Annotated in this window: 56 protein-coding genes, 3 tRNA genes, 1 other RNA gene and 1 riboswitch (2 of these 61 running past the window's edge); of the genes, 21 read left to right on the top strand and 39 right to left on the bottom strand. The window is 58.1% G+C overall.

Features of this window, described 5'->3' with window-relative positions; all coding sequences use genetic code 11:
- A protein-coding gene (locus ACQR35_RS04690) for an acyl-CoA thioesterase (protein ID WP_430268202.1) crosses the window boundary here: on the top strand, positions 1–390 show its final stretch. The gene continues 540 nt to the left of window position 1, outside the view; 390 of the gene's 930 nt are visible here — the last part of the coding sequence; the start codon falls outside the window, past its left edge; its stop codon occupies positions 388–390.
- Positions 391–495: 105 nt separating this feature from the next.
- On the opposite strand, the gene ettA is transcribed toward ACQR35_RS04690, so the two are convergent.
- The 3 genes from ettA to ACQR35_RS04705 form a co-directional block, all read right to left on the bottom strand.
- On the bottom strand, positions 496–2178 hold the full coding sequence (ettA, locus tag ACQR35_RS04695; RefSeq protein WP_430268201.1) for an energy-dependent translational throttle protein EttA: 1683 nt from the start codon (positions 2176–2178) through the stop codon (positions 496–498).
- 84 nt (positions 2179–2262) lie between these two features.
- The gene (locus tag ACQR35_RS04700; RefSeq protein WP_430269365.1) at positions 2263–2817 is read right to left on the bottom strand and encodes a DUF6993 domain-containing protein; all 555 of its coding nucleotides are present in this window, start codon (positions 2815–2817) and stop codon (positions 2263–2265) included.
- A 121-nt stretch (positions 2818–2938) separates the two neighbouring features.
- Complete coding sequence (locus tag ACQR35_RS04705; RefSeq protein ID WP_430269366.1) at positions 2939–3514, bottom strand: single-stranded DNA-binding protein; 576 nt, start codon at positions 3512–3514, stop codon at positions 2939–2941.
- A gap of 172 nt (positions 3515–3686) precedes the next feature.
- Here ACQR35_RS04705 and ACQR35_RS04710 point away from each other — a divergent pair.
- Positions 3687–3762, top strand: a tRNA-Arg gene (locus ACQR35_RS04710).
- Positions 3763–4143: 381 nt separating this feature from the next.
- Here the strand turns inward: ACQR35_RS04710 and mptB are convergent.
- Complete coding sequence (mptB, locus tag ACQR35_RS04715; protein ID WP_430268198.1) at positions 4144–5697, bottom strand: polyprenol phosphomannose-dependent alpha 1,6 mannosyltransferase MptB; 1554 nt, start codon at positions 5695–5697, stop codon at positions 4144–4146.
- Positions 5698–5852: 155 nt separating this feature from the next.
- Between mptB and orn the strand changes: the two genes are divergently transcribed.
- From orn to ACQR35_RS04735, 4 genes are all read left to right on the top strand, one after another.
- Positions 5853–6464 (top strand): oligoribonuclease, encoded by a 612-nt coding sequence (orn, locus tag ACQR35_RS04720; RefSeq protein ID WP_430268197.1) that lies wholly within the window; start codon positions 5853–5855, stop codon positions 6462–6464.
- Between the two features lie 130 nt (positions 6465–6594).
- Positions 6595–6670 (top strand) — tRNA-His (locus tag ACQR35_RS04725).
- Between the two features lie 92 nt (positions 6671–6762).
- A complete protein-coding gene (gene def, locus ACQR35_RS04730; RefSeq protein WP_430269367.1) occupies positions 6763–7335 on the top strand; it encodes a peptide deformylase in 573 nt (190 codons plus the stop codon).
- 47 nt (positions 7336–7382) lie between these two features.
- Entirely contained in the window at positions 7383–8243 is an 861-nt protein-coding gene (locus ACQR35_RS04735) for an acyltransferase domain-containing protein (RefSeq protein WP_430269368.1), read from the top strand.
- On the opposite strand, the gene ACQR35_RS04740 is transcribed toward ACQR35_RS04735, so the two are convergent.
- From ACQR35_RS04740 to rnpB, 4 genes are all read right to left on the bottom strand, one after another.
- Positions 8240–9043, bottom strand: a complete 804-nt coding sequence (locus ACQR35_RS04740; protein WP_430269369.1) for an HNH endonuclease family protein — start codon at positions 9041–9043, stop codon at positions 8240–8242. The genes ACQR35_RS04735 and ACQR35_RS04740 overlap by 4 nt on opposite strands.
- 174 nt (positions 9044–9217) lie before the next feature.
- Entirely contained in the window at positions 9218–9409 is a 192-nt protein-coding gene (locus ACQR35_RS04745; protein ID WP_430268193.1) for a hypothetical protein, read from the bottom strand.
- 76 nt (positions 9410–9485) lie between these two features.
- Positions 9486–10943 (bottom strand): glyceraldehyde-3-phosphate dehydrogenase, encoded by a 1458-nt coding sequence (locus ACQR35_RS04750; protein ID WP_430269370.1) that lies wholly within the window; start codon positions 10941–10943, stop codon positions 9486–9488.
- Positions 10944–11117: 174 nt separating this feature from the next.
- Positions 11118–11506: RNase P RNA component class A (gene rnpB, locus ACQR35_RS04755), an RNA gene on the bottom strand.
- A gap of 57 nt (positions 11507–11563) precedes the next feature.
- Here rnpB and ACQR35_RS04760 point away from each other — a divergent pair.
- Entirely contained in the window at positions 11564–12322 is a 759-nt protein-coding gene (locus tag ACQR35_RS04760; protein ID WP_430268191.1) for a YaaA family protein, read from the top strand.
- A gap of 24 nt (positions 12323–12346) precedes the next feature.
- Here the strand turns inward: ACQR35_RS04760 and ACQR35_RS04765 are convergent, their stop codons facing one another.
- Both ACQR35_RS04765 and ACQR35_RS04770 read right to left on the bottom strand, forming a co-directional pair.
- Positions 12347–13084 (bottom strand): zinc ribbon domain-containing protein, encoded by a 738-nt coding sequence (locus tag ACQR35_RS04765; RefSeq protein WP_430268190.1) that lies wholly within the window; start codon positions 13082–13084, stop codon positions 12347–12349.
- A gap of 108 nt (positions 13085–13192) precedes the next feature.
- Positions 13193–14056, bottom strand: coding sequence for a Nif3-like dinuclear metal center hexameric protein (locus ACQR35_RS04770; protein WP_430268189.1), 864 nt, complete (start codon positions 14054–14056; stop codon positions 13193–13195).
- Between the two features lie 98 nt (positions 14057–14154).
- On the opposite strand from ACQR35_RS04770, the gene msrA reads away from it, so the two are divergent.
- The 3 genes from msrA to epsC all read left to right on the top strand — a co-directional run bounded on the left by msrA (position 14155) and on the right by epsC (position 16297).
- Positions 14155–14679: a peptide-methionine (S)-S-oxide reductase MsrA gene (gene msrA, locus ACQR35_RS04775; protein WP_430268240.1), complete on the top strand. Its 525-nt coding sequence runs from the start codon at positions 14155–14157 to the stop codon at positions 14677–14679.
- Positions 14680–14743: 64 nt separating this feature from the next.
- Positions 14744–15679 carry a cysteine synthase A gene (gene cysK / locus ACQR35_RS04780; protein ID WP_430268188.1) on the top strand — a complete coding sequence of 312 codons (936 nt, stop codon included), beginning with the start codon at positions 14744–14746 and terminating at the stop codon, positions 15677–15679.
- A 42-nt stretch (positions 15680–15721) separates the two neighbouring features.
- Positions 15722–16297, top strand: a complete 576-nt coding sequence (gene epsC / locus ACQR35_RS04785; RefSeq protein WP_430269371.1) for a serine O-acetyltransferase EpsC — start codon at positions 15722–15724, stop codon at positions 16295–16297.
- Here the strand turns inward: epsC and ACQR35_RS04790 are convergent.
- Together ACQR35_RS04790 and gndA are read right to left on the bottom strand one after the other, a co-directional pair.
- Positions 16294–17136 carry an oxidoreductase gene (locus ACQR35_RS04790; RefSeq protein ID WP_430268186.1) on the bottom strand — a complete coding sequence of 281 codons (843 nt, stop codon included), beginning with the start codon at positions 17134–17136 and terminating at the stop codon, positions 16294–16296. The two genes, epsC and ACQR35_RS04790, sit on opposite strands and share 4 nt — an antisense overlap.
- 112 nt (positions 17137–17248) lie before the next feature.
- Positions 17249–18685, bottom strand: coding sequence for an NADP-dependent phosphogluconate dehydrogenase (gene gndA, locus ACQR35_RS04795; RefSeq protein WP_430269372.1), 1437 nt, complete (start codon positions 18683–18685; stop codon positions 17249–17251).
- A gap of 229 nt (positions 18686–18914) precedes the next feature.
- Between gndA and ACQR35_RS04800 the strand changes: the two genes are divergently transcribed.
- Positions 18915–19646: a FadR/GntR family transcriptional regulator gene (locus tag ACQR35_RS04800; RefSeq protein WP_430269373.1), complete on the top strand. Its 732-nt coding sequence runs from the start codon at positions 18915–18917 to the stop codon at positions 19644–19646.
- A gap of 217 nt (positions 19647–19863) precedes the next feature.
- Here ACQR35_RS04800 and ACQR35_RS04805 read toward each other — a convergent pair whose 3' ends face one another.
- The 5 genes from ACQR35_RS04805 to ACQR35_RS04825 all read right to left on the bottom strand — a co-directional run bounded on the left by ACQR35_RS04805 (position 19864) and on the right by ACQR35_RS04825 (position 22240).
- On the bottom strand, positions 19864–20190 hold the full coding sequence (locus tag ACQR35_RS04805) for a hypothetical protein (protein ID WP_430268183.1): 327 nt from the start codon (positions 20188–20190) through the stop codon (positions 19864–19866).
- Between the two features lie 116 nt (positions 20191–20306).
- Positions 20307–20382: transfer RNA gene (locus tag ACQR35_RS04810), tRNA-Val, on the bottom strand.
- A gap of 45 nt (positions 20383–20427) precedes the next feature.
- Positions 20428–21309 (bottom strand): NAD-dependent protein deacetylase, encoded by an 882-nt coding sequence (locus ACQR35_RS04815; RefSeq protein ID WP_430268182.1) that lies wholly within the window; start codon positions 21307–21309, stop codon positions 20428–20430.
- 11 nt (positions 21310–21320) lie between these two features.
- Positions 21321–21821, bottom strand: a complete 501-nt coding sequence (locus tag ACQR35_RS04820) for a peroxiredoxin (RefSeq protein ID WP_430268181.1) — start codon at positions 21819–21821, stop codon at positions 21321–21323.
- Entirely contained in the window at positions 21821–22240 is a 420-nt protein-coding gene (locus ACQR35_RS04825; RefSeq protein WP_430268180.1) for a DUF3052 domain-containing protein, read from the bottom strand. The genes ACQR35_RS04820 and ACQR35_RS04825 overlap by 1 nt, the downstream gene beginning before the upstream one ends.
- 460 nt (positions 22241–22700) lie before the next feature.
- Here ACQR35_RS04825 and aceE point away from each other — a divergent pair, with 460 nt between their 5' ends.
- From aceE to fabF, 6 genes are all read left to right on the top strand, one after another.
- Positions 22701–25442 (top strand): pyruvate dehydrogenase (acetyl-transferring), homodimeric type, encoded by a 2742-nt coding sequence (gene aceE / locus ACQR35_RS04830; protein ID WP_430268179.1) that lies wholly within the window; start codon positions 22701–22703, stop codon positions 25440–25442.
- 258 nt (positions 25443–25700) lie between these two features.
- Complete coding sequence (locus tag ACQR35_RS04835) at positions 25701–26939, top strand: PucR family transcriptional regulator (RefSeq protein WP_430268178.1); 1239 nt, start codon at positions 25701–25703, stop codon at positions 26937–26939.
- Between the two features lie 91 nt (positions 26940–27030).
- Complete coding sequence (locus tag ACQR35_RS04840) at positions 27031–28029, top strand: ACP S-malonyltransferase (RefSeq protein WP_430268177.1); 999 nt, start codon at positions 27031–27033, stop codon at positions 28027–28029.
- The gene (locus ACQR35_RS04845; RefSeq protein WP_430268176.1) at positions 28026–29087 is read left to right on the top strand and encodes a beta-ketoacyl-ACP synthase III; all 1062 of its coding nucleotides are present in this window, start codon (positions 28026–28028) and stop codon (positions 29085–29087) included. Before ACQR35_RS04840 ends, ACQR35_RS04845 begins: the two co-directional genes overlap by 4 nt.
- 81 nt (positions 29088–29168) lie before the next feature.
- Positions 29169–29414: an acyl carrier protein gene (locus ACQR35_RS04850; protein ID WP_283560914.1), complete on the top strand. Its 246-nt coding sequence runs from the start codon at positions 29169–29171 to the stop codon at positions 29412–29414.
- A 138-nt stretch (positions 29415–29552) separates the two neighbouring features.
- A complete protein-coding gene (gene fabF / locus ACQR35_RS04855; protein WP_430268239.1) occupies positions 29553–30788 on the top strand; it encodes a beta-ketoacyl-ACP synthase II in 1236 nt (411 codons plus the stop codon).
- Between the two features lie 156 nt (positions 30789–30944).
- Here the strand turns inward: fabF and ACQR35_RS04860 are convergent, their stop codons facing one another.
- The 16 genes from ACQR35_RS04860 to ACQR35_RS04935 form a co-directional block, all read right to left on the bottom strand.
- The gene (locus ACQR35_RS04860; protein ID WP_430268175.1) at positions 30945–31448 is read right to left on the bottom strand and encodes a DUF3145 domain-containing protein; all 504 of its coding nucleotides are present in this window, start codon (positions 31446–31448) and stop codon (positions 30945–30947) included.
- Positions 31449–31702: 254 nt separating this feature from the next.
- On the bottom strand, positions 31703–32626 hold the full coding sequence (locus ACQR35_RS04865; protein WP_430268174.1) for a tyrosine recombinase XerC: 924 nt from the start codon (positions 32624–32626) through the stop codon (positions 31703–31705).
- Positions 32627–32704: 78 nt separating this feature from the next.
- Positions 32705–33898 (bottom strand): DNA-processing protein DprA, encoded by a 1194-nt coding sequence (gene dprA / locus ACQR35_RS04870; protein WP_430269374.1) that lies wholly within the window; start codon positions 33896–33898, stop codon positions 32705–32707.
- Positions 33899–33909: 11 nt separating this feature from the next.
- The gene (locus ACQR35_RS04875; RefSeq protein ID WP_430268172.1) at positions 33910–35451 is read right to left on the bottom strand and encodes a YifB family Mg chelatase-like AAA ATPase; all 1542 of its coding nucleotides are present in this window, start codon (positions 35449–35451) and stop codon (positions 33910–33912) included.
- A complete protein-coding gene (locus ACQR35_RS04880) occupies positions 35452–35808 on the bottom strand; it encodes a YraN family protein (RefSeq protein WP_430268171.1) in 357 nt (118 codons plus the stop codon).
- A gap of 140 nt (positions 35809–35948) precedes the next feature.
- A complete protein-coding gene (locus tag ACQR35_RS04885) occupies positions 35949–36275 on the bottom strand; it encodes a DUF2469 domain-containing protein (protein WP_430268170.1) in 327 nt (108 codons plus the stop codon).
- 36 nt (positions 36276–36311) lie between these two features.
- The gene (locus tag ACQR35_RS04890; RefSeq protein WP_430269375.1) at positions 36312–36998 is read right to left on the bottom strand and encodes a ribonuclease HII; all 687 of its coding nucleotides are present in this window, start codon (positions 36996–36998) and stop codon (positions 36312–36314) included.
- Between the two features lie 12 nt (positions 36999–37010).
- Positions 37011–37793 (bottom strand): signal peptidase I, encoded by a 783-nt coding sequence (gene lepB, locus ACQR35_RS04895; protein ID WP_430268168.1) that lies wholly within the window; start codon positions 37791–37793, stop codon positions 37011–37013.
- On the bottom strand, positions 37793–38470 hold the full coding sequence (gene lepB, locus ACQR35_RS04900; RefSeq protein ID WP_430268167.1) for a signal peptidase I: 678 nt from the start codon (positions 38468–38470) through the stop codon (positions 37793–37795). The genes lepB (ACQR35_RS04895) and lepB (ACQR35_RS04900) overlap by 1 nt, the downstream gene beginning before the upstream one ends.
- A 91-nt stretch (positions 38471–38561) precedes the next feature.
- Complete coding sequence (rplS, locus tag ACQR35_RS04905; protein WP_430268166.1) at positions 38562–38921, bottom strand: 50S ribosomal protein L19; 360 nt, start codon at positions 38919–38921, stop codon at positions 38562–38564.
- Between the two features lie 220 nt (positions 38922–39141).
- Entirely contained in the window at positions 39142–39942 is an 801-nt protein-coding gene (gene trmD, locus ACQR35_RS04910; protein WP_430268165.1) for a tRNA (guanosine(37)-N1)-methyltransferase TrmD, read from the bottom strand.
- Complete coding sequence (rimM, locus tag ACQR35_RS04915; RefSeq protein ID WP_430269376.1) at positions 39943–40467, bottom strand: ribosome maturation factor RimM; 525 nt, start codon at positions 40465–40467, stop codon at positions 39943–39945. It lies immediately after the preceding gene.
- 129 nt (positions 40468–40596) lie between these two features.
- A complete protein-coding gene (locus tag ACQR35_RS04920) occupies positions 40597–40839 on the bottom strand; it encodes an RNA-binding protein (protein WP_430269377.1) in 243 nt (80 codons plus the stop codon).
- 1 nt (position 40840) lies between these two features.
- Positions 40841–41263 carry a 30S ribosomal protein S16 gene (gene rpsP / locus ACQR35_RS04925; protein ID WP_430268238.1) on the bottom strand — a complete coding sequence of 141 codons (423 nt, stop codon included), beginning with the start codon at positions 41261–41263 and terminating at the stop codon, positions 40841–40843.
- A gap of 202 nt (positions 41264–41465) precedes the next feature.
- Positions 41466–41972: a hypothetical protein gene (locus ACQR35_RS04930; RefSeq protein ID WP_430269378.1), complete on the bottom strand. Its 507-nt coding sequence runs from the start codon at positions 41970–41972 to the stop codon at positions 41466–41468.
- A 47-nt stretch (positions 41973–42019) separates the two neighbouring features.
- A complete protein-coding gene (locus ACQR35_RS04935) occupies positions 42020–42847 on the bottom strand; it encodes a VOC family protein (RefSeq protein WP_430269492.1) in 828 nt (275 codons plus the stop codon).
- 158 nt (positions 42848–43005) lie between these two features.
- A riboswitch (TPP riboswitch) is annotated at positions 43006–43113 on the top strand.
- A gap of 52 nt (positions 43114–43165) precedes the next feature.
- Here ACQR35_RS04935 and thiC point away from each other — a divergent pair.
- Positions 43166–44908 carry a phosphomethylpyrimidine synthase ThiC gene (gene thiC, locus ACQR35_RS04940; protein WP_430268236.1) on the top strand — a complete coding sequence of 581 codons (1743 nt, stop codon included), beginning with the start codon at positions 43166–43168 and terminating at the stop codon, positions 44906–44908.
- A 66-nt stretch (positions 44909–44974) separates the two neighbouring features.
- On the opposite strand, the gene ACQR35_RS04945 is transcribed toward thiC, so the two are convergent.
- Both ACQR35_RS04945 and ffh read right to left on the bottom strand, forming a co-directional pair.
- The gene (locus ACQR35_RS04945) at positions 44975–45526 is read right to left on the bottom strand and encodes an alpha/beta fold hydrolase (protein WP_430268161.1); all 552 of its coding nucleotides are present in this window, start codon (positions 45524–45526) and stop codon (positions 44975–44977) included.
- 101 nt (positions 45527–45627) lie between these two features.
- Positions 45628–47208, bottom strand: a complete 1581-nt coding sequence (gene ffh, locus ACQR35_RS04950) for a signal recognition particle protein (protein ID WP_430268160.1) — start codon at positions 47206–47208, stop codon at positions 45628–45630.
- Between the two features lie 184 nt (positions 47209–47392).
- On the opposite strand from ffh, the gene ACQR35_RS04955 reads away from it, so the two are divergent.
- Complete coding sequence (locus ACQR35_RS04955; RefSeq protein ID WP_430269379.1) at positions 47393–48871, top strand: glucose-6-phosphate dehydrogenase; 1479 nt, start codon at positions 47393–47395, stop codon at positions 48869–48871.
- A gap of 148 nt (positions 48872–49019) precedes the next feature.
- Here ACQR35_RS04955 and ACQR35_RS04960 read toward each other — a convergent pair whose 3' ends face one another.
- Positions 49020–49358, bottom strand: a complete 339-nt coding sequence (locus ACQR35_RS04960; RefSeq protein ID WP_430268158.1) for a P-II family nitrogen regulator — start codon at positions 49356–49358, stop codon at positions 49020–49022.
- Positions 49355–50677, bottom strand: coding sequence for an ammonium transporter (locus ACQR35_RS04965; RefSeq protein WP_430268157.1), 1323 nt, complete (start codon positions 50675–50677; stop codon positions 49355–49357). The genes ACQR35_RS04960 and ACQR35_RS04965 overlap by 4 nt, the downstream gene beginning before the upstream one ends.
- Positions 50678–50948: 271 nt before the next feature.
- Here ACQR35_RS04965 and ACQR35_RS04970 point away from each other — a divergent pair, with 271 nt between their 5' ends.
- A complete protein-coding gene (locus ACQR35_RS04970) occupies positions 50949–52679 on the top strand; it encodes a cellulase family glycosylhydrolase (RefSeq protein WP_430269380.1) in 1731 nt (576 codons plus the stop codon).
- Between the two features lie 76 nt (positions 52680–52755).
- On the opposite strand, the gene ftsY is transcribed toward ACQR35_RS04970, so the two are convergent.
- Positions 52756–53964: a signal recognition particle-docking protein FtsY gene (gene ftsY, locus ACQR35_RS04975; RefSeq protein ID WP_430269381.1), complete on the bottom strand. Its 1209-nt coding sequence runs from the start codon at positions 53962–53964 to the stop codon at positions 52756–52758.
- A 44-nt stretch (positions 53965–54008) separates the two neighbouring features.
- Between ftsY and ACQR35_RS04980 the strand changes: the two genes are divergently transcribed.
- Entirely contained in the window at positions 54009–55382 is a 1374-nt protein-coding gene (locus ACQR35_RS04980) for an MFS transporter (protein ID WP_430269382.1), read from the top strand.
- Between the two features lie 46 nt (positions 55383–55428).
- Here the strand turns inward: ACQR35_RS04980 and smc are convergent, their stop codons facing one another.
- On the bottom strand, positions 55429–56618 hold the end of the coding sequence (gene smc, locus ACQR35_RS04985) for a chromosome segregation protein SMC (RefSeq protein ID WP_430269383.1). Its footprint extends 2386 nt past the window's final position; the window shows 1190 of its 3576 coding nt (coding positions 2387–3576); its start codon lies off the right edge, out of view — the gene reads right to left on this strand; its stop codon occupies positions 55429–55431.

The following is a 56618-nucleotide window of genomic DNA, read 5'->3' on the forward strand; positions in this document are numbered from 1 at the left end:
GACACACCTCTGTACCTCTCGGGTGGAACTGAGGCTGTGGCCACCAACGCCGTATGGATGAAGACCTTTGGCCCCATGCCAGAGGACCCTGCCCTGCACCAAGCTGCACTGGCCTACGCGAGCGACTACACCCTTCTAGAGCCGATTTTGCGCGCCCATAACCTCAGCTGGATTACGCCAGGAATGAGTGTGGCCAGCTTGGATCACGCCATGTGGTGGCACCGCCCGGTCAAGGTCGACGAATGGTTGTTGTATGTTCAAGAGTCGCCCAGCGCTCAGGGTGCTCGCGGCCTGGCCACCGGAAAAATCTATTCGAGAGACGGTATTCATGTGGCCTCAGTAGCCCAAGAAGGAATGCTGCGTATCCCCGGCCAAGGTGCTAAGGGCTAAGTCAGGCAAAAGAAAAGAGTTCGACGGCGGCACCCTCTTTGGGTGCCGCCGTCGAACTCTTTGATTCGCTTCCCTGGACGGCGTGTCCAGGGCGGCGTTGAGGATCTAGTCGCGAGTCAAGCGACGGTGGGTCACGCGATGCGGACGGGCAGCATCGGCACCCAAACGCTCCACCTTGTTCTCTTCGTAAGACTCGAAGTTACCCTCGAACCAGTACCAGTTGGCCGGGTTCTCTTCAGTGCCTTCGTAAGCCAAGATATGGGTTGCTACTCGGTCCAAGAACCAGCGATCGTGGCTGACCACCACTGCACAGCCGGGAAATTCAAGCAATGCGTTTTCAAGGCTGCTTAGGGTTTCCACGTCGAGGTCGTTAGTGGGCTCATCGAGGAGCAACAAGTTGCCACCCTGTTTGAGTGTCAAAGCCAGATTCAGACGGTTGCGCTCACCACCGGAGAGAACACCTGCCTTCTTCTGCTGGTCCGGGCCCTTGAAGCCGAAGGCGGCCACGTAAGCGCGAGATGGCATTTCTACATTGCCCACCTGGATGAAGTCCAGGCCATCGGATACAACCTCGAACAGTGTTTTGTTCGGGTCAATGCCGCCACGGCTCTGGTCAGCATAAGAAATCTTGACAGAATCACCGATCTTCAGCTCGCCGCCGTCGAGGGGTTCAAGTCCCACGATGGTTTTGAACAGCGTGGACTTACCAACACCGTTGGGGCCAATAACACCAACAATGCCGTTGCGCGGAAGCGTAAAGCTCAAACCGTCAATGAGCGTCCGGTCATCGAAGCCCTTTTGCAGGTTCTTTGCTTCGAGCACCAGGCTGCCCAGGCGCGGTCCCGGCGGGATCTGGATCTCTTCGAAGTCCAGCTTGCGGGTACGGTCTGCCTCTGCAGCCATTTCCTCGTAACGTGCCAGACGTGCCTTGGACTTGGTTTGGCGTCCCTTGGCGTTGGAACGAACCCAGTCGAGTTCGTCGGCCAAGCGGCGTGCCAGCTTGGCATCCTTTTTGCCTTGAACTTCCAAACGAGCGCGCTTCTTCTCCAAGTAGGTGGAGTAGTTGCCCTCGTAGGGGTACAGACGGCCGCGGTCCACTTCACAAATCCACTCAGCAACGTGATCAAGGAAGTAGCGATCGTGAGTGACTGCCAATACGGCGCCCGCGTAGCTGCTCAGGTGCTGCTCGAGCCACAGCACCGACTCGGCATCCAAGTGGTTAGTAGGCTCATCGAGAAGCAACAGGTCCGGCTTCTGCAACAAAAGCTTGCACAGCGCCACACGGCGGCGCTCACCACCGGAAAGGACTGTCACGTCAGCGTCTCCGGGCGGGCAACGCAGAGCATCCATGGCCTGCTCGAGCTGGGAATCGAGGTCCCATGCGTCGGCGGCGTCAATGGCCTCTTGAAGCTTGCCCATCTCGTCCAGCAGAGCATCGTAGTCTGCGTCCGGGTTGGCCATTTCCTCGGAGATCTCGTTGAAGCGCTGGATCTTTCCGTAGATCTCCCCAACGCCTTCCTGGACGTTACCCAGAACGGTCTTCTCTTCGTTCAGCGGCGGTTCCTGCAAGAGGATTCCCACTGAGTAACCGGGGCTGAGCCGGGCCTCTCCGTTGGAAGGAGTGTCCAAGCCGGCCATGATCTTGAGGATGGTCGACTTACCGGCGCCATTAGGCCCAACAACACCGATTTTGGCACCGGGGAAGAAGGACATGTTTACGTCGTCGAGGATTACCTTTTCGCCAACGGCCTTACGGGCCTTGGTCATCGTGTAAATAAATTCCGCCATGGGTACAAATCTAGTGCGTGGCCGGGTGGTTCTCATATTCGGGGCCATATTGAACCCGCGGAATTTACCGAACGGTGGTGGCGTCTAGTGTTGGTCTCCCAGGAAGCACTTGCCGTTGGTTAGCGCCTTGACCACGCTGGTGGTCACCGTCTTGTCCCGAACTTGGACGTACACGCACTGGGAATCGGCTCGGACGGCCGCCGTGAGCGCGTCCGCCGCCAACCCCGTTGGCGTTGTGCTTTGTGAGATCTCTACCGCCGAGGTTGCAATGCCCTGCGCCACAATGGCACTTCGCAAGGCGACAGTGGTGGCTGTGGAATCGGCTTCAGTGGAAGTTATGCCAGCCTTCTGAAGCTTGGTCAACATTGCACTGACGGCTGGCGAATACGTTGTCGCAGTTTTTGGTGAAGCTGAGTTGGGCTGCTGCGCTTTCGCTTGGCCAGAACTTTGGGGACCCGCTATGGCACGGTTTGTGGCGTCCATGCCCGAGTCATCGTTGGACGGAGCCGAGGGAAACACGGAACAGCCAGCCAAGACAACCGCGGCCGCGACGGCTGTGGCTGAGGTACCGATGACCCTCAGCCTGCCCGTGAGGTTCATGGCTGAGCCCACCCTGTGCGGCCGCGAACGTGTGTTCATAATGCTGACATTCTGCCATGCTCCCTCGACTCCACGAGGACTTGCGCTGCCTTCTAATCCCCTTGCGGATCCCGCGAGGTATCCCGGTTGGCTCGGAGATTTGCTACCGGCTGCCTTCCTCTCACGCGCCAGCCATAGCAAGAGTCCTCTTATTCGCTTTGGTGGGAACGGCGTCGTTCTCTGAAGAAGGTTCTGTCCCGTCACCGGACGGATCTGTGCCCCCATCGGTGTCTTCAGGCAACTGCTCATCAAGCAGTTCTCCCCCGTCCCCAACGGTCCCCACGCCTTCAACGTGAACAGGTGCCATACCACCAACCCCTTCAGCCGAAGCAGGCGTAGCACTGCTGTTGCGGACATAGTTTGCAGTGCCCCATGCGAGGTCGTGCCCAATGGCGTCGGCATCAATTTCGGCCTGGTGGTAGAGCTTGCCTTCATGTTCCCACTGCCGGAGTTTGAGTTTGCCGACGACCAGGACGCGGTGGCCCTTTTTGACGCTGCACACCACGTTGCCTGCCAAGTGGCGGTAGGCAGAGATGGTGTACCAATTTGTTGGACCATCCACCCAGACACTGTTTTCCTTGTGGAAGCGCCGCTCCGTGGTGGCAATCCGGAAATTGACCGTTGGTGTGCCACCGGTAGTGGTTCCGGAACGGGGTTCTGTGGCTACAAAGCCGCGGACTGTAATGGTGTCACTCATGAATATCTCTCCTCGTTAGTTGCGCCGAAGTTGGCTCTTCCAGACTGTGGCCAATTCCGTTGGTGCGGGAGAGAAAAGTGACGCTATGTGGACAACTCGCCCAAATTCGTGGGTGTGGAGGAAAAGTGAGAGCGCAGTTGGAAGCCTGCTCGCTGTTAGGATTAATGGCGCTGCCCCAGTAGCTCAGAGGATAGAGCAGCGGCCTTCTAATCCGACGGTCGGGGGTTCGATTCCCTCCTGGGGCACCATGTGATGTAGCGGGACATAGTTCATATATGTCCCGCTCCATCATTCACAGAGAGAAACCCCTGGCTCCGGCCGGGGGTTTTTCTCTTTCACCGCACTGGTTCCCGGGTAGGTTTCCGGTGCACTGGTCTTCCGCGCGTGTGCACCACAGCTCAGTTTTCAGCGTTGACGCCTGCCCATCTAGCCAAAATTGCCCTACTTTCCGGGGGCTGCAGTCTGAGTCCATCGCCAAAGTTGAGCCACCGTGTACGCCGTCCGCACTGGTTTCCGAGTAGGTATCCGGGACGCTGGTTTCCGCGTCCAGTATCTGGGCCACCAAGGCGGCGGTTGCTTGCGAGGATCAACGACAACCGCAATAGCCGGGCGGTTGGGTGAAGCGTGAGTTATTTCGAGACAGGCTGAGGCGAAACCGTTTGAGGTTTGCCAAAGAGGTTCTTGGTGCGCGGGTCAATAAAGATCAAATACAACGCAAAGAGCAGTGCGATAACTGCCGCCGCGTTCCGGGCCAAGGCCAGAGCCAATCCCAAGTCTTCGGTCTGCAAGTACGGGAAAACGTCCAACTGATCCGAGATGGCGTAAACCATAAAAAACGAGACCATAAAGTACAGCGCTTTGACCTGCCAGTCTTGCCGAATGCCCGTGACTGCGAATAGCGGAATCAGCCAGACGACATACCAGGACTGAATCATCGGTGACAAAACCACCACTGCAGCGAACGCCAAGGTCAGGCGGCGCATGAGGCGATCGTGGTCGCCCTTGAAAATCTGCCAACCGATAATGCCCATGGCCACGACTTTGCCAAAGGTGTAAACCCATCCGGCCATGGCCCAACCATCGAGTTTAAAGACGTTGAAGATGGAAGCGACGATGAGGCCCAGCAGACCAATTGGCGCGTACCAAATCCACACACTGCCCGGAGCGCTCAGTCCGTTGATCCAGCCAAAGCCGAATCCGTTGACCTTGCCCATGGCCCACAAAAGTGCCAAGGAGATCCCGGCAGTGAGGAACCAGTACCAAAACTTTCTAGGCCACGAAGCATTCTTCCCGGCCCACAAAAGTCCTAGGAACGGCAAGAAAATAACGGTTATCGGTTTGACCGAGATGGACAGCGTGACTAGCACAATGCCGCGAATGGCGCGCTTGGTGGCGCAGTAGTACAAACCAGCAAGTGCCAGACCTACCATCAGCGCATCGTTGTGAGCGCTGGTGATGAAGTTGGTCAGGAATAAGGGGTTAGCCACGGAAAGCCAAAGCGCCCGGTGAGGGTTTACGCCGTGCAACTGCGCCAACTTGGGAACGTAAATAATGCACAGCACAATGCCAACAAGGGCTACCAGCCGGAAAAGCAAAATGCTCATTTCTGGCTGTACGTGCGTTACCCAAACAACAAACTGTTCGATCCACAAAAACAGCTGGCCGTAAGGTGTTGGGGCCTCGGTCCACATCTTGTCTGCACCAAGTTGGTAATAGTTAGACAGTGTTGAGATCCCGTTTTCGTAAGGATTGAACCCTTCGATCATCAGCCGCCCTTGGCCAATGTAGGCGTAGACGTCGCGGCTGAAGAGTGGAACGCTGACCATCATCGGCGCTCCCCACAGTGCCACCGCTTGCAGGGTGGCCTTTCGGGCTTGGAGGCCCCAGATGTTCACACGCTGTCCCAGCCGGAGCCAAGCACGGACCAACAACATCCCGCCAACTGCCAGCAAGACGATTGAGAGACCCACACCAAAAGCTTCTGTGCGCATCCAAATAAACAGAGGAACGCGTCGCAGTTCAGAGACGGGGGCCAACCAACCGACCCCAATTGAGCCAATCAGTAAAAAGATAGAGCCAATGAAACCGGCAATCAGAGGCGAACGCGCATTGTCCACCTCTGGAATTGGGGTCACCGGAGCATCCACATCCTTGATGGGGGCAGCGGGTACCGGCTTGCTCATCAATCATCTCCAAATGTCTCTACGTGCAGTGTCCAAGCCGAGATGACCTCGGCGCGTCACAGCGCAAGGGGCACATCCCCAGAAGGCAGGCCGGCAGTACGGAGATTTTACCACCGGAGCACCAGCAAACTGGGTCAAACGGTACGCTAAGAAGCGTGCCTATATCTAACGAACGAATCGTCTGGATCGACTGTGAAATGACGGGGCTCAGCCTCGAAAATGACGCATTGATCGAAGTTGCTGCCCTAGTTACCGACTCTGAACTCAATATCCTCGGCGAGGGTGTGGACGTTGTTATCAAGCCGGATGATGCGTCCTTGGCTCAGATGAACGACTTTGTCCGGAACATGCATACCCAATCAAAGCTCCTCGACGAGCTGCCCCAGGGTAAAACCATGGCTGAGGCGGAAGCCGAAATCATGGAGTACATCGAACGCTGGGTGCCCGAACCGGGGAAAGCCCCACTGGGTGGAAACTCAGTTGGTACTGACCGAACCTTCTTGGCCCGTGACATGCCAGCCGTCGTCGAGCACTTGCACTACCGCGTGATTGACGTCAGCACCATCAAAGAACTCTCTCGCCGCTGGTTTGCTCGCGCATATTTCCAGTCCCCTGCTAAGAGTGGTGGTCACCGCGCCCTGGGTGACATACGCGATTCCATCAACGAACTTCGCTACTACCGCGAAGCTGTTTTTGTACCCCAGCCAGGGCCGGATACGGCCACGGCAAAGGCCATTTCCCAGAAAATCTCAGACACAGCAGAGTAATTTGAACCACAATTGCAGGAATTTTTGGCCTAAAACGCCAAAGTGGCACTTAGCACCCCTGTACAGCAGGTAAGCTATTTGTCGTTGCCTTTTCGGCCCCGTCTCGATGGGGATGAAGTTGAGGCACATGGTGGGCGTAGCTCAGTTGGCAGAGCGCCTGGTTGTGGTCCAGGAGGTCGCGGGTTCGACCCCCGTCGCTCACCCCACGGGAATCTAACAGTTCCCCCGAAGGCCGCACTGGAATTCCAGTGCGGCCTTCGTTGTTCCCGTTCGCACTAGCACCGAGGATTCAACGGAAATGACAGTCCAGCCAGTCACCATTTGGGGCGAGCCAGTTCTGCACCGCCGGGCGGCAGAGGTCAACGAGTTCAACGACGAACTGCGCACCATCATCGCCGATATGTTTGAAACCAACGACGCCGCGAACGGCGTTGGGCTCGCAGCACCGCAGATTGGTGTGGGTTTGCGCATCTTCGTCTACGACTACGAAAACGACGACGACGTCCCCGCTCGCGGTGTGGTGGTTAACCCAGTTCTGACCACGTCAAAAGTCTCCGGCGCAGCTCCGGACCCGGACGACGAAGTTGAAGGCTGTTTGTCCTTCCCCGGCGAGCACTATCCACTCAAGCGGGCCGAATGGGTTCGAGTGACGGGCTTCGACGGTGACGGCAATCCGGTGAATTTTGAGGCCACCGGTTGGTTTGCTCGCGTTATGCAGCATGAATATGACCACCTGGACGGCTATCTTTACGTCAACAAGCTCAACGATCGCTACGCGAAAAAAGCGATGCGTCACGCTAAAAAGGCTGGTTGGGGTGTGCCCGGTCTGACCTGGATGCCGGGTGTTGACGAAGATCCCTTCGGTCACTAGGCAGCCGTGCAACCTTCGGCGGGGCGCTGCTGCTCTAGGCTGATGGAATGATCGAACGCCAGGAGCTTTTTGACCTGCTCGCCATCCGCCCCGAGGATCAGAGCGGATGCAACACTTTGTTGAACGCGTCACCGTCTCGTGGCACGCTCGTTGCCTTGGCAACCTTGCGTTCACGCCTAGGGTCCTTCGCTAGGGGCGGCGCGGAAGTTTTCCTCAGGGAGGGTTCCCCGAGAGGGCTAGCCCCCAGTGAGAGCGACTGGACATCTGCGTTGTTGCTTTTTGCCCCAGAGCTTTTGGACCATCATGCCGCGCTTGGTATTCCGCAAGAGATTTCCCAAGCAACAGTGGCAGATCTTGGTTTGAACTTGGCGATCAACCGACGCGTTCACGGGCGCTTTGGGCTCGAGACTTGGTCATGGCTAACGCTGCACGCAGCGGGGAATCTGTTCCGTGTAGGGCGTTTGCAATACCACCTAGTCCCCAGCGAGGCGCCGCCAACAGCCGGCAAACCAACCCGAGCGTGGGAACTAGGCATTCACATCCCAGAGGACGGAAGCCTCTCCCCTGCAGCTGTGGATGCCAGCTTGGAGCAAGCCGTTGAATTCTTCGTGCGGTATTTTCCTGACAAAACCGTGACGCAAGGGCGTTGTGTCTCTTGGCTATTGGACCCCGAACTCGCGAAGCGACTCCCGGGGAGCAATATTGCCAAGTTCGCTCAGCGCTTCACCCTCGAGCGCTTGGACGGTGACTCGCGTGACGCCGTGTACTTCACGTTCCGTCAACGTGGCCTCGACGGACTCGAGCGGTTGCCGCGAGACACCGCCTTGCAACGTGCCGTCCTTGACCACTTGAACGACGGCGGCTCTTGGCAAGTGGGCCACGGATACTTGGATCTTGTGGCTGGTTAGGGATGCACCGTTCGTTGCGCTGGGCACTTGTTGAGGACAGCCGCCATGGCATCGTGCTCAGCAGGAGTAACCCACAAGTGATAGGCGAACTTCACTGAGATTTGCCGTGCAACGTAATGGCAGCGAAATCGCTTATTGGATGGGAGCCACGAGGCAGCATCGGAGGCGCTTTTCTCCTGGTTGGCCGGACCATCTACGGCAATAAGGTTCACCGGGTCATTGGCTAAGGAAGCGCGCTGTCCGGGAGTCAACAATTGCGCACCGGTTTGCCACGCATCGGATAGGGCAACCACATGGTCAATTTGCACACTCTTACTGCTCTGACTGCCTCGTTCAAAGAGGATGGTTGTGCCCGTGTAGGGATCACTCAGTAGGCCCGATGCCACTTGACACTTGGATGTGAGCGAGCTCTTGGTGAAGCTGACATTCAAAAAGTCCCGGCGGAGTACGTCATTGCGCGTGTCACAACCGTTGCGGTCCACATCCAGCCAGGCTTGACCAAAATTCTCCCGGTTATAGCCAGTACTCGGCGCACGTCCTTTAACCTCTAAGAGCGCCAAAACTTCCGTAGCCGAAGCGTCCTGAATAGCTCGCGGTGGAGTCACTTCTTTCATAAACGCTGCGTCGCGCACAGGTGCTGTTTCCGGCCCCGTGGATTGCGCATCAGCAACGGCGAATTGGCCGGCAACAAAGAACCAAATGATCGTGCCCATCAATACCGCAGCAAAAACTGACACCGCTATGGCAGCGAACAATGACCTCCGCTGGCGTCTGCGGTAGGTTCTCCAATTAAGTGACACTCTGGCTCCCGAAAAATCAACGAACGATTCGCTGAAGAACTAGAGCCTACGCGGGTGCTCAGACAGACTGACTTTTATCCACAGTGTTGCCAGCAAAAGCTGGTGAGGAGTAGTCGATGTGGAGGACAAGTCATGAACAACGAGTCCCCCACATCGAGCTAACTTAACTAGAGGCTAGTTTTCTTTTTGAACCCGCTCTAGGTCAGTCTTAGCGGTAGCCAAAAGCTCTTCCAACTGGCTGACACGTTCGGGGCTCACGTGACCATCGGCCACACCAGCTTTAGCCTCCGCCAACAGGCGCAAAGCTTCTTTGTGGTTGCTCTGCGCAACGTCGAGTGCATGTTCCAAAGTTGTTTCGTGTTCCATATCTCCATGGTGCTCACTTTTGGTCACAAACACCACAGCCACACGGGCCAATTCTCATCTTTCATGAATCGGCCAGCTACACCACTGGATACGCTGGCGGGTTCACGCCTGCCATTTCCTCCATCACACGAACAACCTGGCAGCTGTAACCAAACTCGTTGTCGTACCAAACGTAGAGGACAAGGTTGTTCTCGGTGGAAATGGTTGCAAGACCATCAACAATTCCTGTCCGGCGCGATCCCACAAAGTCAGTGGAAACTACCTCGGGGGAATCGATGTAGTCGATCTGTTTACGCAACGGCGAGTGCAAGGACATGATCCGGAGGTAGTCGTTGACTTCTTCCTTGGTGGTGGCCTTTTCCAAGGTGAGGTTCAGGATTGCCATAGAAACGTCTGGTGTGGGTACGCGGATGGAGTTACCGGTCAATTTACCCACAAGTTCCGGGAGGGCCTTGGCAACGGCCTTCGCCGCACCCGTCTCGGTGATAACCATGTTCAACGCCGCTGAGCGTCCTCGACGGTCTCCCTTGTGGAAGTTGTCAATCAGGTTCTGATCATTCGTAAAAGAGTGCACTGTTTCAACGTGCCCGTGGACCACTCCATAACGATCGTTAATGGCTTTAAGCACAGGGGTGATCGCGTTGGTGGTGCATGAGGCAGCAGTGATGATCCGGTCTGAATCGGCAATGCTGCCGTGGTTGATGCCGTGGACAATATTCTTCAGCTCGCCCTTACCGGGCGCCGTGAGAAGTACCCGTGCCACACCCTTGCTCTGCAAGTGCTGAGAGAGTCCCTCAGCATCGCGCCAGCGGCCGGTATTATCCACCACAAGCGCGTCATGGATGCCGTAGGCGGTGTAGTCGACGGCGGCTGGGTTATCGGCGTAAATCACCTGAATGCCCACACCGTTAGCGGTGATGGTATTTGCTTCTTCGTCCACTTGGATGGTGCCTTCAAAAGACCCATGGACTGAATCACGGCGCAGCAAACTGGCACGCTTGGACAGGTCATTCTCGGCACCGCGGCGGACCACTACGGCACGCAAACGAAGCCCATGACCCCCACCAGCCTTTTCAATCAACAGACGTGCCAGCAAGCGGCCAATGCGTCCAAAGCCATAGAGCACAACGTCGGTGCTGGTGCGCTTGTCTGCGCCACGCTGGCCAACTACTTCAGCCAGTTCTGCTTTCAGAAAATCTTCAAGGGAACGGCCCGCCCCGTCAGTGTGGAACTTCTCGTTGAGCCGTGCAATATCAATGGCGGCAGCGCCCAGATCCAAGCTGTCCAGAGTTTGCAGCAGTGGCAGTGTTTCCTCAAGCGGAAGCTCGGCTTGGCTCATGCGGCGAGCGAAGCGGTGCGCCTTGAGGATGTTCATTGTGGACTTGTTAATGAGGCTACGACCGTGGATGCTGGTCACCACATTGTTGTCCCGGTATAGGCGGCCAATCACCGGGATCATGGCCTCGGCGAGGGCTTCGCGGCCCTTCCATTGCTCGAACGAATCAGACGTCTGGGTCACAGAACAACCTTTCATACGGGTACGTCGTCGTACCCACTTTCTTGCCGCGAGCGCCGTCGGGCATCAAAAAACCGCCGGCTGCGAACGCAGACCCGGCGGGAGAACATCTACGTTCATTACCATCCTAGGGTGGCTTACGGAGGCCCCACGACACCTGGCGGGTGACTTCACTCACACACGGCTGGTGGTTGGATGGGTTGGCCTATGAGCCGGGTTCTGTCATCCGGCGCAGTTTCCCGCACCAGAGTAGCGATCATCCATCTAGGACCGTTGTTACCAACGGCCTCGAGCAGCCTACCCAAACGCTCGGGCGAGCAGCCCTCAAACGCGTTCTGTCTGGCCTTGCTCCGAGTGGGGTTTACCTAGCCTTCCCGGTCACCCGGGAAGCTGGTGGTCTCTTACACCACCGTTTCACCCTTACCTCCAGTGCTGTGAACAGCACGGCGGCGGTCTATTTTCTGTGGCACTAGCCTGCGGGTTTCCCCGAGTGGGCGTTACCCACCACTCTGCTCTGCGGAGCCCGGACTTTCCTCGGCGCTTGTTCTAGGAACAAACAACGCGATCGCCCAGCCAACCCATCCGCGAACCAGTCTAGTGCCCACCACGGTGCGGACCTGCACGGTTAGGATCTAACGGTGCTGATTTTGCTTCCACCCTCAGAAGGTAAAACCCCGCCAGTCTCCGGCGAACCCGTCCAATGGGATGAATTGGGGTTCCCTGACCTCAACCCGGACCGCGCGCACGTACTTGACGCTCTGGGAACGGTGAGTGCACATGAGGATGCGCTAGCGCTTCTCGGCGTGGGAGCTTCCTTGGTGTCCGACGTCGACCGAAACACCCGCTTGCACCGGGAGCCGGCCGCCCCGGCCCACCAGATTTATTCTGGCGTTTTGTACGATGCCTTGGGTTACGCCCGGATGACTCCGGTACAAAAACGACGCGCGGATGAGACAGTGCTGGTCATTTCCGCTTTGTGGGGTGCTTTGCGTTTCACCGATGCGGTACCTGCCTACCGTTTGTCCATGGGCACGGCGCTGCCAGGCTTGGGCAGGATGTCCAGTTTTTGGAAACCACGGCTGAGCGCGGTACTTCAGGATTTGCCGGGGGCCGGGTTGATGGTGGATTGCCGTTCGAGTAGTTACACCGCGGCGTGGCCAGCACCACCGGCGCGTACCGTCGTCGTTAATGTATTCACCGAAGCAGCAGGCAAACGAACGGTAGTCAGTCACTCGGCTAAACACACTCGCGGTGAGTTGGCCAGGCACTTGCTAACGCGCCGTGGCTCTGCCCCCGAAACCCCCAAATCGCTCTTGAAGGCTGCGTCTACTCGGTGGCGCTGTGAGCTGCTTGAGGGTTCAGAACGCAAACCTCACGCGTTGAACATCATCCTCTAACTCCGTTATATTTCGACGGCTGGTCTAGTTCCATTCAGCGGAGCGGACCAGAACGCAACCGGAGTCAGGGCAGAAAACTACCTCGTCTTCGGGAGCGTTTTTGATCTCGGCCAAGTCGCCGGGGCTCAATTGCATACCCGAACCTTCTGAGCGGCCGTGGAACAAGCGGGCAGCGCCTACACCTCGCTTGGCGAGTGTCTTCTCATAAATAGCCAGAAGTGCCGGTTCAACAGTGGCTGCGAATTCTTCCCGGCTGGAGGTGACAGTTGCCCGCTCAGTGGAGATAGCGGCCAACTGTCCGTCCACGTCAGCGCGGATTCCGGTCAGCGATTCGGTGATCTGATCAACGATCTGCTGCTGTGCTTCTTGTTTTTCTTTGAGCCCTTCAAGGCGCTCCATTACTTCTAGCTCAACGTCTTCAAGGTCCGAGCGGCGGCGGTTCAAGGAGGCGATGTCCGTTTGAAGCGCCATCAGGTCTTTGGACAATCCGGTGCCGCTATTGAGCTTGGCTTCGTCGCGAGAAATACGAGTAGCCACAAGTTCAACATCGGCTTCAGCCTTTTTGAGCTCAACGCTGGCGTCGTGAACGGCAGTTGCGGCGGCGGTCTGCTCGCTTCGGGCTACAGACAACGCAGAATTCAGATCAACCAGCCGGGGGTCTGCTTCTAGTGTGCGGCGTTGGTTCTCCAATGACTTGAGCCGGGCGTCAAAGCCCTGAAGTTCAAGTAGTTTCAACTGTTCTGCTGCGGGTGCCTTGGCCACACTTACCTCCTATTAACGCCGAGTAGGTCCTCGTACGCTGTATCGACTCTAGCGCCTGAGCTGCCCAGCTGCTGCGCTCTGCTAGGGCGGTTCCCGCACCTGCTCGGTTTAGCCCGGCGTCAGAATGAAGTCCCACGGATCGCTATTGGTGGTGCTGACTTCAATTTCAACGTTGTGGCCCTGATCGGTTAATACGTTTTCGAGCGCCTGAGCCGCCACCGGAAGCCACAGCCATTCTGAGGCAAAGTGCGAGACGTCAATCAGGTACGGCCGATCATTGGTGGCGTTCTCGCGGGCCTCGGACGCGGGGTGGTGACGCAAGTCCGCTGTGATGTAAACATCGGCACCTGAGGCGGTAACGGCGTCGAACAGGCTGTCTCCAGCACCACCGCACAAGGCGACGCGGCGAATCAGCCCGTCCCGGTCCCCGGCCACACGAACACCGCCTGCCACGGCCGGCAGCAGCCCATAAACCTTTGCAGCAAAATCGCCCAAACTCATGAGGTCCTCAAGGTCCCCCACCCGGCCAATACCTTCTTCGGGGAGTCCTTGGGTCGCTGCGCTGAGCGGTTCCACGTCTTGGAGGCCAAGCGCATCCGCCAGAACATCGGAAACACCTCCGACGGCGGCATCACCGTTGGTGTGGACCGTCAGTAGAGCCGTTCCAGACTCAATCAAGCGGTGCACGGCACGGCCCTTGGCGCTGACGGCAGCCACCGAATTCACGCCTTTAAGTAAGAGCGGGTGGTGAGTGATCAGTAGGTCAGCGCCAGCCGCGATGGCGTCTTCGATCACAGCAGAGGTGGGGTCAACGGCGAAGCAAATCTTTTTAATTTCTTGGCCCGGGTGTCCCGATACCAGCCCTACTTTGTCCCACGACTCGGCCAGAGATTCGGGCCATAGCTCTTCAACGGCCAAGAGGATTTCGCCGAGCGTTGTAACGCGCTCTGGGTCCTGGGTCACAGATTCCATAGCCTTATTTCTACAGTATTTTCCCAGTTCCGCAGCATTTCTCAGTGGCTTTGGGGGCGCTGGGGAATCTTCTGGGCCCTCTAACCATTAAGAAGACCATGGAGACTTTTGTTTTGGCTGGTGGCTGCTTTTGGTGCCTAGACGCCGTGTATCAAAAAACGGTAGGCGTGCAATCGGTAATTTCGGCGTATACGGGCGGCGCCATGGAGAATCCTGACTACTACAGCGTGTGTTCTGGGACCACTGGTCATGCCGAAGTAGTGGCTGTGACTTTTGATCCCGAACAGGTTCCTGAGGACGTCATTTTGGACATGTTTTTTGCCCTGCATGACCCCACTACTTTGAATCGCCAGGGCTATGACGTAGGCACCCAGTACCGGTCCGCCATGTTTTATAGCTCCCCCGAGCAGCGAGAGCTTTTTGCCGCGGCGATTAACCGAAACCAAGCCCTGTGGTCAGCGCCAATCGTCACTGAGTTGACCCCGCTGGGCGTGGTGTACGAAGCCGAGGCAATCCACCAGGACTACTTCGCAAAATTCCCCGAGCAGGGCTATTGCCAAGTGATCATTAACCCCAAGCTCGCCAAGGCTCGGAAATATTACTCTGCATGGCTCCGGGCTTAGCACTCACCAGCCAGCATCGCTAAGCTGACCCCAGTATTTCTACCGAAGAGATAGGCAAAGATTCATGGCACGGATTTACGACGACGTCACTCAGCTGATCGGCGGCACTCCCCTCGTGCGCCTGAACCGCCTCACCGAAGGCCTCGAGGCCACCGTTGCGGTCAAGCTTGAGTTCTACAACCCGGCGAACAGCGTTAAGGACCGTATTGGTGTGGCGATTGTTGATGCCGCCGAGAAGTCCGGCGCGCTCAAGCCCGGCGGAACCATTGTTGAAGGAACTTCCGGTAACACCGGTATTGCTTTGGCTCTTGTTGGTGCTGCTCGCGGTTACAAGGTTGTCCTGACCATGCCTGAGACCATGTCCACCGAGCGTCGCGTTATGCTGCGTGCCTATGGTGCTGAGATTGTCTTGACCCCCGGTTCCGAAGGTATGCGCGGCGCCGTTGAGAAGGCTCAGGAGATTGTGGCCAACACGGAGAACTCCGTTTGGGCTCAGCAGTTCGCCAACCAGGCCAACCCTGAGATTCACCGCACCACCACCGCCGAGGAAATCTGGGCTGACACTGACGGTGCCGTTGACATCTTTGTTGGTGGCGTTGGCACCGGCGGAACCATCACCGGTGTGGGCCAGGTCCTCAAAGAACGCAAGCCCAGCGTGCAGATCGTTGCCGTTGAGCCGAAGGACTCCCCCATCTTGAACGGCGGATCCCCGGGTCCCCACAAGATTCAGGGTTTGGGCGCTAACTTCATCCCCGAGGTTCTGGACACTAACGTCTATGACGAAGTTCTTGACGCAACCATTGAAGACTCCGTGGCTACAGCCCGTGCCTTGGGAACTCAGGAAGGTATCCTCGGCGGTATCTCTTCTGGCGCGGCAGTTTGGGGCGCTTTGGAGCTTGCTAAGCGCCCGGAAAACAAGGGCAAACTGATTGTTGCAGTGGTTCCAGACTTCGGCGAACGCTACATTTCAACAGTCTTGTTCGACGACATCCGAGGCTAAATATTTAGCACTGCAAGACTCCTCTGCTGTAGAAAGGTCCTTGTGACTTTTTTCGCAAGACTCAAAGAAGATCTCGACGCCGCCCGGTCCCACGACCCGGCGGCTCGAGGTTCTTTTGAGAACTTTTTCGCCTACCCCGGACTACACGCCATTTGGGTACATCGCTTGACTCATCGCATGTGGCAAAACCCTGCGCTACGGTTCCCCGCTCGGCTTTTGTCCCAACTGGCACGCTTCACTACCGGAATTGAGATCCACCCTGGCGCCACCGTTGGCCGGCGGTTTTTTATTGACCACGGTATGGGGGTGGTCATCGGCGAAACAGCCGAAATCGGTGAAGACGTGATGATCTATCACGGAGTTACCCTGGGCGGCCGATCGCTAGCCAAGGTCAAGCGTCATCCTACGATCGGCAATCGGGTGACCATTGGTGCCGGCGCCAAAGTATTGGGCCCCATCTATATTGGTGACGATTCAGCGATTGGCGCTAACGCCGTCGTAGTTAAAGACGCACCGGCCGAGTCCATTCTCACCGGAATCCCCGCTACGTCCCGGCACCGTGACGCAACGCGTGAACGGAAACCCGCGGTGGACCCGGCCGAGTACTACTACATTTAGCGCTTGGCGCGGGCAAGCCGCGTAAACACCATCCATAACAGCGAGTCAAAAGCCCGGTCAGGCAAAACTTGGCGTAGGAACAATATGGCCTTGGCTCCCTTGCCTACCGGATAGCGGGTTTTGGGGCGGTTTGCCGTGGCAGCATGCACGATTGCTTGGGCCACCACGGCCGCAGGCGTTGACATGGACGTCCCGGATGTTGAAGCCAAGGCTGCAGCAACTATGTTCGCTTGTTTGCCGTAGGGGCCGTCAGCTGAATTTTGGGTCAAGCTTGCTGCAGCAATTTTTCCCCACTCACTCGCTGTGCCTGCTGGCTCAATGATGGAGACCATAATCCCGTGCGGTTTGAGCTCTAAACGTAGAGCGTCTGACATGCCTTCAACGGCGAATTTGGTGCCGTGGTACCACGATCCAAGAGGTTCATACATTTTGCCGCCGATGGACGAAACGTTAATAATCCGTCCGTGACCGGCCTTGCGCATGCTGGGCAAAACGAGTGCTGTTATACGGGCCAGCCCAAATACGTTCACCTCAAATTGACGCCGCCCCTCGTCCAGCGGCACCTCTTCGAGTGAGCCGAAGGTTCCGTACCCTGCATTGTTGACCAAAACGTCGATCCCGCCTTCCGCGTCCACAATCTGCGCAATGGCACCGGAGACGGACTCTTCATCAGTGACGTCTAAGGACAAAACGTGGATCCCAAGCTCGGCCAAAGGCGCCATCAGTTCGGTGCGGCGGGCACCTGCGTAGACGCTAAAGCCTTGCAGCTTCAACGCCTTAGCTGCCTCGAATCCAATGCCCGTTGATGCGCCGGTAACAAGTACGGTTTTGCTTTTCATCAGATTCCTAAGGAGTCATGGGATAGTGCCTTAACCATAGAGGGAGACGCCCGGTTTGGACGTCTCCCTCTAACAGTCTTAACGGACTGACAGTGCTTAGAACGCAGTGCCCTTAGTGAGTGTCAACGGCACTGATCTCGCTCTTGTCCTCGCCCCACAAAGTGTGGAAGGAGCCTTCAGCATCAACACGGCCGTAGGTGTGCGCACCAAAGAGGTCACGCTGGCCCTGGATTACAGCGGCCGGCAAGCGCTTACGGCGCAAGCCGTCGTAGTAAGCCAACGACGACGAGAAGACCGGAACCGGAATACCCAACTGAACAGCCGTGGAAACCACGCGGCGCCAAGCCGGGAGTACATCCGCGATGGCCTTGGTAAAGGCCGGTGCGAAGAGCAGGTTGGCTGGCTTCTCTTCGGCAGCGTAGGCGTTGGTGATTTCCTTGAGGAGTTCAGCCCGGATGATGCAGCCACCGCGCCACAGTGAAGCAATCTGGTCCAGCTTCAAATCCCAGCCGTATTCTTTGGCAGCCGAGGTCAACATGTCTAGGCCTTGGGCGTAGGAGACCAACTTGGAGGCGTAGAGAGCCTGACGGACATCATCAACGAAGGTCTCCGGAACGTTTGCGTCCAGTTGACCAGCGGCCAAGAGTTCTTGGCCCAGCTTGCGCTGTTCGGACTGCGAGGAGAGTGCGCGGGCGAACACCGATTCGGCGATACCCGAGGTGGGTGAGCCAAGTTCCAGGGCAGAGATGACTGTCCAACGGCCGGTGCCCTTTTGACCTGCTGCGTCTACTACAACGTCAACAAAGGGCTTGCCGGTCTTGGCATCTACATGACCCAGAACTTCGGCGGAGATTTCGATCAAGAAGGAGGCGAGCTCACCCTTGTTCCATTCGGCGAAGATCTTGGACTGTTCGCCCGGCTCAATGCCGGCCCCGGAGCGCAAGAGGTCATAGGCTTCACCAATTACCTGCATGTCGGCGTACTCAATGCCGTTGTGAACCATTTTCACAAAGTGGCCTGCGCCGTCGGTGCCAATCCATGCACAGCACGGCTGACCGTCTACGTGGGCCGAGATTTTCTCCAACAGCGGACCTAGCGCATCGTAGGATTCTTTGGAACCACCGGGCATGATGGACGGGCCGTTAAGGGCACCTTCCTCGCCACCCGAAACACCAACGCCCACAAAGTGCAGGTCCTTCTCTGCGAGGGCGGCCTCACGGCGGCGAGTGTCCTCATAGTGCGAGTTACCGGCGTCGATCACGATGTCACCGGGCTCCAGGAGTGGAACCAGCTGGTCAATAACGGAGTCCACCGGCTTGCCAGCCTTGACCATAATCAGCACGCGACGAGGCTTCTCGAGCGAGTCAACGAGTTCTTGAAGCGACTCAGTGCGAACAAAGTCACCTTCGCTGCCATGCTTTTCCAGCAAGGCATCCGTGCGCTCTACTGAGCGGTTGTGCAAAGCTACGGTAAATCCGTTGCGGGCCAAATTGCGGGCCAGGTTGGCGCCCATGACGGCCAATCCAGTTACGCCGATGTGTGCAGACATCTATCACTCCGATTCGTTGCAGGTTTAGTGCAGCTTGTTAGGGTCAAAACAGATTTTTGTGTATTTCCACACTATGGGTGACGGACAGTACGGGAAAGTAATGACCACTTTGCGGGCAAAGTTACTTTTTTGGAAGCGAATTTCTAGCCGGGCGCTCCATGCCTCGCAGCTAGGATAAAAACCACAACGTTGACCTCTCCTCCGTCACAAGCGAAAGTCTTTGCCTCTAATGCCTCGTAAAGCAGCAACTAGTCTTCACCACCGCGCGATCGAAAACCTCGGTCAGCGGATTGTGGACGGTTCACTGCCGGAAGGGCACGTGATGTTAGCTGAGCAGCTGGAAACTGAACTGAACGTCTCACGTTCCGTCATTCGCGAGGCTGTGCGGGTTCTGCAGTCTTCCGGGTTAGTGGAGACCATCAAACGAGTGGGCATCCGCGTTTTGCCTGCATCGTTCTGGAACCCCTTTGATCCACTGGTGATTCGTTGGCGTTTGGCGAGTGCTGGACGCGGAGCCCAGCTACGTTCTTTGGCTGAACTCCGGACTGCTGTGGAACCCATTGCTGCCGAGTTGGCTGCTGCTAACGCACCGGAACAGCTCAAGCAGGAGTTGTTAGACACTGCCGATGAGCTTTTGGCTGTGGGCAAGAGTGGCGACGCCGCAGCCGCCTTGAGCCTAGACATTCGTTTTCACGCGCTGATGTTGGCAGCATCCGGCAACCCGATGTTTGCCCGTTTGGCGGACCAGGTTGCTGAAACATTGAGTGGCCGGACGTCCCACGGGCTTATGCCAGAGCAAATAGGTTCCCAGGCGCTCCACCTACACGTAGACGTAGCCCAAGCGATTTGGAACGGCGACTATCAGGCCGCGCGCACGGCCTCGGAGAGCATTATGCGTCAGGTTCTGCACGAGCTCTCCCCGAGTTGGGCGGATCAACCGCGTTCCTTCGGGCAGAACTAGGTCCCTAGTTTTAGGTCCAACTGCGGGCCCGGGGCGGCAGCTGTAATAAAACGCAACATGACTGGACGTGGTGGGACGTCCGGTTTCCCTTTGGCAAAAGTTCACTGTATATTCATTTTCAGGCGCTCGACCGTGGTATCCCCCAATAACCACGGCCGAGCGCCTTTCCAATTTAAGCGCCAGCCATAGGCGCCTGGCAGACCAAAAGTGACTAACCCTACGCTGCCAACTCTTTGTTGCGCTGACTTCCGTGCCGTTCGCTGCGGTCCAACTCGGGCCGCACATGCCAGCTTCCGCCGAGCTGATCACGTTCTAACTCCACCGTACGAAGAGCCGAGTTATTGTTGCGTCCCAGACGGATCTGCAATTGCCACACCTCAACATCCATCCGGCTCAGCCCTCGCGGCATCCGCCGGCTCTGTTCCCACCAATTAACCCGCTCAAACCAACGCACCGGTTCCTCCTGCACCAACCACTCGCGCTGCTCCAGAACAAGGGTGTGAGGTTTTCCGTTGCTATCGGTGTGCACCACTGCGTATCCCATGTCCCCGAGACTAGAAGGAGGCTACGACATTTAAGCGCGTAGTTGGGAACGCTGAGAGGAAAAGAAAAAACCCCGCAGCTTCAGGCTCTAAAGCCTTGAAACTACGGGGTTTATCTTGGTGGGTCCTACCGGGATCGAACCGATGACATCCACGGTGTAAACGTGGCGCTCTACCAGCTGAGCTAAAGACCCTTGATGTTTAGTGCGTTTTCCCGCCCCAAGCAACGAACAATTACTTTACCTGAAAGTAGACCCACTTGGCGAATCGAGGTCTCCGAGCGTGTCGGCGAGCCATTCCAGGGCCTCACTTGTACCAACATCCAACTTGAGCGTGGCCAGCGAATCGCCTCTGGTTTCCCCTCGATTGAGGATTACTACCGGCTTGTTTTCCTTGGCCGCTTGCTTCACAAAACGAAGCCCACTCATTACCGTCAAAGAGGAACCAGCAACAAGCAGCGCCTGTGCCGCATCTACCATGTCCGCGGCGCGTTGAACTCGCTGTTTAGGCACACTCTCACCAAAAAATACAAAGTCAGGTTTGAGCATGCCGGAACACACCGGGCAGTGAGCAATCACAAAGGACTCAAGTAGCTCCCGGTCCTCAAGCTCAGCATCCGCATCCGGAGCAATAGCCCCAGCGCCGCGAGCTTGTGCTTCCGCTTCGAATCCCGGGTTGAGTGCCTCGAGTAACTCTGCCACGGTGTTTCGGGAGAATAATCTGCGGCAGTTCAGGCAAACCACCTGATCGTAGCGGCCATGAAGGTCCACCACATTCTCACTGCCGGCACCTTGATGCAGGCGGTCCACGTTCTGTGTAATAACGCCACCCAAGAGGGCTAAGCGTTCTAGCCGCGCTACGGCCCGGTGCCCAGAGTTGGGTTCAGCGTGGCGCAAATGACCCCACCCCAAATGATTGCGCGCCCAATAACGTTGCCGTTGCGCCGGGACGGCAACAAACTCTTGATAGGTGATGGGTGAGCGCGGCTGTGCGTTAGGCCCGCGATAATCCGGAATTCCAGAATCTGTGCTGAGCCCAGCGCCCGTCAGGAGGACAAATCTGCGTCCCGCTAGCTGCTCTAGCAGCGAGCGCTCTTGCTCAGCGTTTGCCAGAACTGTCACGACTGTAGGCCTTAGCCCAGTTCAGCGAGCGCCGCACGGTACTGGGAAAAGTCACGCGCTTCCCCACGAGGCTTGATGACCACGTAGCGGATCACTCCTTCGGCGTCGATGACAAAACTGCCACGGACCGCCATGCCGCTTTCGTCGTCGAACACTCCGTAGAGGTCCGCAACGGCCCCATGGGGCCAAAAGTCAGCGAGCAGCTGGAAGTCGAAGCCTTGGGCTTCGGCGTAAGCGCGGGCCGCGAACTTGCTGTCCACAGAAATGGCTAGGACGGTGGCCTCGCTGTCATTAAAGATGCTCAGATTGTCCCGAATCTCACACAGTTCACCCGTGCAGATTCCAGAAAAAGCAAAAGGATAAAAAACAACGACGACGGGCGCCCCGCGCAGCGCTGACAAGCGAACCGGTTCGCCAAATTGGTTCACCAGCTCGAAGTCTGGTGCCACTTCACCGACCGCGGGCGCCTTGGAGAAATCGCGGCTAGCAGGAGATTGTGCCTCCGTGGGCACTACTTCTTCTTCCTAAAGACCAGACGCGTGGCGCTCCAGTCCTGAGAGACTGCCACGCTCGAGGTGCAGTGCAATCCAGCAGTAGGTGCGGCTTCTTGGATTTCTGCGGGGGTCACATAACCGTCACGGCCGGACTTGGGTGTCAAAACCCACACAACACCGTCCTCGCCCAAAGTGGTCAACGAGTCAACCAAAGCATCAACTAGGTCACCGTCGTTCTCGCGCCACCAAAGGATAGCTGCGTCAACAATCTCCTGATCGTCTTCATCCAGAAGAGCGGAGCCTATGAGGTCCTCAATATCCTCACGTAGATCGAAGTCAACGTCCTCGTCGTAACCAAACTCTTGGATGAGATCCCCATCCTTGAAACCAAGTTTGCCTGCGACGTTAACATCTGTGCCGGCGTCGGCCTCGCTCACGTGTTCCTCCTCATTGCTTACTGCTGCTGTAAATCAGAAATTCCATACAAATACCAGTATTCCCTACGGGACCAAGACGGGTACAGACGCGCCGTAGCGGCCAGGACAAGTGGTGATTTGCGTTACTACTACCCAACACCCATTGTGGGGTAGCTTCAAGCTCCCCTGCCCCGCCACGCCCTAAAGTTAGGGCGATCCGGTTTTGCCACACTAGAGCGCCGAGGGTCTACGAGTTAGTTGAAATGGTTGTTCCTTTGTCACAGCTACGCAACTAAACGTCTACCGGGCTAGAGTAACTGTGGAACGATTCTGCCACCGGGCTGCAATAACGGTTTGAGGGCTAAACGACTCGTTGCACAAGACCTCCCGGTTCACCTGACCGGGGTGAATATAGCCAATGGCGCCAGCAGCACCGCAACCATCGTTGCCGGCCTGGACGGCGCACAAAGAGAGGTTGGACGTGGCTGCAGGAGAAGATACCTCAGACATCCTCAGCGGGTTGACTAACCAGCTGCCTGATCGGGATCCAGAAGAGACCGCCGAATGGATTGAGTCCCTGGATACTCTGATTCAGGAACAGGGCACAGAACGCGCCCAGTACATTATGCGTAGCTTGCTCCAGCGTGCAGGCGCCCAGTCTGTGGGCGTGCCGATGGTGACTACCACTGATTATGTGAACACCATCCCGGCGGATCAGGAAGCAAAGTTCCCCGGAAACGAAGAATTTGAGCGCCGCTACCGCGCTTACATGCGCTGGAACGCAGCCATCATGGTGCACCGCTCCCAGCGTCCCAACATTGGAGTGGGTGGACACATCTCCACCTACGCCGGTGCCGCCACCTTGTATGAGGTTGGTTTTAACCACTTCTTCCGCGGCAAGGACCACCCGGGCGGTGGTGACCAGGTGTTCTTCCAGGGTCACGCCTCCCCCGGTATGTACGCCCGTGCCTTTATGGAAGGCCGCCTGAGCGAAGAAGACCTCGACGGTTTCCGTCAGGAGAAGTCCAAGGAAGGTCACGCACTTTCCTCCTACCCGCACCCGCGCCTCATGCCGGAGTTCTGGGAATTCCCCACAGTGTCCATGGGTATCGGTCCCATGAACGCGATCTACCAGGCTCAGTCCAACCGTTACCTGCATAACCGCGGTATCAAGGACACCTCAGACCAGCAGGTTTGGGCGTTCTTGGGCGACGGCGAAATGGATGAGCCTGAGTCACGTGGCCTCCTTCAGCTGGCCGCGAATGACAAGTTGGACAACCTGAACTTCGTTATCAACTGCAACCTGCAGCGCCTTGACGGCCCCGTCCGCGGTAACGGCAAGATCATGCAGGAACTCGAAGCTTTCTTCCGTGGTGCCGGCTGGAACGTCATCAAGGTTGTTTGGGGTCGAGAGTGGGACGACCTCTTGGCCAAGGACAAAGACGGCGCCTTGGTAGACATCATGAACACCACGGTTGACGGTGATTACCAGACGTACAAGGCCGAGTCCGGTGGCTTTGTACGTGAGCACTTCTTCGGCAAAACGCCGCAGACCAAGGAACTCGTCGCTGATCTCACTGACGATCAGATCTGGGGCCTCAAGCGCGGTGGTCACGACTACCGCAAGGTCTACGCGGCCTACAAGGCAGCTACGGAATTCAAGGGCAAGCCCACCGTCATCCTGGCCAAGACGGTCAAGGGCTACGGTCTGGGAACTCACTTCGAAGGCCGTAACGCAACCCACCAGATGAAGAAGCTCACGCTTCAGGATCTGAAGGACTTCCGCGATCACTTGCGTATCCCGATCACGGACGAGCAGCTTGAAGCTGACCCATACCAGCCTCCGTACTACCACCCAGGTAACGATGCTCCGGAGATCAAGTACCTCCAAGAGCGTCGCGCCGAATTGGGCGGTTACGTACCTGAGCGCCGCAACAAGCACAGCGAGGTTGTTTTGCCCGGGGCCAAGGCCTACGAGGTAGCAAATCGCGGTTCCGGCAAGCAGCTTGCAGCCACCACCATGGCCTTTGTGCGTTTGCTCAAGGACTTGATGCGTGACAAGGAATTCGGCAAGCGGATTGTTCCGATCATCCCGGATGAGGCACGCACCTTCGGTATTGATGCGTTCTTCCCCACCGCGAAGATCTACAACCCCAACGGCCAGAACTACTTGTCCGTTGACCGCGACCTCGTTTTGGCTTACAAGGAATCCATCTCCGGTCAGATCGTCCACGCCGGTATCAACGAGGCTGGCTCGGTTGCAGCATTCACCGCTGCTGGCACCTCCTACGCCACCCACGGCGAGGCGCTGATTCCGGTCTACGTGTTTTACTCGATGTTTGGTTTCCAGCGCACAGGCGATTCGTTCTGGGCTGCTGCTGACCAGATGACCCGTGGCTTTATCATCGGAGCAACTGCTGGCCGCACCACCCTTACGGGTGAAGGTTTGCAGCACGCTGATGGTCACTCACCGCTTTTGGCCAGCACCAACCCGGCAGTGGTCAGCTATGACCCCGCCTATGGCTACGAAATCGGCATCATCGTCCGTGATGGTCTTGAGCGTATGTACGGTCCGGACTCCGCGGACCGCAACCTGATGTACTACATCACGGTTTACAACGAGCCGATCCTCCAGCCTGCCCTCCCGGAAGACTTGGATGAGGAAGGTGTCCGCAAGGGTATCTACCTCTTGGCTCCGGCCAAGATCGACGGTCCGCGCACGCAGATCCTTGCCTCCGGCGTTTCTGTTCCTTGGGCTCTGGATGCTCAGCGAATTCTCGCCGAAGACTGGGGAGTATCTGCCGACGTTTGGTCCGTGACCTCTTGGAACGAACTGCGCCGCGACGGTCTGGCCGCTGAGGAAGAAGCATTCCTCAACCCAGGTCAGCCTGCTCGTGTTCCGTTTGTTGCTCAGCAGATGGCCGGTGCCACTGGCCCGATCGTTGCCGTGAGCGACTACATGAAGGCTGTGCCGGACCAGATCCGTCAGTTCTTGCCTAACGAGTTCGCTTCCTTGGGTGCTGACGGCTTTGGTTTCTCTGACACCCGTGCTGCTGCTCGCCGATTCTTCAAGAACGACACTCACTCGGTAGTGGTTCGTGCTCTGGAGATGCTGGCTCGCCGCGGTGAGGTTGACGCTCAGGCACCTGCCCAGGCCATCGAGAAGTACCGTCTCTTGGATGTCAACGCTGGTACCACCGGTAACGCAGGCGGCGACTCCTAAACACTGGACGTACCGTTCCACGTACGACGGCGCCCCTCACCATTTGGTGAGGGGCGCCGTCGTTGTTTGAGGTACTTGCTAAAGGTCCACCTCACGCCAAGACAAGAACACCACCCTGCCACCAGCCGCTGCGGCTGCGGCTGTAGAGTCCAGACAACTTTGACTTCCCCAGACGCCTAACCACTGTGATCTAGACGGCATCGAGTTGTAGCGTTTATACAAATGGAGCTTCGTCACCGATAAACGTATGCTCGTTGTATGGCACAGAGCAGCACCGGAACCACAGCACAGACTAAGTCCCTCAAAATGACACCGGAAAAGGCTGAAACTCTCAAAAAGCTCAACGCGAGCATTGGACAACTCTCAACTACCACCATGCGCCAGCTTGAGCACTCACTGCCGTGGTACGTCAGGCTCAGTTCTGACGAACGCTCAGCCCTGAGCCTCGTGGCGCAAAACGGTATAGCCGCCTTTGTCACGTGGTATGAGAAACCAAGTTCGCCGTCGTGGATCCTCTCAGACGTGTTCGGCAATGCCCCCACCGAGTTAACCCGCTCCATTAGTTTGCAAAAGGCCTTGCAGCTGATTCGTGTGGTTGTTGAAGTGGTGGAAGATCAAGTACCAGTGCTGGCCCCGGAGGCTGATCAGTCAGCCCTCCGCGAAGCCGTTTTACGGTACTCACGAGAGGTGGCATTCGCCGCCGCCGACGTCTACGCACGGGCTGCTGAAACCCGCGGATCGTGGGACACCCGGCTAGAGGCCCTGATAGTTGATGCCATTTTGCGTGGTGAAAACACTGACGCATTGCGGTCCCGAATTGCCGCTTTGGGTTGGCGCGCCCAAGAACGATTCGCTGTGATGGTGGGCAACACACCCGTCGAACCCAGCGCCGGCTACGTTAATGACCTACGAAGAGCAGCTAGCCGATTTGCCCAAGACGCCCTGGTAGGGATTCAGGGAGAGCGCCTTATATTGATTCTGGGTGGCGTCACGGACCGGGACACCTCCTACGCGCGTTTGAGCGAACTCTTCGCACCCGGCCCCGTAGTTTACGGGCCGGAAGCGTCATCCTTGGTAGAGGCCAGCATCTCAGCGCAGGCCGCCTTCGCGGCCCTCACAGCAGCCAAGGCCTGGCCCTCGGCGCCACGGCCCGTAGCAGCGGATGATCTTCTCCCCGAGCGCGTTATGTCCGGAGACGATGCCGCCCGAAGGACACTCATCCGGACCATTTACCGGCCCCTAGTGGCAGCCTCCAATGGTCTCATTGAGACTCTAGGAAGCTACATTGAGCTAGGTCACTCGCTAGAAGCAACAGCCCGTGAACTGTTTGTCCACGCCAACACTGTGCGCTACCGGCTCAAACGGGTCTGCGACGTAACAGGCTGGGACCCGCTACTCCCCCGCGAGGCTTTTGTCCTACAAACTGCGCTGGTTATGGGACGTTTGACTGTCCCGCTCAAGGCCACGCCCGAGAGGCACAACAGCCGCTCGAGCTAATAACTCGTTGTAGACTTCCTACAAACCGACCCAGTGAGCTTGGTGTGCCTAAACACCGGTGAATCACACGGCAATTTGGAAAGCTGGTTACGTGCTTGCAATCGTCTGCCCCGGACAGGGCTCTCAAACTCCCGGATTCCTTGCTCCATGGTTGGAGCTGGACTCCGTAGCTGAACACTTAGCTACGCTAAGCGAGACGGCACAGATTGATCTCAAAGCTCACGGGACTACCTCTGACGAGGAAACCATCAAGGACACGGCAGTGGCACAACCGCTGATTGTGGCCGCTGGTTTGATCACCGCACAAGCACTCTTCGACGTCGACATCACCACCCTGCCCGTGGTCCTCGCCGGTCACTCGGTGGGAGAGATCACGGCATCGGCACTTGCTGGAGTGTTGACCCAGAGCGAAGCGATGACGTTTGTTCGCGAGCGTGCCAACAACATGGCCACAGCGGCAGCCGTGACACCCACGGGCATGACCGCCGTCGTCGGAGGTGATCCCGCTGAAGTACTCGCAGCGATCGAAGCATCCGGCGCAACCGCAGCCAACGTCAACGGCGCGGGCCAAACTGTTGCAGCAGGAACCTTTGAACAGCTCAAATACCTAGCCGAGAACCCTCCGGCCAAAGCACGCGTTATTCCGCTCAAGGTGGCTGGCGCATTCCACACTTCTCACATGCAGCCTGCCGTTGCTGCGTTGGAGGCGCTGCGCCCCTCACTGCAGCCGAAAAATCCCGGCGTCAAGCTGCTCTCCAACTTCGACGGCCAAGAGGTGACTGACGGCAACGCTGCCGTGGCCAGCCTTATTGCGCAGGTTTCCCGCCCGGTGCGTTGGGACCTGTGCATGCAGACGCTCACTAACTTGGGTGTAACGGGCGTGATTGAACTTGCTCCTGCTGGCACCTTGGCTGGCTTGGCTAAGCGCGGCATGCCTGGTGTGCCCACCGTTGCAGTCAAAACTCCTGATGATCTTGAGAAGGCTCTTGCCCTCTTTGCCAGCGATCCTAGTGCTGCGTCAACGGCTGGCTCAGGACATCATTCAACCGCCAGCGACTCTCCGGTCAGCACAGAAGGAGCATCGGCATGAGCACCCCGGTTTTGAAGCAGAGCAAGACTCACGAGAACTCTCGCATCTTAGGCATTGGCGCTTACCGTCCGGACGTTATTGTCACCAACGACGACGTCTGCCAGTGGATTGATTCCTCTGACGAGTGGATCCGCCAACGGACCGGCATCATCACACGTCACCGCGCTAGCGCCGATGTCAGTGTGATTGATATGGCTGAAGGTGCTGCACGTGAGGCCCTAGCTAAAGCTGGCATTGAAGCCTCGCAACTTGGCGCAGTCATCGTCTCCACCGTGACCCACCCCTACGCAACTCCTTCGGCAGCCGCCGCACTGACTGATCGACTGGGAGCCACTCCGGCCCCTGCCTACGACATTTCGGCGGCCTGTGCTGGCTATTGCTACGGGATCGCTCAGGCCGATGCGCTGGTTCGCTCCGGCGCTGCCGACTACGTATTGGTAGTTGGAGCAGAGAAGCTTTCCGATGTGATCGACAATCACGAGCGCACCATTTCTTTCCTTTTGGGTGACGGTGCTGGCGCAGTTGTTGTTGGCGCCTCCGAGGAGCCAGGCATTGGTCCCTCGGTATGGGGTTCAGACGGCAGCAAATGGACAGCCATCGGTATGACCCACTCCCTCGACGAAGTCCGCGCCCTTGGTGAGACGGCGCGCACCTCTGACCAGAGTGACGATGAGGCAGTGCTTGCCGCCGCACAGACTGTTTGGCCTACTCTGCGTCAAGATGGACAGACTGTTTTCCGCTGGGCTGTATGGGAAATGGCAAAAGTTGCGCAGCAGGCCTTGGACGCCGCAGGCATTACCGCCAGCGATCTTGCAGCGTTTGTTCCGCACCAGGCTAATATGCGCATCATCGATGAGATGGTCAAAAAGCTGAAGCTGCCTGAGTCAGTGGTGGTGGCCCGGGACATTGCCGACGCCGGTAACACCTCGGCTGCCTCCATCCCCCTTGCAACGCACCGCTTGCTGCAGGAAAACCCCGAGCTCAGCGGCGGGCTGTCACTTCAGATTGGCTTTGGCGCGGGCCTTGTTTTCGGCGCTCAAGTTATTCGACTTCCCTAAAGATTTTTACCCCAACAAGCCGCAACAGTGGTTTGAAACATTCCGGCACTGACTGCCGGCAACAAAAGAAAAGGAGCCGACATGGCTAGCAACGAAGAGATCCTGGCCGGCCTGGCTGAAATCGTCAACGAAGAGACCGGCCTCGCCCCTGAGGCAGTCGAGTTGGACAAGTCGTTCACGGACGACTTGGACATCGACTCCATCTCCATGATGACCATTGTGGTCAACGCAGAAGAGAAGTTCGGCGTACGCATCCCGGACGAAGAGGTCAAAAACCTCAAGACCGTTGGCGACGCAGTTAACTTCATCTCCGGCGCACAGGCATAATTTTCGCCTTAGCTTGTTCTAGGCGTAACGCGGAACCGGTCATCACAGCACCCCAACGGTTGTGATGACCGGTTACCTCACCATTTTTCAAGACTGCTCAGCGCTATGACGCTGACAAAACTCCAAGAGAGTGATTCCATGGCCCGCAAAGTTGTCATCACCGGCCTGGGCGTCACAACGCCCATCGGCGGAGACGTCCCCACCATGTGGAAGAACGCCCTTAAAGGCGTCTCTGGTGCCCACACCCTCGAAGACGACTGGGTGGCCCGCTACGAACTTCCCGTCACCTTTGCTGCCCGGTGTTCGACGCCGGCACTAGAGGTATTGAGCCGCGTTGAAGCCAAGCGTATGGACCCGTCCACTCAGTTTGCTGTTATCGCCGCTCGCGAAGCCTGGAAAGACTCTGGAATCACCGAAGTAGATCACGATCGCCTTGCCGTAGCCTTCGCTACCGGCATCGGTGGTGTGTGGACACTTTTGGACGCTTGGGACACATTGCGCGACCGCGGCCCCCGCCGTGTGCTGCCGATGACTGTCCCCATGTTGATGCCCAATGGCGCAGCAGCGGCTGTGAGCTTGGACTTGGGTGCACGCGCAGGTGCGCACACCCCCGTCTCAGCTTGTGCTTCCGGTACGGAAGCCATGCACATGGGTCTGGACTTGATTCGTTCGGGTAAGGCCGATGTTGTGATGTGTGGTGGCGCTGAAGCCGCTATTCACCCCATGCCTATGGCTGCGTTCGCTTCAATGCAGGCTCTTTCAAAGCGCAACGATGATCCTGAGCACGCGTCTCGCCCCTATGACCGGGACCGCGATGGTTTTGTGATGGGTGAAGGCGCTGGTGCTTTGGTCCTCGAAGCCGAAGAGCACGCCCTGGCCCGCGGTGCACGCATTTACGGCGAGCTTGCTGGCACCTCCGTTACAGCTGACGCCTACCACATCACTGCCCCGGACCCTGAGGGTCTGGGCGCAACGCGAGCTCTCAAGGCCGCAATGTTTGACGGCCGTATCCAGCCTGAAGACGTGGTCCACGTTAATGCTCACGCAACGTCCACCCCAGTGGGTGACAAGCCTGAGTACACAGCGCTTCGCAATGCATTGGGCAAGCACCTGGATGACGTTGCGGTCTCCGCTACGAAGTCCCAGATGGGCCACCTTTTGGGTGCATCGGGTGCTGTTGAGGCTGTTCTTACCGCGCTTGCCGTCTACGAGCGCAAGGCGCCGGTAACCATCAACTTGGAGAACCAGGATCCTGAAATCCCGCTCAACGTTGTCACTACAGGGCGCGATCTGCCTGCTGGCGACATCGTGGCTTTGAGCAACTCCTTCGGTTTCGGTGGCCACAACGCGGTCATCGCGGTCCGCAGCATGTAATTGGCTGGTAGGCCCCGATGAAGGGCTGGCAGCAGCGAACACAAGGGAAGGCTCGCACCATGCGGTGCGAGCCTTCCCTTTTTCCCCGGCTATGAGGTAATTAGCAATCTGAGTTATGGAGCTTTGGCAGGGTTTAGCTGGCCGGGCTGAGGTGGCCTAGCCGACTTGGTGCAGCCAGCGCACAGGTGCGCCTTCAGCTGCGTGACGGAACGGTTCGAGTTCTTCATCCCATGCTTCGCCAAGCGCCAAGGAAAGCTCGTGGTACACAGCCGCAGGTTCCCCAGCGCCGTGCTCGTAGGCGTAACGAATGCGGTCCTCGGAAACCATGATGTTGCCGTGCACGTCTGTGACGGCGTGGAAGATGCCAAGTTCGGGAGTATGAGACCAGCGTGCGCCATCAACGCCAGCGCTTGGTTCTTCGGTCACTTCGTAACGGAGGTGGGCCCAGCCGCGAAGCGCGGAGGCCAATTGCGCACCGGTACCGGGAGCTCCTGCCCACGACAGTTCGGCGCGAAACATTCCGGGCGCAGCAGGCTGAGCGGTCCATTCGAGATCCGTGCGTTGATCAACCACGGACCCGATGGCCCATTCAACGTGTGGGCACAGCGCAGTTGGGGCTGAGTGTATAAATAATACGCCCCGTGTCATTGCAGCAGACATTCCATCCTCCATAGCCGTAGGTACGTCTTCCCCAACGACCTGCACAGCTATGAATGTGTTACGAACTGCTCTTCCAGCCTCTTAGGACCAGGCAGATGAAATTATGTTCTGAGTCCAACGCTGCGGCTTCAACCTCAGCTTGAATCTTTTAGACTCTTGACCATTGTGCCCCACAGCACCAAATTACGCCAGTGGAACTACAGCGCAGGTATTCCCGCGGCCAGTTTCAGCCTATCCAGGCTCGTTGGCTGCCGCTAGGCGCGCGGGTGGGCTTGTTGGTAGCTCTGACGAAGCCTGTCTACAGACACATGTGTATAGAGCTGCGTTGTGGCGAGACTGCTGTGGCCTAGGATCTCTTGTACAGCGCGAAGGTCGGCCCCGCCGTCAAGTAGATGGGTAGCAGCAGAGTGGCGCAGCGCGTGGGGTCCTGATGCTTTGGTGTCCCCCAGCTGGGTGAGTTGTTTGTCTACAACATCGCGGATTTGCCGTTGATCAACGCGTTTGCCTCGGGCGCCGAGGAAGAGCGCTGCTCCACTGCCTTGAATAACGAGTTTGGGGCGGCCGCCGGTGAGCCATGCTTGGACGGCTTGGGCTGCTGGCGCGCCATAGGGCACGGTCCGTTCCTTGTTGCCTTTACCCAGCACACGAAGGGTCCTGCGTTCGGCGTCCAGATCGTCAATGTCCAAACCGGCAAGTTCGCCAACGCGAATGCCTGTGGCATAAAGAAGTTCAATCATTGCTACATTGCGCAGTGGGAGCGGATCACCGTTCTCAGCCGTGTGCTGGGTGTTTTCCATCAGACGGCCCACTTGGTTTTGAGCCAGCACGGCGGGCAACGACTTGGAGCGTTTGGGAGCCTTAAGCCGAAGCGATGGATCCGTTTCAATCAGTTCTTCGCGCATAGCCCAATGGCAAAAGCTGCGCGCCGTAGCTGTGCGGCGGGCCAGCGTGTTGCGAGCAAGGCCTGCAGCGTTCTGCTCTCCCAACCAGGACCGGAGTGTGCTCAGCTCGATGTCTTTGAGCTCAGAAATTCCCTCAGCAGCTGCGAAGCCGAGCATGCTTTGCACATCAGAAAGGTAGGCACGGACGGTATGGTCTGAACGGCCGCGCTCGGCAGCAAGGTAGCGGCCGAATCCGTCAATAACGTGTTTGTACGGATCGGTTGGAGTTTCTGGCACACCACCACTTTGCTCCGCGCGTCCCCTGTCTTCAAGCCACCTCGCCGCTCAGTTACCGCCACAATCCACCGGAAGACTTTATTGGGACGCTTTGCTTCGCTTCCAAAGCCCGTTGTTGGTTTCGGCAAGCCCCAACAGTTGAAGGCGACCCAGCCCAGCTCGCACTCCCGTGGCTTCTAGGCCAGCAACAATGCAGAGTTTTTCTATGCTGGTTCCGGCACGCAAGGGCAAGGCATCTAAAATGATCAGGTCCTCTAGGCTGAGTCCGTCTTGAACTCGTGATTGTGCCAGCGCCCGTTGTGGGTCGGCAGAGTCCCTCCCGCTGGGCGAGAGTAGCTCAATCACTTCGGCAGCGTCGGTAGTCAGCACTGCGCCGCCGTCGCGAATCAAGCGATGACACCCCGCGCTGTTGGCCGAATGAACCGACCCCGGTACTGCAGCCACTGCCCGGCCAAGGCTCTCCGCATGATGGGCAGTGTTCAGGGCGCCGGACCTCCAACGAGCCTCAACAACCACCGTGGCTCCGGATAAGGCCGCTATTAACCTGTTCCGCTGTAAAAAGCGATAGCGAGTCGGTGCCGAGCCAGGAGGAACCTCCGCTATGACGGCTCCCTGACGCGAAATAGCCCGCAGTAAGTCTTCGTTACCTGCTGGGTAAAAGCGGTCTACCCCACCTGCCAGAACTGCAACAGTAGGAAGCGCAGATCCCCCAGCTGCGAGCGCCGCACGGTGCGCGTGGGCATCGATGCCATAGGCACCGCCAGAAACCACACAGTAACCCCGGCTGGCCAGAGCGTGGGAAATTTCTGCAGTCACTGATGCGCCGTAACTAGTGCTGTCCCTAGAGCCAACCACCGCCACAGTGTTTTCCAGATCCGGAAATTGCTCTCGATTTCCGCGCCACCATAAACACAAGGGTTCGTGGATATCGAGGTCGCGTAATTGTTCGGGCCAGATTTCATCCTCTGGGATCAGCACACCGCCCCCGAGTCGCTCTATGGTGTTCAGATCCCGTTCTGGTGCCAGGTCCGGCACTCTCGCTGCCCACCGTTTGATCGCCGAGCTCAGTCCTTGCCAACCTGATAGATGATTATGCTCATCAAGAAGCATTGCCACATCTTTTTCCAGTCCCGGGTCGCTGGGCTTCTTCCCTGTTGCAATTTCAAGCGCCACGCATGGCCCTGCCACCCGTACTAGTGCCATTCCGGCAGCGTCTTGTGGTTCCATCAGCCTGGATAAGGATGCCCGGGCCAGGACGAGTTCTTTGGACATTGATTTTCTCCTTATGCTGCGGACTCGGCTTGGCGTAGGCTCAGCGCTTGGCCAACGTCATTAGGGGTGGGGGTGGCCCGCTGATCCAAATCAGCGATGGACCAGGCAATGCGCAGGACCCTGTCGTAGCCGCGGGCCGAGAGAATGCCGCGCTCCAAGGCAGCATCAAGAATTCGTGTGGCATCGCCGGGCAACTTGAACACTCCACGCAGGAGCGAGCCTGGAACCTGCGCATTGGTCTCATATCCATACGGCGCTAACCGCTCATGCTGGCGGTCCCGCGCTTGTTGCACTCGAGCTGCCACCACTGCACTGCATTCGGAGGTCCCTGCTTGGCCAAAGTCAGCCAAGGACAAGCGCTCAACCGGGAGCTGAATGTCTACGCGATCCAAGAGTGGACCAGACATTCGTCCGAAATACCTCCTACGGGCCAGCGGGGTGCAGTTGCATTCGAGGCCCTTACCACTGGCCTTTCCACACGGGCAAGGGTTCGCGGCTAGCAGCAGTTGAAAGCGTGCCGGGTACGCTGCAGCGCCTGCCGCTCGATGGATGACTAGTTCACCGCTTTCAAGGGGCTGACGAAGGGCATCCAGGACCTTACGGTCATATTCGGGCGCCTCGTCGAGAAAGAGCACACCTCGATGCGCCCGGGACGCAGCACCGGGCCGGGGCAAACCAGAGCCACCGCCAATGATGGCCGCGGAGGTGGCAGTGTGGTGTGGGTTCTCAAAGGGCGGGCGCCGAATAAGTGCGTTAGTGCGGCTCGGTACTGCCGCGAGTGAATGTATTGCTGTGACCTCCATGGCTGCATCGTCATGAAGGTCCGGCAAGATCCCCGGAAGCCTCTCGGCGAGCATTGTTTTTCCGGCACCGGGTGGGCCCATCATCAAAAGGTGATGGGCCCCTGCTGCAGCAATCTCCAAGGCCTGCCGCGCTTCGAACTGGCCAGCTACGTCGCTCATGTCTGGAACTACCATCGATCCATCACTGAGGACCTCTTCCTCGGCGTCGCTCTCTGGTGGCAAGTCCAAAAGTAGATCTTTGGGGTCAGCGCCCATATCCAGGGCCAAGCGTGCCAACGTAGGGTAGCTCAGGACATTCGCACCGGGCACCAGCGCAGCCTCGTCAGCGTTCGCGTCAGCCACCACTACGTTGGGATGACCGGCCTTCACTGCCGCCATCACTGCTGGCAGAATCCCGCGGACTGGTCGCAGCCGTCCGTCCAATCCCAGTTCGGCAATAAACACCGTGCCGTCAATGGCGCGGATGTCCCCGGCCGCTCGAAGCGCGGCCATGGTAATTGCGAGATCGAATCCAGATCCGCGTTTAGGCAGAGACGCTGGGATGAGGTTGACGGTAATTTTGCGTCTGCTCAGGGGAATTCCAGAGTTGTGGGCTGCGGAGCGGATTCGTTCCCGAGCCTCGTTGAGAGAAGCGTCGGGCAGGCCCAGGACCACGAATTGGGGAAGTGTTTGGCCGATGTCAGCTTCCACCTCAACGAGGTACCCATTCAGACCTACGAGCGCTACCGAGAAGGCGCGGCCCAAGGTCATCTAGCCCACCCCTTTGAGGTGTTCAATGATGGGGTCCGATTCACCGTCATCCATCACGGCGATGGCGTCCAAGCGTCTCAACGGCAGATGGAGCGCATTGGAATGCGCCCATTCCCGTGCCAAGCGGTGCAGCCGTGCCAGCTTGGCGGGTGTGACGGCTTCGAATGGATGGCCGTAATCCAAGTTGCGGCGGGTCTTGACCTCGGCAATAACCAGGGTGTCCCCGTCCACTGCCACAATGTCGATCTCGCCGGCCGGGCATCGCCAGTTTTGATCGATGACCCGAATTCCGTGTTGTTCTAGGTAGCTTGCTGCGATCTCTTCGCCGCGTTGCCCCAAAATGTCTTTTGCTCTCATGATGTACCTCCGCCATTAGCTTCGCGGGGAAGCCCAGACGGTGGGAGAGCCAAAGTGCGCTATGTGGGTAACTTGGCCAAATCAGTACTTGTGGAGGAGCAGTGTGTCGGACAACCAGCGGCTGCTTTTAGTTACTGGGTTTAGTTACCCAGATCGCCGTCCTTAGGAACTTGAAGCTCCTCGTTGCGCGGCAACTCTTCAACGTTGACGTCTTTAAAGGTGATAACGCGGACGTTTTTTACAAAACGTGCAGACCGGTAAACATCCCACACCCAAGCGTCTTGCAGCGTCAGGTCAAAATACACTTCGCCATCGGCGCTACGGGCTTGAAGATCAACGTGGTTTGCGAGGTAAAAACGCCGTTCGGTCTCCACTACGTAGCTAAAAAGCCCCACAACATCCCGGTATTCGCGGTAGAGCTGAAGCTCCATGTCGGTTTCGTAGTTTTCAAGATCTTCGGCGCTCATGAATCCATCTTGCCCCACTGGACCGGGCTGTGCATCTCAGAGCAAACGCCAAGTCTTCCGGTGGTAGTCAGTAGCACCGTGTTCGCGGATGGCATCCCGGTGTGCAGCCGTCCCATAGCCCTTGTTTCCTTCCCAACCATAAGCTGGCAATTCTCCATGCAATTGTGCCATTAGCCCGTCTCGCTCTACCTTGGCAAGGACGCTAGCCGCCGCCACACTCAGGCACGTCATGTCAGCTTTCACCAGTGTGTGAACGGGTGCCGTGACAGCGCCTAGTTCGGCCCAAAGATCAGCATCGTTCGGCGCGGGGTCAATGCTAAAGAGCGTTGTTTCTGGTGTGCTGAACCAATCGTGGCTGCCGTCGAGTAGGACGACGTCCGGCACCACTAGATCCCCGCTGAGTCTGCGCAGTGCACGCATTCCGGACAGTCGAAGTGCAGGAACAATGCCTAGTCGGTCTATTTCAGCAGCGCTTGCATGGCCCACCGCTGAACCCACAGCCCAGTCATTAATTTCGGCTACTAGCGATTCACGCCGGACCGCAGAAAGAAGTTTGCTGTCCCGGACCTCGGCCAGAAGCTCAGGCGGATTATGCAGATCAATAACCACAATTCCTACACTGACCGGTCCGGCCAACGCGCCTCGTCCCACCTCATCCACTGCAGCCAAGTAGCGGACGTTATCGGTTCGCAGCGAGAGTTCGTGGACCAATGTTGGCGCCACACCTCGAGCCATCTACTGGCCCGAGGAAGTCAAGGGGGCGGCTGCGCTCTGCGGTTTGGCAGCCGGTACGTCACGGAAAACTTCCGAGTAGTTGTCTAGGACCCGAATCCTGTTCAAAGGCCAAGCGATCACTGTTGCTTTACCTTCAACGTCGCTCAGGTCAACAAAACCGGCACCGTCGCCGTTTTGGTGCGCCCGGGAATCAGCCGAGTGGTTGCGGTTATCTCCCATCACCCATACCTTCCCGGCCGGAACAGTGATGTCAAAGGGTTGAACCGTGGGGACTTCGTTTTGGTTGACGTATTTCTCGTCAAGAGGCGCACCATTGATAGTCAGTTTTTGATCTGCGTTGCAGCAAATCACGTGATCGCCGGGTAACCCGATAACGCGCTTAACAAGGTGTTGCTGCGTATTGTCCGGCATCAAGCCAATAAAGGTCAGGCCGTCCTGAACCCACGTGAAGGGGCCTGTTGGTTTTTCGGCTGCTGCTGGCAGCCACCCTTTGGTGTCTTTAAAAACGACGACGTCACCGCGTTCAAGGGCGAAGGGCCGTGGCACCAGGAGGTTCACGAAGATCCGGTCCTGAACATCAAGGGTGTTCATCATGGATTCGGAGGGGATAAAAAATGCCCGAAACAAAAAGGTTTTGATCAAAAAGGACAGCAGGACCGCTATGACCACGATGGTGCCGATTTCCTTGAGCCACGCAAGCACGGGATGCAAAGGCTTTTTGACCTTAGCGGCAGGCTCCACGGTGGGTTCCTCTGCTGCAGGTTCCTCGATGTTCTGAGGCATTAGTGTCCGTCCTTTGTTGTTGCGTCCGCTGACTGTGTCCGGGGCAATGTAGTCAATCTATCAAGGGGCCAAATGATGGATATAGGCCGGCCAATGACCCTGGATTCTGGCACCATTCCACCACCGGGAGCTCCAAGAAGGCTGCGTGAGTCAGCTGATACGGACCGGTGGTCCCCCATCAGCCAGAGCCGGTTCGCTGGCACGATGACGTTGAATTTTTCTCTACTGGGCTGATCGCTGGGATAAAGGTATGGCTCGTCTAGCGGTACTGAGTTGACGGTGATTTTTCCTGCGTTGTTGCAGCAAATCACGTGGTCTCCCGGCAAGCCAATGACCCTTTTGACGTAGACAGTATCGCTGCCTGAAACACCCAGCCACTGGCCCAGCGAGGAGAAAGCGTCGCTAAGTTGTCCGCGTCCACTGTTCAACGGAGCAAAGGAGCCCCGCCCGTCGAAAACCACCACGTCTTGGCGTTGAATTCCTTGAGAAGCGAAATCCACGCGTGAGACCAACATGCGGTCTCCGCTATCGAGTAAGGGCTCCATGGAGGCCGAGGGGATGTAATAGACGTCCACCCAGAGTGTGCGGACCAGCGCGCTGATCAGAATGGCAAGAACAATTCCGAGAGCAAAAAAACGCCAGCCCAGTTGTCTGGGCTGGCGTTCTTTGCTGTTCATTCAACGTTCCTTGCTGTGCTGGAGCCGCAGGCGCCTCCAAGGCAATGGGCCGCATCCTGAACGGGCTACCCGGCCATTGGCCGGGTTTGCCTTACTTGCCGGTGCTGAAGTCGCGCTTTTCCTTGATCTTCGCAGCCTTACCGCGCAGTGCACGCATGTAGTAAAGCTTGGCGCGACGCACGTCACCCTTGGAGACGAGCTCGATCTTCTCGATGATCGGGGAGTGTACCGGGAAGGTACGCTCTACGCCGACACCGAAGGAAACCTTGCGGACGGTGAAGGTTTCACGAACGCCGTCGCCCTGGCGGCCAAGGACGAAGCCCTGGAATACCTGAACACGAGAGTTCTTACCTTCGATGATGTTCACGTGCACCTTGATGGTGTCACCCGCGCGGAACTCGGGAACATCATTACGCAGCGATGCTGCATCTACGCTATCGAGGATATGCATTAATCCACTCCTGGTGAACGCCACAGGTCATTCACTTTGGGTCACGGCAATGAAGCCTGCATATGTGCAAGAATTCATTACCGAAAATCATGTTTGCCAATCGTTTCACTGCTTGAAACGAATGGGGCATCTCACTGTTGGCCGCACTCCCCCCGTGGCAGGTGGGGGCCCAGTAGACACAAGGACTAATTCTGCCATATTGCGGGCAGACAGGCGAATCTTAGCGCTGCGGTCCAAACTCACCAGTGCGCAATTTACCGTCGACGACGGCGTACCCTAGTGCCCCTAAAGCCTCACGATCAGCTCGTGGCAAGTTTGCGGCGTCGAACGTTTCCATCAGGTCCGGGCGGCGCTCCGCCGTCCTGGAGTACTGCTGGTGACGGCGCCACTGAGCAACCTTGCCGTGATTGCCGCTCAAGAGAATGGCCGGAACCTCACGTTCACGCCACTGTGCCGGTTTGGTATATACGGGATACTCGAGCAATCCGTCCGAATGCGATTCCTCCACGAGGGACTCCGGATTACCTACAACTCCGGGCAAAAGCCGGCCGATAGCCTCAACCATAGCCAGTACAGCTACTTCACCGCCGTTAAGGACGTAGTCCCCCAAGCTCACTGGACGCACATCGTAGTGGTCTGCTGCCCATTCAATAACTCGTTCGTCAATGCCCTCGTAACGCCCGCAGGCAAACACAAGGTGCTCCTCCTCAGCGAGTTCGTAAGCCATGGCCTGGTTGAAACGTGCACCAGCTGGGGAGGGAACAATAAGGACCGGCTTCCCTGCAGCACTTTCGGGCTGGAGCACTGACTCGAGGGCAAGAGCCCAAGGCTCAGCCTTCATCACCATTCCGGCGCCGCCACCATAGGGGGTGTCGTCAACACTGCGGTGTTTGTCAGTGGTGAAGCTGCGCAGATCGTGGACGGCAAGTTCCAGCGTCCCCTCTTGGCGCGCTTTACCTAAAAGAGAGAGCTCAAGCGGTGCAAGATACTCGGGGAAAATGCTAAAGACGTCTATGCGCATTTATTCGCCTTCGCGGTTTAGTTCAAACAATCCATCCGGCGGAGTGAGCAGAACAAAACCATCCGCCACGTTGACCTCAGGCACAATCTGTTCAACAAACGGGACTAACACTTCCTCACCGGCAGGCGTTTCGATGGTCAGCAAGTCTTGGGCCGGCAGGGTAGTTAGCGCTTTGACAGTGCCGACTTTCTCATTGCCAACACGGGCCTCGAGTCCTACGAGTTCGTGCTCATACCAAGCGTCAGAATCGTCGCCATCTTCGGCGAGCTCCTCGGTTTCGATGAACAATTTGGCACCGCGGAGAGTCTCGGCTTGGTTGCGGTCAACGATCTCGTCGAAGGCCAGCAACAGGATGTCCTTATTCCAGCGGGCACTAAAAACGGTGAGGGGGCCCAAGTTGCTGGGCTCCACAATGAACTCGGTCTCGGGGACAAACCGGTCCCCGGGGGCGTCGGTGAGTACTTGGACGGTGACTTCCCCACGAATTCCGTGGGGCTTTCCGATTCGAGCTACCTGTAGCTTCATTGTTTCCTCTACGTCAAAAAATTGTTGGCCGTACTAAATGCTTTGCGGCTCTAAAGCAGTCCGGCCCCTCCACCATATTCGGTGGAGGGGCCGGACTGAAGCCAGTTCAAAACTGTGCGTAGCGTCTAGCTAGCGACGACGGTCAGTATCAACCACGTCTACACGGACTTGCTCGCCATTAGCCAGGGCATTAACCACCGTGCGCAATGCGCGTGCGGTGCGTCCTTGACGGCCAATAACACGGCCAAGATCCTCTTGGTCAACGCGCACCTCAAGGGTTTCCCCGCGGCGGTTGTTTTTGGCGGAAACTTTGACATCCTCGGGAGAGTCAACGATTCCGCGCACCAAGTGCTCGAGCGCTTCTGCCAGCAATTTACTCAGCCTCGGTGGTCTCTGCCTCGGCGGCGGGAGCCTCTTCAGCTTCTTCAGCCTTCTTTGCCTTCGGGGTGATGGCTTCCGGAATGATGACGGAACCCTTCTCCGGAGCAACGAATGCTTCCTTGGCAGCCTTGGTCTTCAAGGTGCCTTCCTGGCCGGGCAAGCCCTTGAACTTCTGCCAGTCACCGGTGATCTTGAGGATCGCAGCAACCTGCTCGGTGGGCTGTGCGCCCACAGAAAGCCAGTACTGTGCACGCTCGGAGCTAACCTCGATGAACGAGGGCTCTTCGGTGGGGTGGTACTTACCGATTTCTTCAATGGCACGGCCGTCGCGCTTGGCGCGGGAGTCCATTACAACAATGCGGTAGTACGGTGCGCGCATCTTACCGAAGCGCTTAAGGCGAATCTTTACGGCCACTTTTGTGGTCACTCCTGTTTCTGAAACGGGGTGAATCCGCGGTTCTGCACCCGTGGGGCGGGCCATACTTGCGGTTTCGGAAGGACAAGACATCACGCAGAGAGAGGGGCCGCGCGCATCGAGTACCTGTCCATTATGCCAGAGCCTCGACTATTTTGCGAAAGGTCCCCTAGCCGGCGCGTTTTGGGTGGGACGGAAGGTTCTAAACAGCAAAAACGTACAGCTGGGTGCGGCTGGCTTCGTCTACTTCTGCAGCAAGCTTGGCCAGAGCACGCACATGGCCGGCGGCAGCGGCGGCGTCGAACGGCATGTCCTCTTGCCCAGCCCACGTGGTGGACACTTCTTCGAGGACGTCGCCTTCGCCTTCACTCTCATAGCTCAAGAGTTCAGCCAGGACGCGCACCATTGGCGCGGGGACGGCGAGCAAGGAGTCAGAGTCCACGTCAACCATGGAGAGTTCAAAGTCTGCTCCCCCAGCGTGTACTGCCGCGCCGGCTACGTCTCCGAGTTGTTCGATCTCATAGTCGGAGATGTTGGGGATGCGGACAGCCCCGGCGTAGGAGGCAACGAGCGCCGCGCCATTACTGGCAGCTTCGAGGGCTTTTGCATGTTTGAGTGCTGCGTCGTGAGTGGCTACAAATACTTCAGTGAAGCTGGTGATTTCCGGCACGATGACCTCGCTGTAGTGCTGCTCAATGGGACTAGGCATCCGCTTTCACGGTGCCAGCTTCAGCCTAGCCCAGCGTGCCTCCAGATTTAGCGCACCGCAACGCGGATTTGGTTCTTCCACGGGTCTTCGAAGCGAAGTTCGGCACCGGTGTGGTGTGAGGCGTAGCCAGCAACCTTGAGCCGGTCTGCGAGCGCACCAAGGTCATCGCTGGCTGGAACTTCAATGAGAACTTCGCCCAGGCCCAGGGTGTCCTTGCGGGGACCGGCACCTCGGCTGTTCCAGACGTTCATGGCCATGTGGTGGTGGTATCCGCCGGCGGATACGAAGAGTGCTTGGCCGTGCCAGCCTGCGGTTCGTTCAAAGCCGAGGGTTTTGACGTAGAAGTCTTCGGCTGTGGCAACGTCTCCCACTTGGAGGTGGACGTGGCCCACACCTGCGTCTGCTTGCCGTTGGTTCTCGAGGGATGCTTCGCTGAGGTGATCGTTGAGGTACTGCTGCGGCGGCAGGGCGACATTGTCCATCACCACGTTCGCTCCGTCCCATTTCCAGGACTCGCGGGGCTTGTCGAAGTAGAGCTCAATTCCGTTGCCTTCAGGGTCAGTGAAGTAGAAGGCTTCGCTGACCAGGTGATCGGCGCTGCCTACAAAAGCTTGCGGCTCAAAGTTGGCTGCGGTGGCTACGGTTGCGGCGAGCGAGGGCTGGTCTTTGAACAGGATTGCCGTGTGGAACAAGCCGGCTTCGCCGCGGGAGGGCAGTTGGAGTCCAGCTGCCGGGGCGAGGTGAACTACCGGGGTGGCGCCGCGGCCCAGGTACAGTCCGCCGTCTTGTTCGGCCACAACGTCTAGGCCCAATGCTGTCTGGTAGTACTTGGACATCATTTTGAGGTCGCCGACTTTGAGCATCACCGTGCCCATATTCAGCTCGGCGGGCAAAAGGTCTTGGGTGTTTGCACCAGTGGACACGGTATCTCCTGACGTGGATCGCAACGGCTCTCGTTGTGGGTTCACTCTATTAAATTACTTGAAGCTTCAATTTATTCCAAGTGGGTGGCGATTCCTTGTGGTAGCTTCGTCTACGACCACACGGGTGCCCATGCATGGGCTGAGATCAGGCTGACGCAGCTTGCGACCGTTGAACCTGTCCGGGTAATGCCGGCGAAGGAAGTGAGCAACACCTTGAGCACCACAAATTCACAGCACAGCTCTACCCAAAACGAGTCACCAACGCCCGTAATGAGCCTCGCGTCCCACTCTTTGGCATATATTTCCGACGCCGAAAGTGGCATCCGTGTCCCCGTCACCGAAGTGGCTTTGGACCCGTCCCCCAACGGCGCGGCCAACCCGCCGCTTCAGCTGTACCGAACAGCCGGGCCAGGAAGTGACCCGGTACTGGGCTTGGAACCGTTCCGGGCTCCGTGGATCTCCGAGCGCCAAGACACCGAGGCCTACACCGGGCGGGGCAGGAACCTGCTCGACGACGGCAAGTCGGCTCTGCGGCGCGGCGCCGCCTCCGCAGAGTGGAAGGGAACCCGGCCCGTGCCGCGTCGGGCAGTTGCCGGGCGCACCGTCACACAAATGCACTATGCGCGCCAGGGACTTGTAACCCCGGAGATGAAGTTTGTGGCGCTGCGGGAAAACTGCGAAGTGGAATTGGTCCGCAGCGAAGTAGCAGCTGGCCGAGCCATCATTCCTAACAACATCAACCATCCCGAGTCCGAGCCGATGATCATTGGCAAAGCGTTTTTGGTCAAGATCAACGCCAACATTGGCAACTCTGCGGTGACCAGTTCCATTGCCGAAGAGGTGGACAAACTTCAGTGGGCCACCCGCTGGGGTGCTGACACGGTGATGGATTTGTCCACCGGCGATGACATTCACACCACGCGCGAGTGGCTCATCCGCAACTCCCCCGTTCCCATTGGCACCGTGCCGATCTATCAGGCCCTGGAAAAAGTCAACGGCGAGGCAAACAAGCTCACGTGGGAAATTTTCCGGGACACGGTGATTGAGCAGTGCGAGCAAGGTGTGGACTACATGACCATTCACGCCGGTGTGCTGCTTCGCTACGTACCGCTGACCGCAAACCGCGTCACCGGGATCGTTTCGCGCGGCGGCTCGATTATGGCCGGTTGGTGCCTGGCACATCACCAAGAGAACTTTTTGTACACCCACTTTGACGAGTTGTGTGAGATCTTCGCCCAGTACGACGTGGCCTTTTCGCTCGGCGATGGTTTACGGCCAGGCGCGACGGCGGATGCCAACGATGCAGCACAGTTCGCCGAGCTGGACACTCTCGCAGAATTGACCCAACGCGCCTGGGAGTTCGACGTCCAGGTTATGGTGGAAGGGCCTGGCCACGTGCCGTTCCACTTGGTGCGGGAGAACGTGGAACGCCAGCAAGAGCTGTGCAAGGGTGCCCCGTTCTACACACTCGGCCCCCTTGTGACGGACATTGCGCCAGGTTATGACCACATCACCTCGGCCATCGGCGCCACCGAGATTGCCCGGTACGGTACCGCGATGCTCTGCTATGTCACCCCCAAGGAACACCTGGGTCTGCCTAATAAGGACGACGTTAAGACGGGTGTGATTACGTACAAGATTGCAGCTCACGCAGCGGACTTGGCTAAGGGCCACCCCGGCGCGAATGAACGTGACGACGCCCTGTCTAAGGCGCGCTTCGAATTCAGGTGGCGCGATCAGTTTGCCCTGTCGCTGGACCCCGAAACTGCAGAGTCTTTCCACGACGAGACGCTGCCAGCCGAACCGGCCAAGACCGCGCACTTCTGCTCCATGTGTGGGCCTAAGTTTTGCTCCATGCGAATCAGCCAAGACATCCGGGACACCTACGGTTCGGCCGATTCCCAGGCAGCGATTGCTCAAGCGCAGGAAGGCATGCGAGAGAAGAGCGCCGAATTTATGGCTTCCGGTGCCAAGGTCTACTTGCCGGAGCTGGAACTGCCGGCTCAAAACTAGAACGGATGGCCGCCGCTGTAACCGATTAGGGCGGAGCTCGGCGCCAAATGGCGCCGAGTCTGAGCCCTAGCGAGGAGACTGTTTCCGCAGGAAGGACTTCAGTAGCCCGGCGGCTTCTACGCTGTCCTGCGGGCGGTGAGCACCCGGCGTCGTACGGTGAACGGCGCCGGTGCCCACCAAATACTGGGCCACTTCCTCAAATACTGGTTCCCAACCGCCGGTGATCACCAGAGTGGGGACGCCGGGGACAATGTGAACCGGCGCCTCCCAGGGGCGGAGCTCATCCTTGGAATGGGCCGAAAGGTATGCGGCAGTGGCTGGCAGTTCGGCGGTGAGCGAGAGGCATGCCGGTTCAAAAAGCGCCAGGGATGAAACAAGTTCCGGGTGCTCGAGGGCCACGTACATGGCGTCGGCAGCACCCTCGGCGTGGGCCACGAGATGGCCGCCGTCTTCAAGGGCGCTCGCTACCGCGGCCTTGCGCTGCTCCCAGGAATAATCACTCGGGGCAGCTTTGAGGAACAATGCATCAAAATCAAGGGACAGGCCATGCTGGCGGGGCCAAGCTTGCGCGCCGGAAGGCCCAGTACCAGGGACGAAAACTACGCGCGACTTTTGCATTACTCCACCCTAGAACACTGCTCTGACATTGGGCCGAAGGCACAGAAATGGCCCCGTCCATCAAGTGAACGGGGCCATCTAGATGCTGGAAAACCCAGTGACTATTTGCCGAGGAACTTATCGAATCCCTTGGGCAGATTCAGTGCCGAGGGGTCAAAGTCGGCGCCGGGCTGGCCGAATGATGCACCGCTCGGTGCGGCCTTTGCAGCGTTGGCACGCTTGGCCTCGGCATCGCGGAGTTCCTGCGCAGCCTTGGCCGGGTTACCGGAGCGAGCCTTCTTCTTCGGTGCGTTCTTGCCGTTTTTACGCGCCGTGCCGCCACCGGGGCCACCCATGCCGGGAATGCCAGGCATTCCGCCACCGGCTGCCATCTTCTTCATCATCTTCTGAGCCTGCGAGAAACGCTCCAACAGGCCGTTGACCTCGGAAACGTGAACACCGGAACCGCGAGCAATACGTGCGCGACGGGACCCGTTGATGATCTTCGGAGCCACACGCTCGTGAGGAGTCATGGAGCGAACAATTGCCTCAACACGATCAATCTCGCGCTCGTCAAAGTTTTCGAGCTGCTGACGCATCCCTGCAGCTCCGGGCATCATCATTAGCATCTTCTTCATGGATCCCATGTTGCGGATCTGCTGCATCTGAGCCAGGAAGTCATCAAGGGTGAAGTCTTCTTGATCGGCGAACTTCTTCGCCATTCGAGCTGCTTCGTCTTTGTCCCAAGACTTTTCTGCCTGCTCAATAAGAGTCAGGACGTCACCCATGTCCAAGATGCGCGAAGCCATACGGTCCGGGTGGAACAACTCGAAGTCGTCAACACCCTCACCGGTGGATGCGAACATCACGGGCTTGCCAGTCACGGAAGCTACCGAGAGTGCTGCACCACCGCGGGCGTCGCCGTCGAGCTTGGAGAGGACAATACCGGTGAAGTTAACACCCTCGTCGAAGGCCATCGCCGTGTTAACAGCGTCCTGACCAATCATCGAGTCAATAACAAAAAGAACTTCGTTCGGGATGATCGCCTGACGGATCCGGCGAGCCTGATCCATCATTTCGGCGTCAACACCGAGGCGGCCTGCGGTGTCCACAATTACGACGTCGTGAAGCTTCTGACGTGCTTCTTCAACACCGGCGCGGGCCACCGCAACGGGGTCACCGGCAGGCTGATCCAATTCGGTGGAAGTGGCGCCCGGGTGGGGTGCGTAAACCGGAACGCCGGCACGCTTACCAACAACCTGGAGCTGGGTGACTGCGTTGGGGCGCTGAAGGTCACAGGCCACCAGAAGGGGGCTGTGGCCTTGGGACTTGAGCCACTTGGACAGCTTGCCCGCGAGGGTAGTTTTACCGGCACCTTGGAGACCGGCCAACATGATGATGGTGGGTCCGGTTTTGGCCAACCGGATACGGCGGGTCTGACCGCCCAAGATTTCAACGAGCTCTTCATTGACGATCTTGACGATCTGCTGGCCGGGATTCAGGGCAGCATTGACCTCGGCGCCAAGCGCACGTTCTTTGACCCGTCCAGTGAATTCGCGGACCACGGACACTGCCACGTCAGCGTCAAGGAGGGCACGCCGGATTTCACGGACTGTTGAGTCAATGTCCGCTTCGGTGAGACGGCCCTTGCCGCGCAGGTTCTTGAAGGTTGCTGTCAACCGGTCAGAGAGTGAATTGAACACGTGCCGCGCACTTCTTTCAGTGGATTCCCAGGAGCATGTTGGAGCCGTCCGCAGCCTGTAGCGCTGGAACAGCGCTTTGGTTGCCTCGCGAGTGCGGCCCCGGTTTTACTCGGTGCCAACATTTGCGACACGACTCGACTATCTAGGGTACCAAGTCCGGCCCTTGCAGTGGCATGCTGGCTGTGTGACTAGTTCAACGGCCGGACGTGGATCCGGAACATCGACCGTCAAGACTCTTCTAATCCTCGGCGCTTCAGGGGATCTGACCGGCAGGCTGCTGCTTCCCGGGCTTGCGCGCCTAGTGGCTTTGGGCCGCGCACAGCAACTGCGACTTGTGGGCGCTGGCTCGGATGCGTGGACTGCCCAACAGTGGCAGGACCGGCTCACTGAGTCCTTTAAAGAAGAGACCGCATCTGCTGACGCTGCCGGCAAAAAAGCTCTCAAGGCCATCGCCGCGGACAGCACCTACCACCAGGTTGACGTCACCAAAGATGGACCTCTTGCGGAGTTGTTGAATTCCCTCGATGGTCCCGTGGCTGTTTACTTCGCCCTCCCACCGCACGTCAGCCAGCTCGCCTGTGAGGCACTCTCCCCCGATGAAGTCCCTGAAGGAACTCGTCTGGTCATGGAGAAGCCCTTTGGTTCCTCAGAGGAGTCGGCCCGTGAGCTGAATGAAACTCTGCGTGAGCTGGTCCCCGAGGATCACATTCACCGTGTTGACCACTTCTTGGGCAAAGCCACCGTGCTGAACATTTTGGGTTTGCGCTTCGCCAACCGTTTCTTGGAGCCGGTCTGGAACCGCGATCACATTGAGAAAGTCGAGATCATCTTTGATGAGGATCTCGCCCTTGAAGGCCGTGCCCGTTATTACGACGGCGCAGGTGCTTTGCGTGACATGATCCAGAGCCACTTGCTCCAGATCATGGCCCTGCTGGCTATTGAGGTTCCGTCCACTTTGCACGAACGCGATCTCCGAGAAGCGATCAGCACCGTGCTGCGCGCCAGCAGCGTCAGCGCCCCCTACAAAAAGTCCACCCACCGGGCCAGGTACACGGCCGGGACCTTGGATTCTCGAAAGATCCCGGACTACGCCTCCGAAGAAGGTGTTGACCCAAAGCGGTCCACCGAAACCCTCGCGGCAGTCACAGTGGGAATCGCAAACGCACGTTGGGCAGGTGTGCCGTTTATTCTGCGCTCCGGAAAAGCAGTTGGCTCCAAGCGCAAGGAAGCGGTTATCACCTTCCGCCCCGTGCCGCACTTGCCCGAAGGCTTCTCCGGCGTTGATACGCCGAACAAGTTGCGGATCGGTTTTGGACCGGACACCCTCAATTTCGACATCGACGTCAACGGCCCCGGCGATCTATTCAGCCTGGACCGCGTCACGCTGACCAGCGAGCTGAACGCCTCCGATCTGCTCCCTTACGGTGAAGTTTTGGATGGTGTGCTGAGCGGGGATCCACTGCTCTCGGTACGTGGCGATATTGCCGAGGATTGCTGGCGGATCGTGGAACCCGTGCTGAAGTCGTGGGAAGCCAACAAGGTGCCGCTCGAAGAATACGCAGCCGGCAGCGATGGCCCCGAGGGCTGGCCTGGCGCACCGGACAGGGACGAGCCGGTAGCAACCAGCACGTCCGCTAAGCCGGATACTTCGGCAGCGAAGTAGAACAAATCAGCAGCGATTAAAACAAAAAAGTTCGACGACGTCCGGCCGGTGAGCGGGACGTCGTCGAACTTTATTTTTTTGAGCCTTTAGACAAATCTGGCCGGGCCGCTAAAAGCGACCCGGCCAGTTTTATTTTGCTGTTTTATGCCTAGATGGCCGCGGTACCGCGTTCACCTGTGCGGACACGAACTGCTTCGTAAACATCGATGGTCCAGACTTTTCCGTCACCGGCGCGGCCGGTGTTGGAGGAAGAAATCAATACGTCCAAGATGTCGTCTGCCTGATCATCGGTGGCCAAAACTTCCACTCGAATCTTGGGCAAAAGGTCCACGTTGTATTCTGCGCCACGGTACACCTCGGTGTAGCCGCGCTGACGGCCATAGCCGCTGGCCGCGCTCACCGTAAGTCCTTGTACCCCATAGGCCTCGAGGCCTTCGCGGATAGCTTCTAGCTTCTCCGGCCGGACAATTGCGGTGATGAGTTTCATGCGTCTACCTTTGCCTTTCCGGTGTCTTCGCTCTTACGAGCGTCGTCGTGGCCCTTGATGATTTCGTGGAGCGGCTGGAAGCTTCCGCCGCGTCCGCTGATACCAAACTCGTATGCCGTCTCTGCGTGCTGGCTCAAGTCAACACCAACTACTTCTTGCTCTTCACTAACACGGAAGCCCATGGTCTTGTGGATTGCAAGCGCAATGATGGTGGTCATGATGGCAGAGAATGCGATGGCAACTCCTGCTGCTGCAAGCTGTGCCCAGAGCTGAGCGAAACCGCCGCCGTAGAAGAGACCGCCACCAACACCGTCGGTGGGCAGAGCGATGAAGCCCAGGGCCACAGTTCCGATGATGCCCGAAACCAGGTGGACACCAACTACGTCGAGTGAATCGTCATATCCGAACTTGAACTTCAGGCCTACTGCGAGCGCCGAAGCTACACCGGCAACTACACCCAGTGCCAAGGCACCAAGCGGGCTGACGTTTGCACAAGCCGGCGTGATGGCAACCAGACCAGCTACTACACCGGAAGCGGCACCCAAGGAGGTGGGGTGGCCGTCGCGGATGCGTTCAATAATGAGCCAGCCCAACATACCTGCTGCGGGTGCTGCCAAGGTGTTGACCCAGATCAAACCGGCCTGCTCTGCGGTGGTAGCTGCACCACCGTTGAAGCCGAACCAACCGAACCAGAGGATTGCTGCACCCAACATTACGAACGGGATGTTGTGCGGGCGGTGGTTGGGGTCCTTGCCGAAGCCCTTGCGGTTACCGATGATCAGAACGAGGATCAGGCCGGCAACACCAGCGTTGATGTGAACAACTGTTCCACCAGCGAAGTCGATGGCCGGGCCAAGAGCCTTGCCAATTGCGCCGTCGGGACCGAAGAGGCCACCACCCCAGACCATAAAGGCGAGCGGTGCGTAGACCAAAGTGACCCAGACCGGGACGAAGACTGCCCAGGCGCCAAACTTAGCGCGGTCGGCGATTGCACCGGAGATCAGTGCAACGGTGATGATGGCGAAGGTTGCTGCGAAGCCAACCTTGATGAGGCCATCGGGGGTGTTGATGCCGTGGAGACCGAAGGTAGTGAACGGGTTACCGAAGATCTGCCCGATGCCTTCCCCACCGCTCATTGATGAGCCCCAGAGGACCCATACAACACCAACGAGTCCGATTGAGATGAAGCTCATCATCATCATGTTCAGTGCTGCTTTGGCGCGAGTCATACCGCCGTAGAAGAATGCCAGGCCGGGCGTCATAAAGAGCACCAGAGCGGCTGACACCATTAGCCATACGTGACCGGCTGTGAGTTCCATGGCCAACGTCCTTTCCTTGCAATGGGGAGTGCGTACGCGGTCTAAACCGCCTGAATCAACGCCTATGCGTTCTGGGATTAAGTTTTGGCTGGCCGTGTTTCGGTCTATTCGGAATTACATGTCGGCTCTGTTACGGATTTCGGCTCGGCGTAAATGATGAGTGTCCGTTTTGTTTCGCTTGTGTTTCGTCTCACCCCTTCTGCGGCATTTTGGCTGCGATGGTTAGGATGATTTCAGTCCGCCCCTTGCCCCTAGTCTTTGGAGCACCCTGATGACCCCGCCTTCCGGCGCCCGTGAAGAAAACAGCCCGGTTTCGCAGCCGTCCAACGCCAGTAATGGCCAGGCGCCATCGGCGCCACAGCCTTCCAAGCCCAAGTGGCGGTGGATTATTGGGGCTGTGGCTGCTCTTGCTGGAGTGGGGTTAACATTGGTGTTTACTGGCGTTTGGGCGCCCAAGCAGGACAATCCCGCATCAATAGGCACACCCTCAAGTAGTGGAACCACCAGCCGCTCAGTTGCCACTCCCACGCCGACGCCTACTGTGCCGAAGTCTCCCTACTATCAGCAGCTTTCGCCGCCAGCCGACTCGCCTCTGCAAAAAGTGGCGCCGCTGAACATCACCGTTGCTGCCACGAAAACCGGAACGTCGTTTAAACCCGGGGACACGGGTCTTTCGCTCGAAGCTACGGATCTGGCGGATCAGGAATTCAACGCGAACAATTCCACGCTGTTGAACATGCTCTCGGTGATGGACAAGCCGTTTTTGCGTTTTGGCGGTAACTCCGTGGACCGTCGATTCTTTTGGACGTCCAAAAAGGAGTCCATGCCTGCCGGGTACAAGGGCATCGATGGCCACCCAGCTCAGGTGGTGACACCGGATGACTTGAAACGTGTGATGGGTGTGTTGGACAAGGTGGACGGCACCATCCTGATCACCGTCGACTTGGGCCACTTCAACCCGGACCGGGCCGCGGATTTTGTGAAGAACGCTTCCGGTATTTTTGGCAAGCGCCTGGTGGGTTTCACCGTGGGCAACGAACCTAACGGCTTTGCCAAAACTGACCTTCGTCCGGCCAGCTATAACGTCGACGCGTTTTTGACGGAGTTCAAAGCGTACGCTGACGCCATCGCCGCGGTGGCGCCGCAAGTTCCCGTGGTGGGCCCGGGAACCTACACCGAATCTTGGTGGGAACCGTTCCTGCAAACCCCCACAAAGCAGAGCAAGGTCCTCTCTTTTCACCATTACCCGCTCTACAGCTGTGACGGCTCGGTGGCCTCCAACAAGCCCACCATCGCGAACCTAATGAGCACCGCATTGGATACGGACATTGCGAATTACCACGCTGAGGCGATCCGGCTGGCGAAGCGGTACAACGTCCCCGTGTGGCTGTCTGAAACAGGTGTCTCTGCCTGCCCTGGCTCCAATCCCACCACCAAGGTTCACGCCTCCGCGCTCTGGGCTACCGAATATTTGTTGAGTTCAACCCGCCGCGGTGCCGAGCGTCTAGCCCTGCACAGTTCCTTGTCTACCTGCATTGGTGGCCCGCCGATGTCCCCGATTTGTAGCGGCGGTAAGTACCTGAAGCCCGACGGCGTCTTCTCACCGCGTGCGAATTACTTTGGAATGTTGATGGTCGCCAACATTGGCAGCGGTGCCTACCTCAACCAGACGGTCACTGGTGGCGGCCTCACTACCGCTTTCAGTCTGCAGATGCCCAACGGCAGTACCACCGTGGTGTTGGTCAACGAGAATGACCCCACCAAGTCGGCGCAAGTTGCAGTTAGCCTCAAACTCCCCGCGAAGGCCGTGAATGGAACTATGACCCAAATGACCGGGCCAAGTTACAGTGCGGAAGACAAAACCCGGATTGATGGTGGCACCGGCGCACCCGTCCCACTAGCCGAGCGTCAGCTGGTCCCCGGGTTCAAGAAGGCCCAGAACGTGCAGAGTTTCAACATCACAGCCGGCACGGTGACGGTGTTGAACTACAGCTACAAATAAGGTTTGCGCTTAAAAGAAGGACGCCCTCCCGGACAAAAAATCCGGGAGGGCGTCCTGTTTTCTAGAACAAGATCCTTTAGTTCAGGAGCGCGTCCACAAAGGATTCGGCTTCGAACACTGCCAAGTCATCGGGACCTTCGCCGAGTCCGATCAGCTTGACTGGGACACCGAGTGTCTTTTGGATCGCGACCACAATGCCACCCTTGGCCGTGCCGTCCAGTTTGGTCAGCACAATGCCGGTGATGTTCACTACCTCGGAGAAGACCTTGGCCTGTGTGAGTCCGTTCTGCCCGGTGGTGGCGTCCAGGACCAGGAGTACTTCGTCAACGGTGGCGAGCTTTTCGATGACTCGCTTGACCTTGCCAAGTTCGTCCATCAGTCCAACTTTGTTCTGGAGCCGGCCTGCGGTGTCCACCATTACAACGTCCACTTCGCCTTCAATACCTGCCTTGACCGCTTCGAAGGCGACCGACGCTGGGTCTGCCCCGTCGACGTCGGACTTTACAGTGGGCACACCAACCCGCGCACCCCAGGTGGCAAGCTGTTCGGCGGCCGCGGCGCGGAAAGTATCCGCCGCGCCCAAAACTACGTCTTTGTCTTCGGCCACCAGGACGCGAGCGAGTTTTCCAACGGTGGTGGTTTTTCCAACACCGTTAACACCAACCACCATCATGACTGCCGGGTTTCCGTCGTGGCGGGTGGTGGTCAGGCTGCGGTCCATGGTGGGGTCAACGAGCTTGATGAGTTCTTCGCGCAGCATGGCTTTGACCTGCTGGGGGTCGCGGCTGCCCAGGATGCGTACGCGTTCGCGCAGAGCGTCAACCAAGGCCATGGTGGGTTCTGTTCCGAGGTCTGCGAGCAGGAGAGTTTCTTCAACTTCGTCCCAGACATCCTCGTCGATCTTGTCAGAGGAAAGCAGCGCCAAAAGACCCTTGCCCAGCATGTTGTTGGACTTCGAGAGGCGTTCGCGAAGCCGTGCCAACCGTCCAGCCACCGGCGAAGGAGTGTCTACTTGGATGGTTTCCAGCCCGGAAGCGTCGTCCGGAACGTCAACAGCAACGTCTGATTCGTCCAGCGGCGGGGCATCAACCGGCGCCGTCGCAGTAGCTGCCGGAGCAGAATCCGTGCGCTCCTCGACTGCTACGGAGGCGGGCGGATCGTTGGAATCGCGCGTTGTTGAGTAGTTCTTTGAGCTCTTGCGCGACTTGAGCAGCACCGGGATGGAGAGCCCAACAACCGCGATGGCACCAATGACGTACAAAATTATGGGGAGGATCTCATTCACCCTCTTAGCTTCTCATAGCAAAAACGTGAAAAACTTCTAGAACCATGAGCCAAGCCAGTAGCACTCCCCCGCGTTCCGCCTCAAAACCCCGACTGGTGCTGGGGCGTGAGATCCGGGTACTGGTTGCTGCAGCCTTTTTCATCGCCCTCGGCTACGGCCTAGTTGCCCCGGTGTTGCCACAGTTTGCGCGCAGTTTTAACGTCGACGTCGGTGCAGCAGCTGCGGTGATCAGCGTCTTCGCCCTGGCCCGTCTCATTTTTGCCCCAAGTGCTGGTTCTTTGGTTGAGCGCTTTGGTGAGCGGGGTGTGTACATCACCGGAATTTTGGTGGTGGCCGCCTCCTCGGTGGCGTGTGCGTTCGCTGCAGAATATTGGCAACTTCTTCTGTTCCGCGGTTTGGGCGGCCTGGGATCCACCATGTTCACGGTTTCTGCCATGAGTTTGCTGGTTCGTTTGGCACCGGACGGTGGACGCGGACGCGTCACCAGCGCCTACTCTGGCGCGTTTTTGCTAGGCAACATCACCGGCCCGGTCTTTGGTGGAATTTTGGGCCAGTTCGGCCTCCACTTGGCATTTTTGGTTTACGCCGGAACCCTCGTGATCGCCGCTGGCCTGGTGGCTTACTTCTTGCGGCCTTCGGCCTTGGCGCCAGTTCTAGTACCAGTGGACGACGCCGGCACAACAGTTCCCGGGCCTGCTGAAGAACCGCTGGGGGCAGCTGCGCCGTTGGCTGCCGGTCCTGCCGCTCCGGCGGCTGGCACCCCTGCCACTTCAGCGGCTCCGGACGCTCCTGCCATGACACTTCGCGAGGCCTTGGGGCTTCGGACCTACCGGGCCGCCCTGGCCTCTGGTTTTTCAACTGGCTGGTCCTCCTTCGGGGTGCGAATGGCACTGGTGCCGCTCTTCGCCGTCGTAGTTTTGGATGCCGGGCCGCAGACCGCTGGTGCTTCCTTGGCCGTGTTTGCCATTGGCACCGGTCTTGCACTGTTCTTTGCCGGGAAGTTGGCTGATTCGTGGGGCCGGCGACCCATGATGATCCTTGGTCTGACCGTCAACGGTTTGGCCATGGCAGGTTTGGGGTTCTCCACCTCCGTGCCGGTGTTTGTGATCTTGTCAGCGGTGGCCGGTTTTGGTTCTGGGTTGTTTAGCCCGGCCCAGCAGGCATCCGTGGCAGACATCATTGGTTCGCGACGCAGCGGCGGCAAGGTTTTGGCCACCTTCCAAATGGTTCAGGACTTGGGAACCATCATTGGCCCGATCGCCGCTGGTGTGATGGTGGACTTGTGGTCCTACGGTCCGGCGTTTGCGCTAGCTGCGGCAACCTCGTTGCTGGCTGCGGCCTATTGGTTACGTGCTCCCGAAACTCTGGAGACCGCGACCCGTCCGGCCATTCTTCGGCGCAAACCCGCAGGCAACTAACCCGCTCACCAACTAACCCGCTCACCAACAAACAGCACGGCTCAAGCTAGCGCGGTTCCAGTCGCTGACTAATCACGGTGGACACACCATCGCCACGCATGGTCACGCCGTAGAGCGCGTCGGCCACTTCCATGGTGCGCTTCTGGTGGGTGATCACAATGAGCTGGCTGGATTCGCGGAGTTCTTCAAAAATGGTGATGAGCCTGCCGAGGTTAACGTCGTCCAGGGCGGCCTCCACCTCGTCCATCACGTAGAACGGCGAGGGCCGCGCCTTGAAAATCGCCACCAAAAGGGCCACTGCAGTGAGCGACCGCTCGCCACCGGAAAGCAGCGAGAGCCGTTTGATTTTCTTACCGGCCGGGCGCGCCTCAACCTCAATACCAGTGTTCAAAAGATCGTCCGGGTCGGTCAGGATGAGCCGGCCCTCGCCACCCGGGAACAACCGGTCAAAGACGTGAATAAACTGCTCGGCAGTGTCCTCGAACGCCTGAGCGAACACTTGCTGAACCCGCTGGTCCACTTCTTTGATGATCTCTAGCAGATCTTTACGGCTCTGTTTAAGGTCTTCGAGTTGGCTCGCCAGGAACTGGTGACGTTCTTCAAGGGCGGCGAATTCTTCCAAAGCCAAGGGGTTGACCTTGCCCAGAGAGGTCAGGTCTTTCTCGGCGCGTTTGAGCCGGCGCTCTTGCTCGGAACGAACATAGGGGGCGGAGACGGTTTCACCCTCAGGGTCCACGGACTCAATATTTTGGTCAGGACCGTACTGATCAATGAGCTGATCAGCTGAGATACCGAGCTCGTCAATGGCCCTGTTTTCCAACGCCTCAATACGGAGCCGCTGCTGTGCTCGAGCCAACTCGTCCTTGTGAACCGTGTCAGTAAGTTCTGCCAGTTCACGAACAAGATTCTCGTTGGCTGCACGTGCTGCAACAAGTTCTACTTCACGGGCTGCTCGTTCTTCTTCAGCCAAGTCCCTTCGCCGGGCGGCAGCGTCCATGGAGGTCTCCACTAAAGCAATGGTTCCCTGCGCCGTCTGGGCTACGGCTCCCGCGCGTGCGGCCGAACGTGCTCGGATCTGGGCCCGACGTTGGGCTTCTTCACGCGCCTTGCGTTCGGCAACCGCAGCACGTTCCAGGGACTGCGCCCGGTTACTGACGCCGGCAAGTTGCTCCTCGCCACTTCGCAGAGCCAAGCGTGCTTCCACCTCGGCCGCACGTGCGGCGGTGGCTTGCGCGG

This window comes from Pseudarthrobacter sp. J1738 (assembly GCF_050490315.1).
Lineage (GTDB): Bacteria > Actinomycetota > Actinomycetes > Actinomycetales > Micrococcaceae > JBNPEO01.

Excerpts from the sequence above, each read along its gene's own strand:
- gndA (WP_430269372.1), bottom strand. The coding sequence starts at position 18,685 with ATGTCTGCACACATCGGCGTAACTGGATTGGCCGTCATGGGCGCCAAC.
- msrA (WP_430268240.1), top strand. The coding sequence starts at position 14,155 with ATGGAGACTTTTGTTTTGGCTGGTGGCTGCTTTTGGTGCCTAGACGCC.
- ACQR35_RS04735 (WP_430269368.1), top strand. The coding sequence starts at position 7,383 with ATGATCGAACGCCAGGAGCTTTTTGACCTGCTCGCCATCCGCCCCGAG.
- thiC (WP_430268236.1), top strand. The coding sequence starts at position 43,166 with ATGAGCCTCGCGTCCCACTCTTTGGCATATATTTCCGACGCCGAAAGT.
- ACQR35_RS04835 (WP_430268178.1), top strand. The coding sequence starts at position 25,701 with ATGGCACAGAGCAGCACCGGAACCACAGCACAGACTAAGTCCCTCAAA.
- trmD (WP_430268165.1), bottom strand. The coding sequence starts at position 39,942 with ATGCGCATAGACGTCTTTAGCATTTTCCCCGAGTATCTTGCACCGCTT.
- rplS (WP_430268166.1), bottom strand. The coding sequence starts at position 38,921 with ATGCATATCCTCGATAGCGTAGATGCAGCATCGCTGCGTAATGATGTT.
- ACQR35_RS04705 (WP_430269366.1), bottom strand. The coding sequence starts at position 3,514 with ATGAGTGACACCATTACAGTCCGCGGCTTTGTAGCCACAGAACCCCGT.
- ACQR35_RS04750 (WP_430269370.1), bottom strand. The coding sequence starts at position 10,943 with ATGAAAGGTTGTTCTGTGACCCAGACGTCTGATTCGTTCGAGCAATGG.
- ACQR35_RS04850 (WP_283560914.1), top strand. The coding sequence starts at position 29,169 with ATGGCTAGCAACGAAGAGATCCTGGCCGGCCTGGCTGAAATCGTCAAC.
- ACQR35_RS04770 (WP_430268189.1), bottom strand. The coding sequence starts at position 14,056 with ATGGAATCTGTGACCCAGGACCCAGAGCGCGTTACAACGCTCGGCGAA.
- ACQR35_RS04875 (WP_430268172.1), bottom strand. The coding sequence starts at position 35,451 with ATGACCTTGGGCCGCGCCTTCTCGGTAGCGCTCGTAGGTCTGAATGGG.
- ACQR35_RS04930 (WP_430269378.1), bottom strand. The coding sequence starts at position 41,972 with ATGCCTAGTCCCATTGAGCAGCACTACAGCGAGGTCATCGTGCCGGAA.
- ACQR35_RS04805 (WP_430268183.1), bottom strand. The coding sequence starts at position 20,190 with ATGGGATACGCAGTGGTGCACACCGATAGCAACGGAAAACCTCACACC.
- ACQR35_RS04980 (WP_430269382.1), top strand. The coding sequence starts at position 54,009 with ATGAGCCAAGCCAGTAGCACTCCCCCGCGTTCCGCCTCAAAACCCCGA.
- ACQR35_RS04965 (WP_430268157.1), bottom strand. The coding sequence starts at position 50,677 with ATGGAACTCACAGCCGGTCACGTATGGCTAATGGTGTCAGCCGCTCTG.
- lepB (WP_430268167.1), bottom strand. The coding sequence starts at position 38,470 with ATGAACAGCAAAGAACGCCAGCCCAGACAACTGGGCTGGCGTTTTTTT.
- fabF (WP_430268239.1), top strand. The coding sequence starts at position 29,553 with ATGGCCCGCAAAGTTGTCATCACCGGCCTGGGCGTCACAACGCCCATC.
- ettA (WP_430268201.1), bottom strand. The coding sequence starts at position 2,178 with ATGGCGGAATTTATTTACACGATGACCAAGGCCCGTAAGGCCGTTGGC.
- ACQR35_RS04970 (WP_430269380.1), top strand. The coding sequence starts at position 50,949 with ATGACCCCGCCTTCCGGCGCCCGTGAAGAAAACAGCCCGGTTTCGCAG.
- ACQR35_RS04945 (WP_430268161.1), bottom strand. The coding sequence starts at position 45,526 with ATGCAAAAGTCGCGCGTAGTTTTCGTCCCTGGTACTGGGCCTTCCGGC.
- ACQR35_RS04790 (WP_430268186.1), bottom strand. The coding sequence starts at position 17,136 with ATGAAAAGCAAAACCGTACTTGTTACCGGCGCATCAACGGGCATTGGA.
- ACQR35_RS04700 (WP_430269365.1), bottom strand. The coding sequence starts at position 2,817 with ATGAACACACGTTCGCGGCCGCACAGGGTGGGCTCAGCCATGAACCTC.
- mptB (WP_430268198.1), bottom strand. The coding sequence starts at position 5,697 with ATGAGCAAGCCGGTACCCGCTGCCCCCATCAAGGATGTGGATGCTCCG.
- ACQR35_RS04960 (WP_430268158.1), bottom strand. The coding sequence starts at position 49,358 with ATGAAACTCATCACCGCAATTGTCCGGCCGGAGAAGCTAGAAGCTATC.
- ACQR35_RS04885 (WP_430268170.1), bottom strand. The coding sequence starts at position 36,275 with ATGAGCGCCGAAGATCTTGAAAACTACGAAACCGACATGGAGCTTCAG.
- ACQR35_RS04845 (WP_430268176.1), top strand. The coding sequence starts at position 28,026 with ATGAGCACCCCGGTTTTGAAGCAGAGCAAGACTCACGAGAACTCTCGC.
- ACQR35_RS04860 (WP_430268175.1), bottom strand. The coding sequence starts at position 31,448 with ATGTCTGCTGCAATGACACGGGGCGTATTATTTATACACTCAGCCCCA.
- ACQR35_RS04745 (WP_430268193.1), bottom strand. The coding sequence starts at position 9,409 with ATGGAACACGAAACAACTTTGGAACATGCACTCGACGTTGCGCAGAGC.
- ACQR35_RS04800 (WP_430269373.1), top strand. The coding sequence starts at position 18,915 with ATGCCTCGTAAAGCAGCAACTAGTCTTCACCACCGCGCGATCGAAAAC.
- ACQR35_RS04935 (WP_430269492.1), bottom strand. The coding sequence starts at position 42,847 with ATGGGCACGGTGATGCTCAAAGTCGGCGACCTCAAAATGATGTCCAAG.
- def (WP_430269367.1), top strand. The coding sequence starts at position 6,763 with ATGACAGTCCAGCCAGTCACCATTTGGGGCGAGCCAGTTCTGCACCGC.
- cysK (WP_430268188.1), top strand. The coding sequence starts at position 14,744 with ATGGCACGGATTTACGACGACGTCACTCAGCTGATCGGCGGCACTCCC.
- lepB (WP_430268168.1), bottom strand. The coding sequence starts at position 37,793 with ATGCCTCAGAACATCGAGGAACCTGCAGCAGAGGAACCCACCGTGGAG.
- rimM (WP_430269376.1), bottom strand. The coding sequence starts at position 40,467 with ATGAAGCTACAGGTAGCTCGAATCGGAAAGCCCCACGGAATTCGTGGG.
- dprA (WP_430269374.1), bottom strand. The coding sequence starts at position 33,898 with ATGTCCAAAGAACTCGTCCTGGCCCGGGCATCCTTATCCAGGCTGATG.
- ACQR35_RS04880 (WP_430268171.1), bottom strand. The coding sequence starts at position 35,808 with ATGAGAGCAAAAGACATTTTGGGGCAACGCGGCGAAGAGATCGCAGCA.